Origin of the sequence: Mesorhizobium sp. WSM4887 (assembly GCF_029625865.1) — a bacterium.
Taxonomy (GTDB): Bacteria; Pseudomonadota; Alphaproteobacteria; order Rhizobiales; family Rhizobiaceae; genus Mesorhizobium.
The window spans coordinates 159,314-212,511 of the sequence record NZ_JARTVP010000003.1; the positions used below are offsets into that span (position 1 = coordinate 159,314).

At 63.9% G+C, this 53,198-nt stretch carries 61 protein-coding genes, 1 tRNA gene and 1 pseudogene (1 of these 63 cut by a window edge); 29 read left to right on the top strand and 34 right to left on the bottom strand.

The genetic code is table 11. The annotated features are described in order from the left end of the window. Positions 1–146 precede the first annotated feature (146 nt). The gene (gene ykgO, locus P9230_RS14325; protein ID WP_040974291.1) at positions 147–272 is read right to left on the bottom strand and encodes a type B 50S ribosomal protein L36; all 126 of its coding nucleotides are present in this window, start codon (positions 270–272) and stop codon (positions 147–149) included. Positions 273–608: 336 nt separating this feature from the next. Here ykgO and P9230_RS14330 point away from each other — a divergent pair, with 336 nt between their 5' ends. Further along, positions 609–1,025 (top strand): lysozyme inhibitor LprI family protein, encoded by a 417-nt coding sequence (locus tag P9230_RS14330; RefSeq protein WP_127325119.1) that lies wholly within the window; start codon positions 609–611, stop codon positions 1,023–1,025. Between the two features lie 6 nt (positions 1,026–1,031). Here the strand turns inward: P9230_RS14330 and P9230_RS14335 are convergent, their stop codons facing one another. From P9230_RS14335 to P9230_RS14370, 8 genes are all read right to left on the bottom strand, one after another. Then, the gene (locus tag P9230_RS14335) at positions 1,032–2,108 is read right to left on the bottom strand and encodes a 5-(carboxyamino)imidazole ribonucleotide synthase (RefSeq protein ID WP_278119599.1); all 1,077 of its coding nucleotides are present in this window, start codon (positions 2,106–2,108) and stop codon (positions 1,032–1,034) included. Then, positions 2,105–2,602, bottom strand: a complete 498-nt coding sequence (gene purE, locus P9230_RS14340) for a 5-(carboxyamino)imidazole ribonucleotide mutase (protein WP_095778130.1) — start codon at positions 2,600–2,602, stop codon at positions 2,105–2,107. Before purE ends, P9230_RS14335 begins: the two co-directional genes overlap by 4 nt. Positions 2,603–2,693: 91 nt before the next feature. Beyond that, positions 2,694–3,899 (bottom strand): aminotransferase class V-fold PLP-dependent enzyme, encoded by a 1,206-nt coding sequence (locus tag P9230_RS14345; RefSeq protein ID WP_278119601.1) that lies wholly within the window; start codon positions 3,897–3,899, stop codon positions 2,694–2,696. Positions 3,900–3,916: 17 nt separating this feature from the next. Then, positions 3,917–4,378, bottom strand: a complete 462-nt coding sequence (locus P9230_RS14350) for a RidA family protein (protein ID WP_278119603.1) — start codon at positions 4,376–4,378, stop codon at positions 3,917–3,919. A gap of 37 nt (positions 4,379–4,415) precedes the next feature. Next, complete coding sequence (locus P9230_RS14355; RefSeq protein WP_278119605.1) at positions 4,416–5,210, bottom strand: amino acid ABC transporter ATP-binding protein; 795 nt, start codon at positions 5,208–5,210, stop codon at positions 4,416–4,418. 4 nt (positions 5,211–5,214) lie between these two features. Further along, positions 5,215–5,865 (bottom strand): amino acid ABC transporter permease, encoded by a 651-nt coding sequence (locus P9230_RS14360; RefSeq protein ID WP_095782532.1) that lies wholly within the window; start codon positions 5,863–5,865, stop codon positions 5,215–5,217. Then, the gene (locus P9230_RS14365; protein WP_067319366.1) at positions 5,865–6,530 is read right to left on the bottom strand and encodes an amino acid ABC transporter permease; all 666 of its coding nucleotides are present in this window, start codon (positions 6,528–6,530) and stop codon (positions 5,865–5,867) included. The genes P9230_RS14360 and P9230_RS14365 overlap by 1 nt, the downstream gene beginning before the upstream one ends. Positions 6,531–6,652: 122 nt before the next feature. Beyond that, positions 6,653–7,483, bottom strand: coding sequence for a transporter substrate-binding domain-containing protein (locus P9230_RS14370; RefSeq protein WP_189413851.1), 831 nt, complete (start codon positions 7,481–7,483; stop codon positions 6,653–6,655). A gap of 163 nt (positions 7,484–7,646) precedes the next feature. On the opposite strand from P9230_RS14370, the gene P9230_RS14375 reads away from it, so the two are divergent. Then, positions 7,647–8,447 carry an IclR family transcriptional regulator gene (locus P9230_RS14375; RefSeq protein WP_278119608.1) on the top strand — a complete coding sequence of 267 codons (801 nt, stop codon included), beginning with the start codon at positions 7,647–7,649 and terminating at the stop codon, positions 8,445–8,447. 24 nt (positions 8,448–8,471) lie between these two features. Here the strand turns inward: P9230_RS14375 and P9230_RS14380 are convergent, their stop codons facing one another. Beyond that, positions 8,472–8,675: a DUF465 domain-containing protein gene (locus tag P9230_RS14380; protein WP_067001951.1), complete on the bottom strand. Its 204-nt coding sequence runs from the start codon at positions 8,673–8,675 to the stop codon at positions 8,472–8,474. A gap of 235 nt (positions 8,676–8,910) precedes the next feature. Between P9230_RS14380 and P9230_RS14385 the strand changes: the two genes are divergently transcribed. The 3 genes from P9230_RS14385 (at position 8,911) to P9230_RS14395 (ending at position 11,459) form a co-directional block, all read left to right on the top strand. Further along, positions 8,911–9,090 (top strand): YdcH family protein, encoded by a 180-nt coding sequence (locus P9230_RS14385; protein WP_040998838.1) that lies wholly within the window; start codon positions 8,911–8,913, stop codon positions 9,088–9,090. A gap of 254 nt (positions 9,091–9,344) precedes the next feature. Continuing rightward, a complete protein-coding gene (ispG, locus tag P9230_RS14390) occupies positions 9,345–10,595 on the top strand; it encodes a flavodoxin-dependent (E)-4-hydroxy-3-methylbut-2-enyl-diphosphate synthase (protein WP_278119610.1) in 1,251 nt (416 codons plus the stop codon). Between the two features lie 3 nt (positions 10,596–10,598). After that, entirely contained in the window at positions 10,599–11,459 is an 861-nt protein-coding gene (locus P9230_RS14395) for a lytic transglycosylase domain-containing protein (protein WP_095799807.1), read from the top strand. Position 11,460: 1 nt separating this feature from the next. Here the strand turns inward: P9230_RS14395 and P9230_RS14400 are convergent, their stop codons facing one another. The 5 genes from P9230_RS14400 to P9230_RS14420 form a co-directional block, all read right to left on the bottom strand. Further along, positions 11,461–13,791 carry a response regulator gene (locus tag P9230_RS14400; RefSeq protein WP_278119612.1) on the bottom strand — a complete coding sequence of 777 codons (2,331 nt, stop codon included), beginning with the start codon at positions 13,789–13,791 and terminating at the stop codon, positions 11,461–11,463. A 125-nt stretch (positions 13,792–13,916) separates the two neighbouring features. After that, on the bottom strand, positions 13,917–14,258 hold the full coding sequence (locus P9230_RS14405) for a hypothetical protein (protein WP_127241079.1): 342 nt from the start codon (positions 14,256–14,258) through the stop codon (positions 13,917–13,919). Further along, positions 14,255–15,142, bottom strand: a complete 888-nt coding sequence (locus P9230_RS14410) for an NAD(P)-dependent oxidoreductase (RefSeq protein WP_278119614.1) — start codon at positions 15,140–15,142, stop codon at positions 14,255–14,257. The genes P9230_RS14405 and P9230_RS14410 overlap by 4 nt, the downstream gene beginning before the upstream one ends. Then, positions 15,139–15,675: a gluconokinase gene (locus P9230_RS14415; RefSeq protein ID WP_278119616.1), complete on the bottom strand. Its 537-nt coding sequence runs from the start codon at positions 15,673–15,675 to the stop codon at positions 15,139–15,141. The genes P9230_RS14410 and P9230_RS14415 overlap by 4 nt, the downstream gene beginning before the upstream one ends. Then, positions 15,644–16,399 carry an SDR family oxidoreductase gene (locus tag P9230_RS14420; protein WP_095799812.1) on the bottom strand — a complete coding sequence of 252 codons (756 nt, stop codon included), beginning with the start codon at positions 16,397–16,399 and terminating at the stop codon, positions 15,644–15,646. Before P9230_RS14420 ends, P9230_RS14415 begins: the two co-directional genes overlap by 32 nt. A 78-nt stretch (positions 16,400–16,477) precedes the next feature. On the opposite strand from P9230_RS14420, the gene P9230_RS14425 reads away from it, so the two are divergent. The 3 genes from P9230_RS14425 (at position 16,478) to P9230_RS14435 (ending at position 19,577) form a co-directional block, all read left to right on the top strand. Further along, a complete protein-coding gene (locus P9230_RS14425) occupies positions 16,478–17,425 on the top strand; it encodes a 2-hydroxyacid dehydrogenase (RefSeq protein WP_278119619.1) in 948 nt (315 codons plus the stop codon). Positions 17,426–17,474: 49 nt separating this feature from the next. Then, positions 17,475–18,509 (top strand): L-idonate 5-dehydrogenase, encoded by a 1,035-nt coding sequence (locus P9230_RS14430; protein ID WP_278119621.1) that lies wholly within the window; start codon positions 17,475–17,477, stop codon positions 18,507–18,509. 75 nt (positions 18,510–18,584) lie between these two features. Next, positions 18,585–19,577: a LacI family DNA-binding transcriptional regulator gene (locus P9230_RS14435; RefSeq protein ID WP_278119623.1), complete on the top strand. Its 993-nt coding sequence runs from the start codon at positions 18,585–18,587 to the stop codon at positions 19,575–19,577. A 66-nt stretch (positions 19,578–19,643) separates the two neighbouring features. Here P9230_RS14435 and P9230_RS14440 read toward each other — a convergent pair whose 3' ends face one another. The 3 genes from P9230_RS14440 to P9230_RS14450 are packed head-to-tail and all read right to left on the bottom strand — an operon-like array spanning position 19,644 to position 23,340. Continuing rightward, positions 19,644–20,741: a substrate-binding domain-containing protein gene (locus P9230_RS14440; RefSeq protein WP_278119625.1), complete on the bottom strand. Its 1,098-nt coding sequence runs from the start codon at positions 20,739–20,741 to the stop codon at positions 19,644–19,646. A 13-nt stretch (positions 20,742–20,754) separates the two neighbouring features. Next, positions 20,755–21,837, bottom strand: a complete 1,083-nt coding sequence (locus tag P9230_RS14445; protein WP_095799814.1) for an ABC transporter permease — start codon at positions 21,835–21,837, stop codon at positions 20,755–20,757. A 9-nt stretch (positions 21,838–21,846) separates the two neighbouring features. Continuing rightward, a complete protein-coding gene (locus tag P9230_RS14450) occupies positions 21,847–23,340 on the bottom strand; it encodes a sugar ABC transporter ATP-binding protein (protein WP_278119627.1) in 1,494 nt (497 codons plus the stop codon). A 133-nt stretch (positions 23,341–23,473) separates the two neighbouring features. Between P9230_RS14450 and P9230_RS14455 the strand changes: the two genes are divergently transcribed. After that, entirely contained in the window at positions 23,474–24,397 is a 924-nt protein-coding gene (locus P9230_RS14455) for an SMP-30/gluconolactonase/LRE family protein (protein WP_278119629.1), read from the top strand. Positions 24,398–24,434: 37 nt separating this feature from the next. Here the strand turns inward: P9230_RS14455 and P9230_RS14460 are convergent, their stop codons facing one another. Beyond that, positions 24,435–25,352: a polyprenyl synthetase family protein gene (locus P9230_RS14460; protein WP_278053419.1), complete on the bottom strand. Its 918-nt coding sequence runs from the start codon at positions 25,350–25,352 to the stop codon at positions 24,435–24,437. A gap of 130 nt (positions 25,353–25,482) precedes the next feature. Between P9230_RS14460 and P9230_RS14465 the strand changes: the two genes are divergently transcribed. The 3 genes from P9230_RS14465 to P9230_RS14475 all read left to right on the top strand — a co-directional run bounded on the left by P9230_RS14465 (position 25,483) and on the right by P9230_RS14475 (position 27,188). Then, on the top strand, positions 25,483–26,190 hold the full coding sequence (locus P9230_RS14465) for a transglycosylase domain-containing protein (RefSeq protein WP_278056922.1): 708 nt from the start codon (positions 25,483–25,485) through the stop codon (positions 26,188–26,190). A gap of 153 nt (positions 26,191–26,343) precedes the next feature. Next, on the top strand, positions 26,344–26,526 hold the full coding sequence (gene rpmF / locus P9230_RS14470) for a 50S ribosomal protein L32 (RefSeq protein ID WP_006203806.1): 183 nt from the start codon (positions 26,344–26,346) through the stop codon (positions 26,524–26,526). Positions 26,527–26,786: 260 nt separating this feature from the next. Continuing rightward, a complete protein-coding gene (locus tag P9230_RS14475; protein WP_095782517.1) occupies positions 26,787–27,188 on the top strand; it encodes a hypothetical protein in 402 nt (133 codons plus the stop codon). Positions 27,189–27,222: 34 nt separating this feature from the next. Here P9230_RS14475 and P9230_RS14480 read toward each other — a convergent pair whose 3' ends face one another. Further along, entirely contained in the window at positions 27,223–27,744 is a 522-nt protein-coding gene (locus P9230_RS14480) for a helix-turn-helix domain-containing protein (protein ID WP_278119632.1), read from the bottom strand. Positions 27,745–27,841: 97 nt separating this feature from the next. Here P9230_RS14480 and P9230_RS14485 point away from each other — a divergent pair. The 4 genes and pseudogenes from P9230_RS14485 to P9230_RS14500 all read left to right on the top strand — a co-directional run bounded on the left by P9230_RS14485 (position 27,842) and on the right by P9230_RS14500 (position 30,230). Then, positions 27,842–28,665 (top strand): annotated as a pseudogene (locus tag P9230_RS14485) (alpha/beta hydrolase). A 90-nt stretch (positions 28,666–28,755) separates the two neighbouring features. Continuing rightward, positions 28,756–29,412 (top strand): glutathione S-transferase family protein, encoded by a 657-nt coding sequence (locus tag P9230_RS14490; RefSeq protein ID WP_278119634.1) that lies wholly within the window; start codon positions 28,756–28,758, stop codon positions 29,410–29,412. Between the two features lie 6 nt (positions 29,413–29,418). Next, positions 29,419–29,754 (top strand): metalloregulator ArsR/SmtB family transcription factor, encoded by a 336-nt coding sequence (locus P9230_RS14495; protein ID WP_095799820.1) that lies wholly within the window; start codon positions 29,419–29,421, stop codon positions 29,752–29,754. 11 nt (positions 29,755–29,765) lie between these two features. Beyond that, positions 29,766–30,230: an SRPBCC family protein gene (locus P9230_RS14500; RefSeq protein WP_278119636.1), complete on the top strand. Its 465-nt coding sequence runs from the start codon at positions 29,766–29,768 to the stop codon at positions 30,228–30,230. A 24-nt stretch (positions 30,231–30,254) separates the two neighbouring features. Here the strand turns inward: P9230_RS14500 and P9230_RS14505 are convergent, their stop codons facing one another. The 3 genes from P9230_RS14505 to P9230_RS14515 form a co-directional block, all read right to left on the bottom strand. Continuing rightward, a complete protein-coding gene (locus P9230_RS14505) occupies positions 30,255–30,530 on the bottom strand; it encodes a metalloregulator ArsR/SmtB family transcription factor (protein ID WP_067002023.1) in 276 nt (91 codons plus the stop codon). Positions 30,531–30,561: 31 nt separating this feature from the next. Continuing rightward, positions 30,562–31,809: an MFS transporter gene (locus tag P9230_RS14510; protein WP_067002026.1), complete on the bottom strand. Its 1,248-nt coding sequence runs from the start codon at positions 31,807–31,809 to the stop codon at positions 30,562–30,564. A gap of 102 nt (positions 31,810–31,911) precedes the next feature. Next, complete coding sequence (locus tag P9230_RS14515) at positions 31,912–32,106, bottom strand: DUF1192 domain-containing protein (RefSeq protein ID WP_067002029.1); 195 nt, start codon at positions 32,104–32,106, stop codon at positions 31,912–31,914. 109 nt (positions 32,107–32,215) lie between these two features. Between P9230_RS14515 and P9230_RS14520 the strand changes: the two genes are divergently transcribed. The 3 genes from P9230_RS14520 (at position 32,216) to P9230_RS14530 (ending at position 34,618) form a co-directional block, all read left to right on the top strand. Beyond that, positions 32,216–33,226, top strand: coding sequence for an NAD(P)H-quinone oxidoreductase (locus P9230_RS14520; protein ID WP_278119639.1), 1,011 nt, complete (start codon positions 32,216–32,218; stop codon positions 33,224–33,226). Between the two features lie 294 nt (positions 33,227–33,520). After that, entirely contained in the window at positions 33,521–33,661 is a 141-nt protein-coding gene (locus tag P9230_RS14525; protein ID WP_067002031.1) for a DUF1127 domain-containing protein, read from the top strand. Positions 33,662–33,916: 255 nt separating this feature from the next. After that, positions 33,917–34,618: a DUF1013 domain-containing protein gene (locus tag P9230_RS14530; protein WP_095799823.1), complete on the top strand. Its 702-nt coding sequence runs from the start codon at positions 33,917–33,919 to the stop codon at positions 34,616–34,618. Positions 34,619–34,683: 65 nt separating this feature from the next. Here P9230_RS14530 and P9230_RS14535 read toward each other — a convergent pair whose 3' ends face one another. Both P9230_RS14535 and P9230_RS14540 read right to left on the bottom strand, forming a co-directional pair. Next, complete coding sequence (locus tag P9230_RS14535) at positions 34,684–35,403, bottom strand: YafY family protein (protein ID WP_059189944.1); 720 nt, start codon at positions 35,401–35,403, stop codon at positions 34,684–34,686. Between the two features lie 225 nt (positions 35,404–35,628). Beyond that, the gene (locus tag P9230_RS14540; protein WP_278119642.1) at positions 35,629–35,793 is read right to left on the bottom strand and encodes a hypothetical protein; all 165 of its coding nucleotides are present in this window, start codon (positions 35,791–35,793) and stop codon (positions 35,629–35,631) included. A gap of 202 nt (positions 35,794–35,995) precedes the next feature. On the opposite strand from P9230_RS14540, the gene P9230_RS14545 reads away from it, so the two are divergent. Further along, positions 35,996–36,157, top strand: a complete 162-nt coding sequence (locus tag P9230_RS14545) for a hypothetical protein (protein ID WP_127217516.1) — start codon at positions 35,996–35,998, stop codon at positions 36,155–36,157. Between the two features lie 226 nt (positions 36,158–36,383). On the opposite strand, the gene P9230_RS14550 is transcribed toward P9230_RS14545, so the two are convergent. The 5 genes from P9230_RS14550 to tkt all read right to left on the bottom strand — a co-directional run bounded on the left by P9230_RS14550 (position 36,384) and on the right by tkt (position 44,102). After that, a complete protein-coding gene (locus P9230_RS14550) occupies positions 36,384–37,409 on the bottom strand; it encodes a class I fructose-bisphosphate aldolase (RefSeq protein ID WP_095782513.1) in 1,026 nt (341 codons plus the stop codon). 125 nt (positions 37,410–37,534) lie between these two features. Beyond that, positions 37,535–38,731, bottom strand: a complete 1,197-nt coding sequence (locus P9230_RS14555) for a phosphoglycerate kinase (protein ID WP_095824045.1) — start codon at positions 38,729–38,731, stop codon at positions 37,535–37,537. A gap of 102 nt (positions 38,732–38,833) precedes the next feature. Continuing rightward, positions 38,834–40,723, bottom strand: coding sequence for a potassium/proton antiporter (locus P9230_RS14560; protein ID WP_067319317.1), 1,890 nt, complete (start codon positions 40,721–40,723; stop codon positions 38,834–38,836). 168 nt (positions 40,724–40,891) lie between these two features. Further along, positions 40,892–41,902, bottom strand: a complete 1,011-nt coding sequence (gap, locus tag P9230_RS14565) for a type I glyceraldehyde-3-phosphate dehydrogenase (RefSeq protein WP_278119644.1) — start codon at positions 41,900–41,902, stop codon at positions 40,892–40,894. 208 nt (positions 41,903–42,110) lie between these two features. Continuing rightward, positions 42,111–44,102 (bottom strand): transketolase, encoded by a 1,992-nt coding sequence (gene tkt, locus P9230_RS14570; protein WP_278119647.1) that lies wholly within the window; start codon positions 44,100–44,102, stop codon positions 42,111–42,113. Positions 44,103–44,362: 260 nt separating this feature from the next. Between tkt and P9230_RS14575 the strand changes: the two genes are divergently transcribed. The 3 genes from P9230_RS14575 to P9230_RS14585 all read left to right on the top strand — a co-directional run bounded on the left by P9230_RS14575 (position 44,363) and on the right by P9230_RS14585 (position 45,855). After that, complete coding sequence (locus P9230_RS14575) at positions 44,363–44,635, top strand: DUF4164 domain-containing protein (RefSeq protein ID WP_040973690.1); 273 nt, start codon at positions 44,363–44,365, stop codon at positions 44,633–44,635. 4 nt (positions 44,636–44,639) lie between these two features. Beyond that, on the top strand, positions 44,640–45,005 hold the full coding sequence (locus tag P9230_RS14580; protein WP_067002048.1) for a cell division protein ZapA: 366 nt from the start codon (positions 44,640–44,642) through the stop codon (positions 45,003–45,005). 190 nt (positions 45,006–45,195) lie between these two features. After that, positions 45,196–45,855, top strand: coding sequence for a peroxiredoxin (locus P9230_RS14585; RefSeq protein ID WP_067319311.1), 660 nt, complete (start codon positions 45,196–45,198; stop codon positions 45,853–45,855). A 276-nt stretch (positions 45,856–46,131) separates the two neighbouring features. On the opposite strand, the gene rpoH is transcribed toward P9230_RS14585, so the two are convergent. Together rpoH and P9230_RS14595 are read right to left on the bottom strand one after the other, a co-directional pair. Then, positions 46,132–47,043, bottom strand: coding sequence for an RNA polymerase sigma factor RpoH (gene rpoH, locus P9230_RS14590; protein WP_067002056.1), 912 nt, complete (start codon positions 47,041–47,043; stop codon positions 46,132–46,134). A 210-nt stretch (positions 47,044–47,253) separates the two neighbouring features. Beyond that, a complete protein-coding gene (locus P9230_RS14595; protein ID WP_278119649.1) occupies positions 47,254–48,246 on the bottom strand; it encodes an RluA family pseudouridine synthase in 993 nt (330 codons plus the stop codon). 114 nt (positions 48,247–48,360) lie between these two features. Here P9230_RS14595 and P9230_RS14600 point away from each other — a divergent pair, with 114 nt between their 5' ends. The 4 genes from P9230_RS14600 to P9230_RS14615 all read left to right on the top strand — a co-directional run bounded on the left by P9230_RS14600 (position 48,361) and on the right by P9230_RS14615 (position 49,953). Then, on the top strand, positions 48,361–48,744 hold the full coding sequence (locus P9230_RS14600; RefSeq protein WP_067002059.1) for a fimbrial protein: 384 nt from the start codon (positions 48,361–48,363) through the stop codon (positions 48,742–48,744). Beyond that, positions 48,741–49,154, top strand: coding sequence for a VOC family protein (locus P9230_RS14605; RefSeq protein WP_067002062.1), 414 nt, complete (start codon positions 48,741–48,743; stop codon positions 49,152–49,154). Before P9230_RS14600 ends, P9230_RS14605 begins: the two co-directional genes overlap by 4 nt. Positions 49,155–49,239: 85 nt before the next feature. Next, positions 49,240–49,314, top strand: a tRNA-Glu gene (locus tag P9230_RS14610). A 156-nt stretch (positions 49,315–49,470) separates the two neighbouring features. Continuing rightward, on the top strand, positions 49,471–49,953 hold the full coding sequence (locus tag P9230_RS14615) for a pyridoxamine 5'-phosphate oxidase family protein (protein ID WP_127215032.1): 483 nt from the start codon (positions 49,471–49,473) through the stop codon (positions 49,951–49,953). Between the two features lie 358 nt (positions 49,954–50,311). Here the strand turns inward: P9230_RS14615 and P9230_RS14620 are convergent, their stop codons facing one another. Both P9230_RS14620 and P9230_RS14625 read right to left on the bottom strand, forming a co-directional pair. Continuing rightward, entirely contained in the window at positions 50,312–50,599 is a 288-nt protein-coding gene (locus tag P9230_RS14620; RefSeq protein ID WP_245307357.1) for a hypothetical protein, read from the bottom strand. Positions 50,600–51,210: 611 nt separating this feature from the next. Beyond that, positions 51,211–51,663 carry a YidB family protein gene (locus P9230_RS14625; RefSeq protein WP_067319306.1) on the bottom strand — a complete coding sequence of 151 codons (453 nt, stop codon included), beginning with the start codon at positions 51,661–51,663 and terminating at the stop codon, positions 51,211–51,213. 415 nt (positions 51,664–52,078) lie between these two features. On the opposite strand from P9230_RS14625, the gene P9230_RS14630 reads away from it, so the two are divergent. Together P9230_RS14630 and P9230_RS14635 are read left to right on the top strand one after the other, a co-directional pair. Beyond that, positions 52,079–52,837 carry a DUF4142 domain-containing protein gene (locus P9230_RS14630; RefSeq protein ID WP_095828391.1) on the top strand — a complete coding sequence of 253 codons (759 nt, stop codon included), beginning with the start codon at positions 52,079–52,081 and terminating at the stop codon, positions 52,835–52,837. 20 nt (positions 52,838–52,857) lie between these two features. After that, a protein-coding gene (locus P9230_RS14635; RefSeq protein WP_067002074.1) for a hypothetical protein crosses the window boundary here: on the top strand, positions 52,858–53,198 show its 5' portion. It continues 262 nt past the right edge of the window; only the first 341 of its 603 coding nucleotides appear in the window; the start codon lies at positions 52,858–52,860; its stop codon lies beyond the right edge, outside the window.

Sequence of the window (53,198 nt, forward strand, 5' to 3'; positions counted from 1 at the left end):
TCCCGTGGCAAATAAACAAACAAAAAAAACCCCCCTGGCCGGTAATCTCGCCCCGGCGGGGGTATCTAAAAATTTTTTTTCGGGGGGGGGCCGGCCCCCCGGCCTGCCCACACCGGGGGGGGGGGTTTCCCCCCCCCGCGCAAGTCTCAGCCCTGGCGCGCCTTGTAGCGCGGAGCGGTCTTGTTGATGATGTAGATGCGTCCCTTGCGGCGAACCAGCCGGTTGTCGCGGTGACGCGCCTTGAGCGCCTTGAGCGAGTTCTTGATCTTCATGGTCTTGCCTGTTCGGTCGGGGGCCCGGTCCCGGGCCGAATTTTAAAGGCGCGCCCGAAAAAAGCGCGCCTTGAACTTGCGTGGCTCATAAACGAGGAGCCTTGCCCGTGTCAACCGCAAGCGGGCGGCTCTTATGCCGCAAATGGTGCGCTGATCAAATATTCGCCATAGGTAACGCGCGGCATTGCGCGACTCAGAGGCGGCTGGAATGTTGCGGGCCACCCCAGAGCGGGACATAGGTCCCCTCCGGTTATGTCTATTTGTTTAGCCGCATTTCTGCGACGGCAAGCGATTCCTCTAGGTTGCAGATGCTCTCAGCGAAACGGAGTCTTTATCATGCGCCGTCTCTTTCTGCCCGCATGCCTTGTCCTCATCGCGACGGTTCCGGCTGCATGGGCCGAGGACTGCGATCGCAGCGACGACAGCCAGTCGATGATGAATATCTGCGCCAATGCCGATTATCAGGCGGCCGTTGCCAAGCTCAACGCCGCCTACAAGGATATTGTCGGCCGCAATGACGAGAAGGCCAACAAGTTGCTGCAGACCGCACAGCGCGCCTGGATCACCTTCCGCGACGCCGAATGCGCCTATTCGACCGCCGACAGCGAGGGCGGTTCCATCCACCCGATGGAGGTTTCGCAATGCCTGACGGAGCTGACCACCGAGCGCACCAAGCAACTCACCTCCGGCCCCAACTGCCAGGAAGGCGATCCGAGCTGCGCCAGCCCGGACGAGGACGAAGACGTGCAGTAGTCGGCGTTAGCGCCGACGCTCAATGCGCGTGAAATGGCCCATCTTGCGGCCGGGCCGCGACTCGGCCTTGCCGTAGAGATGCAGCATCAGGCCGGGCTTGGCGAGCAGCGCCGGAACCTTCAGCATGTCGTCGCCGATCAGATTTTCCATGACACAGTCGGAATGCCGTGCAGGCGAGCCCAGCGGCAGGCCGGCGGTGGCGCGGATATGCTGTTCGAACTGCGAAACGATGCAGGCGGCTTCCGTCCAGTGGCCGGAATTGTGGACACGCGGCGCCAGCTCATTGGCTAAAAGCGAACCGTCGGCAAGCACGAAGAACTCGACGCCGATGACGCCGACATAGTCGAGCGCCGCAAGGATTTTTGCTGCCGCTTGCTTCGCCGCCGATGCGGTGTCCGGTGCGATGGCGGCCGGCAATGTCGACGTTCGCAATATGCCTTCGCGATGGATATTCTCGGCCGGATCGTAGGCTGCAACCGAGCCGTCCTGCCCGCGCGCTGCAATCACCGAAATCTCGCGCTCGAAAGCGACCAGCGATTCGAGGATCAGCGGCACATTGCCCATCGCCTCGCAGGTGCCGGCAAAGCCGCCGGTCTCCATGTTGCGGAAGACGCGCTGGCCTTTGCCGTCATAGCCCATGCGGCGCGTCTTCAGCACGCCGCTGCCGCTGAATTTCTTCAGCGCGGCCGTCAGCTGCTCGTCATTGTCCACTGGGCAGAATTCGGCTGTGGGAACGCCGATGCCGTTCAGGAAGCTTTTTTCGGTCACGCGATCCTGCGCGATTTCCAGCGCGCGGGCCGGCGGACAGACGGGAACGCGCGCCGCGAGTGTCTGCGCCGCTTGAACCGGGACGTTCTCGAATTCGTAAGTGACGACAGCGCTGGCGCCGGCCAGTTCGGCAAGGGCCGCCGGATCGTCATAGGCGGCGACGATCTGCCGGTTGGCGACCTGCGCCGCCGGGCAATCGGCCTCCGGCTCCAGCACGACCGTGCGGTAGCCAAGGCGAGCGGCTGCCATAGCCAGCATGCGGCCAAGCTGGCCGCCGCCGATGATGCCGATGGTCGATCCCGGGGCCAGACTCACGGGGTATCTGCCGGTTCGGTGGCGACCTTGGCGGTCTGTGCGGTGCGCCAGGCATCGAGGCGGGCGGCGAGTTTTTCATCGCTCAGCGCCAGGACGGCTGCGGCGAGAAGGGCCGCGTTGGCAGCACCGGCCTTGCCGATGGCCAAAGTGCCGACCGGAATGCCGGCCGGCATCTGCACGATGGAGAGCAGCGAATCCTGGCCGGACAACGCCTTGGATTCCACCGGCACGCCGAAGACGGGCAGCGGCGTCATCGCCGCCGTCATGCCGGGCAGGTGCGCCGCGCCGCCGGCGCCGGCGATAATCACCTTGTAGCCGGCCGCCTTGGCGCCCTTGGCGAATTCATAGAGGCGGTCCGGCGTGCGGTGTGCCGAGACGATCAGTTTTTTGTGCGGGATGCCCAGCGCATCCAGCGTTTCCGCCGCCTGGCGCATCGTCGCCCAGTCGGACTGGCTGCCCATGATGATGGCGACGTCGGCACGCTGATCGGTCAAGGTTTTCGCTCCCGGCGGCAAAGGCGCGCCTTAGCGGAATTCGCCGGCAGCCGCAAGGATTGTCGCGGCTGTGGGCCGACGGTGGCGAGGTCTAGTCCGGCCAGCGCAGCGCCCCGGATGAATCCTTGCGCGCCGCTTTCATCGCATCCGCGGGACGCTCCTTCGCGGTCAGAACCGCGCGCAGCCGCTCGGCGACGATCTCGGCCTCGCCGGGATGCAGGTTGCACGGGTCGAGGAAGAAGTGTCCGCGCTCGACCTCATGGTTGCGCACGATGACGGGCGGTGAGCCGGCGGCCAAAGCCGAGGCTAGGCCCGCGGCGGTGAAGCGGCTCTCCGGACGGACGAAGACCTGCAGGCGGTCGAGCGGGTTGGCGGTTGGGTCGGGCACGATCTCAGCGCCGATGCCCGGAATGCCTTGCAGCGCATCCTTCCACAGATCGAGCGCCGCCTCTTCGCGCCGGCGAATGCCGGCATGGTCGCGCTTTTCCCAAGCGTCGAGCGCCGCCATGGTGCCGGCGATGCTTTCCTTGCCGACCTTCATGGCCCGCGCGACGCCGCGATTCTGCAGATAGGCGGCGCGCACCAGGTCCTTGCGGCCGGTGACGATGCCGCTGGTCGGGCCACTCAGGAATTTGTGGCCGCTGTAGACGACGATGTCGGCGCCGCGCGCGAGGAAGGTCCGCAGATCGTATTCCGAAGCGGCATCGACGATCACCGGCACATTCTTGGCGTGGCAGATCTCGCAGAACTCCTCTAGCGAAAGCATGCCGTATTGCACCGTGTGGTGGGCGACGACGTAAAGCGCGGCCGCGGTGCGCTCGTTGATCGCCTCGCGCACGTGGTAATCCTGCGTGACGCTAACGGTGCCCGCCGGAATGACCTTGGCGCCGGCCACGCGGATCGACTGATCGATCGGCGAGCCGTAATTGACGATATGGCCGAGCTGGATGACGACCTCCGATTTCAGCCCTTCGGTGTCGTCGGGCAGCCGTTCGATGGCCAGCAGGTTGGTGCCGGTCATCGCTCCGGCGATCGCCATGGTGATGCCTGAGGCGCAGCAGGCGGTGATGAAGCCGGCCTCGCCGCCGGTGAGACGGGCGACGACTGCGCTCGCGGCGCGCTGCAAATCGTCCATCTCCACCCATTGCGAGGCGATCTCGGCCATGGCGCTGATCGCTTCCGGGACGATGATGGAAGCGCCGAGTGTCGTCATCGTGCCCGAGACGTTGATGATCCGACGCAGTCCCAGCCGCTCGCGGATCGTGGTGTTGGAGCCGGTCTCGGAATAGGTTTTCATGGCAGCAGATCCCAGTGTCAGGCGGCGATCTCGACGACCGCTTCGATTTCGACGGTGATGTTTCCAGGCAGCGAGCCGACGCCGATCGCCGAACGCGCGTGGCCGCCGATCTTGTCAAAGACATCGGCGAAGAGATCGGAGCAGCCGTTGACCACCTTCGGGTGATCGCTGAAGGTCGGCGTCGCATTGACGAAGCCGAGCAGCTTGACGACGCGCACGATGCGCCCGAGGTCGCCCGCCGCCGCGTGCATGACGGCAAGCAGGTTGAGGCCGGTGAGCCGGGCATGCTCATAGGCCTGTTCGACGGTGACGTCCTCGCCGACCTTGCCGATGCAAAGCGTGCCATCGGCGCGCAGCGGCCCCTGGCCCGAGAGGAAGATCAGCCGGCCGCTCTCGGCATGAGTGACGAAGTTGGCGATGGGCGTTGGCGGCTCGGGCAGCGTCAGGCCGAGTTCGGCGAGCCGGGTGTAAGGCGTCATGGAAGAATGCTCCTTGGATGGCATTTGCCATCCGATGTCAGAATTGCGAGGCGCGGAAGCGCGCCAAAAAAGTCCGCAGGCGCTCGTTCGTGGTCTCCGCGGCAAGCACCTCCTTCGGCGGCCCGACGGCACTGACGCCGCCGTCGGCCATGAAGACGATGCGGCTTGAGGCGTCGCGGGCGAAAGCCATCTCATGCGTCACCATCACCATGGTCATGCCGTCCTCAGCGAGGCTTTTCACCACGGCCAGAACCTCGCCGACGAGTTCCGGATCGAGGGCCGAGGTGATCTCGTCGAGCAGCAGGATCTTCGGCTCCATGGCGACGGCGCGGGCGATGCCGACACGCTGCTGCTGGCCGCCGGAAAGCTCGGTGGGCAGGCTGTCGGCCTTGTGGGCGAGACCGACACGACCCAACCAGTGCTCGGCGATCGAGCGCGCCTCGGCGCTGCTCTTGCCGCGTACCTTGGTGAGGCCGAGCATGATGTTGCCGGCCGCCGTCAGATGCGGGAACAGGTTGAAGCCCTGGAACACCATGCCGGTCTCGGCGCGCATGGCGGCCAAGTCGCGCTCGCTGCGGCGCTGGCGCGCGCCGCCGTCGCGAAAACCGACCTCCTTGCCGTCGATGCGGATCGAGCCGCTGTCGTAGCTTTCGAGGAAGTTGACGCAGCGCAGCAGCGTGGTCTTGCCGCTGCCGGACGGTCCGATGATGGCGACCACCTCGCCCTTCGCCACCTTGAGGCTGACCGAGCGCAGTACCTCGACCGAGCCAAAGGATTTCGAGACCTCGGCGATATCGAGAAGCGCAGGGCTGTTATCGGAAGTGGTGGCCATTGTGCTATTCCCGGATGAAGGCAAAGCGCTGCTCCAGCCGTCGGCTGGCAAGCGAAAGCGCGTAGTTGACGCCGAAATAGAGAAGGGCGCCGAGGATATAGAGCGGCATCGCCTCATAGGTGCGGCCAATGACCTGGTTGATGGCCTGCATCAGATCGGTGATGCCGAGCAGCGAGACCAGCGCGCTGCCCTTGACCGCGTCGGTGACGCCGTTGATCCAAGGCGGCAGGAAGCGGCGGAAGGCCTGCGGGAAAATCACGTAGGTAAGGCGCTGGCGAAAGGTCAGGCCGATCGCCATCGCCGCTTCCGACTGGCCTTTCGGGATCGAGGCGACCGCGCCGCGCAGATATTCGACGACCTGCGCGGTCTTGAACAAGGTCAACGCCAGCACCGCCGCCCAGAAGGACTGGAGATGCACGCCGACGGCCGGCATGCCGTAATAGACGAAGAAGATCAGCACCAGGATCGGGATGCCGCGGACGGTGTCGCTGAAGATCCGCACCGCCCAGCGCAAGGGTGCGGGCCCGTAGACGAGGCCGACGCCGAAGACAACGCCGGCGATCAGCGACAGCACCACGACGAGCAGCGACACCCAAAGCGTCAGCGCGAAGCCTTCGGCGAGGAACGGCAGGGCGTAGGCGATCTGGCCAAGCATCAGCGCGCCGTCCTATACCAGCGCTCGACCAGCCGGAGCGCGAAGAGCAGGGCGTAACCCGTCACCAGATACATCGCCGTCACCACCAGATAGACCTCGACGATGCGGAAGGTGTTGAAGTTGATCCACTGCGCGCCATAGGTCAGTTCGGGCACGGAGATGACGGAAGCGACGGACGTGTCCTTGAACAGCGAGATGAAGGTGTTGGAAAGCGCCGGCAGGGTGATGCGCATCATCGTCGGCAGCCGCACATGGACCAGCCGCTGCCATGGCGTAAGGCCGATCGCCTTGCCGGCATCGATTTGGCCGCGCGGCACGGCTTCGAGGCCGGATCGGAACACTTCGACCAGATAGGCGCCGCTGTAGACGGCAAGCGTGGCGACGAAGGACGTCTGCGCGCTGTAGGCTAGGTCGATGACGGTCGGCAGACCGTAGAACACCAGATAGACCAGCAGGATCAGCGGCACGTTGCGGATGAATTCGACGTAAGAGGCGATAATGCCGCGCACGACACGCCCGGCCGAGACATACCAGACGGCCAGTACCAGTCCGATGACAATGCCGATGGCGATCGAGATCACGGCAAGCTCGAGGCTGAGCAGCAGTCCGCCCCAGAGCTTGTCGAAATGGCGCCAGATCAGGTTGAAATTGAGCGTATAGCCCATGCGTCCGTCTCAATGGCCTGTTGTGAGGATAAAGAATTCGTCACTGCAGGAGCCCGTGTCGAGGAGAACAGGCGGAAGGGCGCTTGTTGCCTCCCTCCGCCGGCTAAAGTCAGAAGGCTTCGTCAGATGACCGGGAAGCCCGGGTGGCGCGGCGGCGGCTCCTGGCCGAAATATTCCTTGAAGGCAGCGTCGTAGAGCGCCGTCTCGTGGCCGAACATGGCGATGGTGAAGGTCTGGTTGACGTAGGTCAGCCAGTCGAGGTCGCCCTGCCTGATGGCCGCGCCGTAAAGCATCGAATACCAGCTCTTGCCGGCGTCGAAGTATTTGTCCGGGTTGCGCGAGGCGAGCCAGCGCACGGTGGAGAGGTCGACCGCGGCGGCGTCGACACGCTTGGATTCCAGCGCCTGCAGCACGTTGGCCTGGGTGTCGATCTGCATGACCTGCGCCTGGGGCAGGGCAAAGTGCACCGAGTTTTCGGCATCGACATTCTGCAGGATCGAGATGCGCGTGGCGGAGCCGTTCGCCAGCAGTTTGTCGAAAGTCTTGTTCTCGGACCCCGGCAGCGTCAGCAGCGCGACGCCTTCGACATAGTAGGGGCGCGAGAAGTGGATCAGCTGCGAGCGCTGCCCCGTCATGGTCATGAACTGGATTGTGATATCGACCTTATTGGTGGTCACGTTCGGAATGCGCTGCGCCGGATCCTGCATGACGAATTCGACCTTGGTCGGGTCATCGAAAAGGCCCTTGGCGAGGATGCGCCCCATGGTGATGTCCATGCCGACCAGCTCGCCGGCATCGTTCTCGAAATGCCACGGCGCGTTGGTGCTGCCGGTGCCGACGATCAGCTTGCCACGATCGAGCGCGGTCCGCAGTACGCTGTCGGACGCGGCTTGCGCGGCGGCCTTCTCGGCGCTGACCGCGGTGAGCGCGCCGGCGGTGGCAAGTCCGGCCATTCCCAATTTTAGAAAATCACGTCTTCCGGATGTGTCGTTCACGGCGACCTCCTTTGGTGGTGTGTTCCCCATGAATACACGCGTCAGCAATCGATATACGATTGTCTCTTACAAGAGACGTATGTATCCTGTACAAGACAGATACTAACACCGGGAATCGACAATGCAAGATGGCGAAACCCTGACCGAGTGGCAGGCCGGAAGTTCGGACGAAGAGAGGCCCGCGAACTCTCGCGAAAAGGGTCTCAACCGCGCGCTGCACATTCTGGAGTTCCTGCATGCCACGCAGCGCGCGATCGGCATCGGCGAGCTGGCCAAGGGGCTCAACGCCCCCCGCTCGACGACCTACACGCTGGTTCGGGAACTGGTCGGTGCCGGTCTGCTGGAGATGGCCGGCGACGGCAACCGCGTCTATTTCGGCAAGAAGCTTTACCTCTACGGAATGGCCTATATGCGTGGCAACGACCTGCTCAGACGCGGGCGGCAGGAGGTCGACACGCTGTCGCGCGAGACGGGCGAGACCTCGGAGCTGTGCATGCTGCAGAGCGGCCGCTACACGATCGTCCATTCGAGCCCGGGCACCAGGCCGTTCCGCATCAGCTCGGCCACCGGTCTGCAGATCCCGCTGCCTTGGACCGCGTCAGGCCGGCTGCTGCTCGCCGGCCTGGAACGCAGCCGGATCGAGGCGATGATCTCCCAGGACGACCTCGTGCTGCCGGACGGCCGCAAGATCGAGCTCGACGACTTCATCGACGCCATCGCAAAAGCCCGCGTCACCGGCTATTGCGTGACGTCGGGCCTTGTCGACGCCTATACCAAATGCCTGGCGGCGCCGGTCTTTTCAGCGCCTGGGAAGATCGAGGCGACGATGTGCCTGGTGGTTCCGATCGACACGTCGGAAGAACGGACAGGCGAGCTGGTCGCGCTACTGCGTGACCGCGCCGCGCGGCTATCGATCCCCTAGCCGTCGAGCGAAGGAAGCTGCCGGTCAGGCGATGATGTCGGGGATGATGCGGTCTTCCAGCGCCATCAGCCGGTCCTTCAGCATCAGCTTCTTCTTCTTCATGCGCTGGATCTGCAGCGGGTCGCAACCCATGGCGATCATCGCGTTGATGGCGGCGTCGAAATCGGCGTGTTCCTGTTTGAGCCGGGAATATTCGAGGCGTATCTCAGCCTGTTCCTGTTCGGACATTATCTACCGTCTGCGTATGCGTCGCCCAGGGATGGGCCTTTGGGCGGGGCCGGTGGGGTTTGTGACCGGCGCGCCGCTGATATCACATTTCACATTGTCGTGGAATGCTACCACGCGGCATTCGACATCGAGATTGGTTGGTGGCAAACTGTCATCGTGCCGTCACAGTTGCGACCTGCGGTGGACGTGCCTGAGACGGCTGCAATCGAGGAATCCATGAAAGGGAGAACCAATCATGTCTCTTGCATCCCATCTTGATGAGCTGCAGCGGAAGCACGGCGACATCGAGCGCGAGCTTATCGACGCGATGAATCATCCTTCGGTAGACGACCTCGAGATCGCCACTCTGAAGCGGCGCAAGCTGGCAATCAAGGACGAGATTGAAAAGCTGAAGGCGAAACCGACGGCACACTGAAACTCCTCTAGGCAACATAACCGCACCCGTCGGGTGCAACCCAACCGGTGGCAAGAATGCCGCCGGTCCGGTGAGTTTACGCTGAATTTCCCGAACTCTTCCTGGAATGCAACCGCAGCCCGATGTGGGCTGCTGAACCGCACGGCCGCCAACCAAGCACAGCCGATTTGCGGACCGTGGCTGTCACCGGCCATTGACAAGCAATCTTTGCTCCGCCACCTCATGCCCGGAACTTCCAGATGAAGGCGGCCGGCATGACCGGATATTTTTCTTCTCCTTTCCCGCGCCGCGCATCGGTCGGCGTCGATGTCGGCGGCGTGATGGTCGGCGGCGGCGCGCCGGTCGTCGTGCAGTCGATGACCAACACCGATACCGCCGACATCGATCAGACCGTTGCCCAGGTGGCGGCGCTGCATCGCGCCGGCTCGGAGATCGTGCGCATCACCGTCGACCGCGACGAGAGCGCGGCCGCCGTGCCGCTCATCCGTGATCGGCTGGCACGGCTCGGCGTCAACGTGCCGCTGGTCGGCGACTTCCACTATATCGGTCACAAGCTGCTCGCCGATCACCCGGCCTGCGCCGAGGCGCTGGCGAAATACCGCATCAACCCCGGCAATGTCGGCTTCAAGGAAAAGAAGGACCGCCAGTTCGCAGCGATCGTCGAGATGGCGATCAGACACGACAAGCCGGTGCGGATCGGCGTCAACTGGGGCTCGCTCGACCAGGAGCTCTTGACCCGGCTGATGGATGACAACCAGGCCCAGGGCTCGCCGCTCACCGCCCAGGAAGTCACCCGCGAGGCGATCGTGCAGTCGGCGATCCTGTCGGCGGAGATGGCGGAAGAAATCGGGCTCGGCCGCGACAAGATCATCCTGTCGGCCAAGGTCAGCGGCGTCCAGGATCTGATCGCCGTCTATACCGAGCTTGCGACCCGCTCCAACCATGCGCTGCATCTCGGGCTGACCGAGGCCGGCATGGGCACCAAGGGCATCGTCGCTTCCTCAGCTGCCATGGGTATCCTTCTGCAGCAGGGCATCGGCGACACGATCCGCATCTCGCTGACGCCGGAGCCGAACGGCGACCGCACGCGCGAGGTGCAGGTGTCGCAGGAACTTTTGCAGACGATGGGCTTCCGGCAGTTCGTGCCGATCGTCGCGGCCTGCCCCGGCTGCGGCCGCACGACCTCCACCGTCTTCCAGGAGCTGGCCCAGAGCATCCAGGCCGACATCCGCAAGAACATGCCGGTGTGGCGCGAGAAATATCCGGGCGTCGAGAACCTGAAGGTCGCGGTGATGGGCTGCATCGTCAACGGCCCCGGCGAATCCAAGCATGCCGATATCGGCATATCTTTGCCCGGAACCGGCGAGACGCCGACGGCGCCGGTGTTCATCGACGGCAAGAAGGCGGCGACGCTGCGTGGCCCCTCGATCGCGCAGGATTTCGAAAAGATGGTCGCCGACTATATCGAGCAGCGGTACGGACACGGCAAAGCCGCCGCGGAATGAGCCATGCAGCGCTTGCTCAGGACGGCACTGATCCTGATTTGCGCGCTGATCCCTGCCGGTCAGGCATTCGCCGATCCGCCGCAGTCGCGATCGGCCGCAAAACGGCTGATCAATCGCGTCTGTGACCTGATCGAGACCCAGGCCGAGCAAAATGGCCTACCCAAGGATTTCTTCGCCCGGCTGATCTGGAAGGAGAGCCGCTTCGATCCCAATGCGGTGAGCCCCGTGGGCGCCGAAGGCATCGCGCAGTTCATGCCGGGCACGGCCAAGCTGCGCGGGCTTGCCGATCCCTTCGACATCGGGCAGGCGATCCCCGCCTCGGCCAAGTATCTTGCCGAGATGAAGGCGGGCTACGGCAATCTCGGCCTCGCGGCTGCCGCCTACAATGCGGGCGAGAACCGCGTATCGCGCTGGCTGTCCTCCGGCGGCTTCCTGCCGATGGAGACCGAAAGCTATGTCTTCGACATCATGGGCGAGCCGGTCGACAAGTTCTCGGACACCGCCTATGCCGGCACTATCCGGCCGCTCGATCCGAAGATGAGCTTCGCGGTCGCCTGCCGCAGGCTGCCGGTGATCATGTCGCGGACCGTCGCCATGGCCTCGATCAACGTCAAGCCGTGGGGCGTCCAGGTGGCCGGCAATTTCCGCCGCTCCGCCGCAATCAGCCAGTGGTTGCGGGTTCGCGGCCGATTCCCTTCCCTGCTTGGCAGCCATGATCCTGTGGTCAGCCGCGTGCGCACGCCGATCGGCCGGCGCGGCATCTATGCGGTCAGGATCGGTGCCGACTCGCGCGCCGAGGCCAACGGCATCTGCAATAAGCTGCAAAGCGTCGGCGGGGCGTGCCTGGTTATGCGAAACCGGTAGCTCAAGCCGTCTTCGCCGCCACCGTCTCGCTGAGCCAGGTGCCGATCTTGGCGCCGAGGCGGTCCGGGGAGACCGGCTTCGGCAGGTAGTCGTCCATGCCGGCCTCCATGCATTTTTCGCGGTCGCCCTTCAGCGCATGCGCGGTGACGCCGATGATCGGCGTATGGCTGCCGTTCTGCCCTTCGATGGCGCGGATGGCGCGCGTCGCCTCGTAACCGTTCATCTCCGGCATGGAGACGTCCATCAGCACCAGCCGGGGCCGCAGCGAGCGGTACATCTCGACCGCGGTGCGGCCGTTGCCGGCAATGCGATAGCTGAGGCCGAGGCCGTTGAGGATCTGGCCGAAGACCAATTGGTTCACGTCATTGTCCTCGGCGATCAGGATATCGATCGGACCGCCCGGCGCCGCCGCCGGTTCGGGCGCGAGGACCGGAACGGCTGGACCGCGGATGACGGTGAAGGGCGGCGGAGCTGACTGGACGACGACCGGCTCGCGCAGGAAATGCGCCTTGCCGCCTTGCGTGCGCGCCTTCTGGATGGCGGAGATCACGGTGCCGAGCAGCACCGCCGAACGCGCCGGCTTGGTGAGATGCGCGACGATGCCGAAATCGATCACCAGTCGGCCGAAATCGACCTGGTCGACCGAAGTGAGCAGCACGACCGGAATGGAAGACAGGCGGCTGTCGGCGGCGATCGCCTTGGCGACATCGGCGCCGTTCATGCCGGGCATCTGGTAGTCAAGGATGATGCAGTCCACCGAAGCGCCGAGCTGGCAGGCGCGGTCGAGAAAGGCGAGGCCGACGGCGCCGCTTTCGGCCGCGGCGCAGTCGAAGCTCCAGCTGCGCAGCTGCTCGAGCAGGATCTCGCGATTGACCGGGTTGTCGTCGATGACCAGGACGCGGGCGCCGGTTACGTCGACCGGCACGATCTCGTCGCGCGCCTGCTGTTTGTGTGCCGGCAGCGGTACGGCGAACCAGAAGACCGAGCCGCGGCCGATCTCGCTTTCAACGCCGATCTTGCCGCCCATCAGGTCGACGAGGCGGGCGGAGATGGCAAGGCCGAGCCCGGTGCCTTCGTGACGACGGGTGGACGAGCCGTCGACCTGGGCGAATTTCTCGAACACGCTCTGCAGCTTTTCGGCGGGGATTCCGATGCCGGTGTCCTCGACGCGGACCTTGAGCTGGACGGTCCCATCGACCACATCGCCGCCGACATCGATCAGCACATGCCCCTTCTCGGTGAACTTCACCGCATTGCCGAGCAGGTTGGTAACGATCTGGCGGAAACGGCCGGCGTCGCCGACGACGAAGCCAGGCAGGCGCGGGTCGACGCGCACGATGAGCTCGAGGTTCTTTTCGGCAACGCGGGCCGAGACCAGCGTGGCCACGTCCTCGACCGCTTCGGCCAGGCGGAACGGGGCGGGGTCGAGCGTCAGCTGGCCGGCATTGATCTTCGAGAAATCGAGAATGTCGTTGATGATGGTGAGCAGCGCGTTGCCGGATTTGACGATGACGTCGGTGAAGGTCTTCTGGCGCGGCGTCAGCTCGGTCTTGGCGAGAAGCTCGGCCATGCCGAGCACGCCGTTCATCGGCGTGCGGATCTCATGGCTCATATTGGCGAGGAATTCCGATTTCGCCCGGTCGGCCGCCTCGGCCTTGAACAACGATGCGGCGGTTTCGGCGAAGGCGCGGCGGATCGCGTTCTCCATCGGCCGGAAGATCAGAACCGCGGCGATGGCGATGACGGCGATCAGCAGACCGCTCGCCCATAGGAGCAGCCGGTCGCTGGCGGCATCGGCGAGGCGCCGCTCGTCATCGAGCGCGGTGCGCACGCGAACCAGCATCGGCTGGGCGAAAAGATCGTTCTGGTTGCGGATCTCGCGGTAGCTCCATTCGTCGACTGTCTGGGCCACCGACATCAGGTTGAAATTGCGCACCATGTCGCGCGCCGACCAGAACAGATCGTCGTTCACCGAAGCGGATTCGAGCGCATTGAGCGTATTCTTCGACAGCCGCGGCCTGATCGCCGCGAGCTGCGCGTTCAGGATTTCGATCTCGCCCATCAGCCGTTCGGAATGGCCGCGCGCGGCTGCGGTCAGCCCATCGCGGGTCTCAGCCCGCCACACGGTTCCGGTCGTCTCGGCGAAATTGGTGGCGTTGCGCAGGTCGCGCGAGAAGATGACGAAATTGCCGCTCAAGGCATCGACTTCGTGGCGGTATGAGTTCACGCGGTTGAGCGCGAACATGACGGCCGCCGAGGCCAGGGCAAAGACGAGCAATCCCGAAATATAGCGGACCCGGATCGACCGGATGAAGGAGGAATACTCCGGCATGCGTAACCCCAACCCAAACGCACAATTTTAACGGTCGGGATTACGCTTGATTTACATTAAGATTTCGTTGGTGCGGCTGCCTGTCTTGCCTGCGCATTTAGGGCTCAGGGGCAGATTTAAGCACGTCAATCCGTCGACAGGGAAAACTCGTTGGCGATGGTGACGTGGTGGTGAATGCGTCCCTCGAAATACTTGGCCAACACCGCCTCGGTCGCGGCGCGAGATTCCGAGCGGGCGGGGCTCGCGAGCGCGGCCTCGACCGCGGCCATGTCGCGATAGTTGATTGCCAGGATCATCGGGAATTCCGGCGCGCCGTCGTCGCGCTTCTCGGCAAAGCTGACGCGTACGTCTAGCGCGCCCGGGAAAGCCTTCCACTTCGGCAGGACGGTTCTGATCACATCCTCGCGGAAGGCTTCGGTTTGGCCGTCCTTCACCTTGCCTTCAAACAGCGCATAGCGTGTGATCATGCTGCGGGCTCCTCATCCTTGCGTCGGAAAAATTCCATCAAAGCGGCCTGGTCCTCGCCACCCAGTCCGGCGGCCGTCAACAGCCGGTGCACTTCGGCGCAGACGGCCGTCAGCGGCATTGCGGTGTGCGTGCGCCGCGCCAGGTCCTGCGCAGCGTTGAGGTCCTTCACCATGTTGTCGATGCGGCCGGTGCGGCGGTAGTCGCGGGTGGCGAAGCGCGGCAGGTATTCCTGCAGGATGGCGCTGTCGGCGCGGCCGCCCTTCAGCGCCTGCGGAATCTTGAGCGCGTCGACACCGGCGTCCAGCGCCAGCCGCGTCGCTTCCGCCACAGCCATGAAATTCAAGGCGCACAGCACCTGGTTGACCAGCTTGGTCGTCTGGCCCGCGCCAGCCGGACCCATATGGGTATAGTTGGTGGCGACGTCGCGCAGCAGCTTATGGGCGTCGGCGACATCCTGTGCCGCGCCGCCCGCCATCAGCGTCAATTCGCCGACCAATGCCTTCGGCGCGCCGCCCGAGAGCGGAGAGTCGACCCAGCGCAGGCTCCTTTCGCCGGCGTCCGCCGCCAGCTGGCGCGTCGCGTCGGGGTCGATAGACGACATGTCGATGATCAGCGTGCCGGGCTTCGCGCCGGCGGCGACGCCGCCATCTCCGAACACGGCGCGGCGCACGATTGCCGCGGAATTGAGGCTGAGGATGACGAAGTCGGCCGCTGCGGCGGCCGCGGCCGCGCTGGCCGCGGCGCTGGCGCCCTTCGCAACCAGCGTTTCCACCTTGGTCGTGTCGAGATCAAACACGAAGAGCCGGTTGCCGGTAGCGAGCAGGCGATCGCCGATCGCTCCGCCCATGGCACCGGCACCGATTAGCGCGACTGTGTTGGTCATGACGGTCGCTCCTCAAATCTGGACGTTATGTCCGCGACAATCTTTTCGAGCGGTGCGTCGATCGCCACCGCGATGGCATTCTCGTCCTTGCCTGGCACTTCCAACGTCGCGAACTGGCTCTCGAGCAGGCTGGTCGGCATGAAATGGCCGGTGCGCTCGCTCATGCGCCGGGAAATCAGTTCACGCGAACCATCGAGATAGATGAACAGCACCGGCGCGCGGGCCTGCTCGGTGATGAAATCGCGATAGGCGCGCTTCAGCGCCGAACAACCGACGATGACCGGTGCGGGCTGCAGCCTCAGCGTTCCGCCGACTTTCGCCAGCCATGGCCACCTGTCGGCGTCGTCAAGCGGAATGCCTGCGCTCATCTTGGCGGTGTTGGCTTCAGGGTGCAGCTTGTCGCCATCCACATACGTCGCGTGGATCGCACGGGCCAGCGCCTCGCCAACCGTCGTCTTGCCCGAACCGGTGACGCCCATGACGACCATGCGCGGCGGCAGGTCAGATCGAAGCTGTGATGCCGCCATCGACATAGAGGACATGTCCGTTGACAAAGGAAGAGGCGTCCGAAGCCAGGAAGACGCAGGCGCCGACCAGTTCTTCGACCTTGCCCCAGCGGCCAGCCGGCGTGCGCTTTTCAAGCCAAGCGCTGAAGGCCGGGTCGGCGACAAGGGCCGCATTGAGCGGCGTGTCGAAATAACCGGGCGCGATGGCGTTGCATTGCAGGCCGTGCCTGGCCCAGTCGGTCGCCATGCCCTTGGTGAGATTGCCGACCGCGCCCTTGGTCGCCGTGTAGGGCGCGATACCCGGCCGGGCGAGCGCGGTCTGCACGCTGGCGATGTTGATGATCTTGCCGCGGCCACGCCGGATCATGTGGCGCGCCACGGCCTGGCCGACATGGAAGACGCTGGCGACGTTGGTCTGCAGCAGGCGCTCGAACGCGTCGGCGGGAAAGTCCTCGAGCGGCGTACGGAACTGCATGCCGGCATTGTTGACGAGGACGTCGATCGCTCCTTGAGCCTGCTCGAACGCATCGATGGCGGCGCGTACCGCATCATGGTCGGTCGCATCGAAAGCGAGCGTCGCAGCGCCGGGGATTTGCGCGGCCGCAACGGCGAGTTTTGCCTCGTCGCGGCCGTTGAGGACCACTTTGGCCCCGGCGCCGGCGAGCCCCTTTGCCAATGCAAGGCCGATGCCTTGCGAGGAGCCGGTGACGAGCGCGGTGCGCCCGGTGAGATCGAACAAGGTGGACGACATTTTCTCGATTGCCTCTCGTCGCTATCCGCTTTATGTTATCGATAACATCAGCTGTCAAGTCCAGTGGAGCGAAAACCGATGCAGCGGCCCCATATCCTTCAGGTTGGACCTTATCCCGCATGGGACGAGGTGCCGCTCAACGAAGCCTTCGTGGTGCATCGTTATTTTGCGGCCGAGGACAAGCCGTCCTTCCTCGCCGACGTCGGGCCGCAGGTCCGCGCCATCGCCACCCGCGGCGAACTCGGCGCGAACCGCGCCATGATCGAGGCCTGCCCGGCACTCGAGGTCGTCTCGGTCTACGGCGTCGGCTTCGACGCGGTCGATCTGTCGGCGTGCCGAGAGCGCGGCGTGCGGGTCACCAATACGCCTGATGTGTTGACCAACGACGTCGCCGATCTCGGCATCGCCATGATGCTGTGCCTGTCGCGCGGCATGATCGGCGCCGAGCGCTGGGTGCGCGATGGCAGTTGGGCCTCTAAAGGCCTTTACCCGCTGAAGCGCCGAGTCTGGGGCCGGCGGGCCGGCGTGCTCGGCCTCGGCCGCATCGGCTATGAGGTGGCCAAGCGTCTGGCCGGCTTCGGCATGGACATCGCCTACAGCGACGTCGGGCCGAAGGATTTCGCCGCGGACTGGGAGTTCGTCGCCGATCCCGTCGCCCTGGCCGGCCGTTCGGATTTCCTGTTCGTGACGCTCGCGGCGTCGGCCGCGACACGCCACATCGTCAATGGCGAGGTGATCGCGGCGCTTGGCGAGGACGGCATGCTGATCAACATTTCGCGCGCCTCCAATATCGACGAGGAGGCGCTGCTCGATGCGCTCGAGAAGAAGGCGCTGGGGTCTGCCGCGCTCGACGTTTTCGAGGGCGAGCCGAAGCTCAATCCGCGGTTTCTGGCGCTCGACAACGTCCTTTTGCAGCCGCACCATGCGTCGGGCACTATCGAGACGCGCAAGGCGATGGGCAAGCTGGTACGCGACAACCTTGCCGCCCATTTTGCTGGCCAGCCGTTGCTGACGCCGGTGCTGTGACATTGTTTTACGCAAAGCCTGCCTGCACAGTCCGAGGAGTTCGCCTGCCATGAAGTCGATCGTCATCCACGCCGCCAAAGACCTGCGCATCGAGGACCGTCCGGTCGAGGAGCCGGGGCCGGGCCAGGTGCTGTTGCGTCTCGCCGCCGGCGGCATCTGCGGCAGCGACCTGCACTACTACAATCACGGCGGCTTCGGAACGGTGCGCCTGAAGGAGCCGATGATCCTCGGCCACGAAGTCTCCGGCGTGATCGAGAGCCTCGGGCCGGGACTGAGTGGACTGCAGACGGGACAGCTTGTCGCCGTGTCTCCGTCGCGGCCCTGCTACAGCTGCCGCTATTGCCGCGAGGGCATGCACAACCAGTGCCTCAACATGCGCTTCTACGGCAGCGCCATGCCGTTCCCGCATATCCAGGGCGCGTTTCGTGAAATGCTGGTGGCGGACGCGATTCAGTGCGTCCCGGCCGACGGCCTGACCGCCGGCGAGGCGGCGATGGCCGAACCGCTGGCCGTCTGTCTGCACGCGACGCGCCGGGCCGGAGAGATGCTGGGCAAGCGCGTGCTGGTCACAGGCTGCGGGCCGATCGGCCTGCTGTCGATCATCAGCGCGCGCCGCGCGGGTGCGGCCGAGATCGTCGCCGTCGACATCGCCGATTTCACGCTGTCGATGGCCATGCGCGCCGGCGCCGACAAGACCATCAACACCCGAAGCGAGCCGGAAGGTTTGGCGCCCTACCTTGCCGACAAGGGGACCTTCGACATCCTCTACGAATGTTCGGGCGCGGCGTCGGCGCTGGCGCAAGGCATCGCTGCGCTGCGTCCGCGCGGCACCATCGTCCAGCTCGGCCTCGGCGGCGCCGAGATGGCACTGCCGATGTCGACGGTGACCGCCAAGGAACTGTCGATCAACGGCTCGTTCCGCTTTCATCCCGAATTCGCCGTCGGCGTCGAGCTGATGCGCAAGGGGCTGATCGACGTGAAGCCGCTGATCACCCACTCGGTGCCGGTCGACGAGGCGCTTTCCGGCTTCGAGCTCGCCAACGACCGCAGCCAGGCGATGAAGGTCCAGATCGCGTTTGCGTGAGCCGCAACGGCGCGTTGCATTCCGCCGTGATATCGATAACGTACGGCCATGCAATCTTCGCCCAAAAGGCCGACCATGGCCGATGTAGCGCATCGCGCCAACGTCTCGACGATGACCGTGTCGCGCGCTTTCAAGCGCGACGCTTCGGTCAGCGCCGATACGCGCGACCGCATCCTCAAGGCGGCTGAAGAGCTCGGCTATGTCTTCGACAGCATCGCCGCCAATCTGTCGTCGCGGCGCTCCGGCTTCGTCGCCGCGACGATCCCCTCGATCAACAACGCCAACTTCGCCGACACGGTGCGCGGCATGACCGAGGGCCTGCGCGACAGCGGGCTGGAGATCCTGCTCGGCTTCACCGACTATAATGTCGAGGAGGAGGAACGCCTGGTCGGGCAATTGCTGCAGCGTCGCCCGGAGGCGATCATCGTCACCGGCGGCCGGCACACGCCGCGCTGCCGCAAGCTGCTGGCAAATGCCGGCGTTCCGGTGGTGGAGACCTGGGATTTGCCAGCCGATCCCATCGGCCACGTCGTCGGCTTTTCCAATGCCGATGCCGGGCGGCTGATGGTCGATCATTTCGTTCAGCGCGGCTATTCGAGGCTGGGCTTTATCGGCGGCGACACCTCGCGGGACACCCGTGGTCTGGACCGCCGACGCGGCTTCGTCGCGGCGCTGGAGGACCGCGGCCTCGACGTTTCGCGCGTGATTGCCTCCGGCGTGCCGCCGATCTCGATGGGCGAGGGCGCGACCGCCATGGTCGAGATGATCTCGCGCTGGCCGGACACACAGGCGGTGATGTGCGTGTCCGACCTCTCCGCCTTCGGCGCCCTGATGGAATGCGTTCGACGCGGCATCCGCGTGCCGGACGACGTGGCGATTGCCGGCTTCGGCGCCTATGATCTCGCCGAGCAGTCGGTGCCTTCGATCACCACGATCGACGTCGGCGCGCATGAGATCGGCATCCGCGTCGCCGAGCTGGTGCTCGACCTGCTCAACGGGCGGCGAGCGCTCGATGACCGCGTCGTAGTCGGCATGACGCCCAGGGTTGTTGTGCGACACACGGCCTGAAGCGTCGGAAAAAACGAACGGCCGGCGGATGATCGCCGACCGCTCGCTGATCGTTCTGGACGGCGTCTATTTGCCCCAGATCTTCTTGTATTGGTCGCGGTAGCCGTTGCCCGGGTCGAAACGGTTGTCCGGGCCGCCGTCGAACTCGACATTGTCGGAAGTCACCACATGCAGCGGCGAGATGTAGCCCGACCATTTCTCGCCGGCCATGGCGCGGTTGAGCTCGTCGACAAGCTGCCAGCCCTGCAGGTTCAGCGGCTCGGCCACCGTCACCTTCTGGAACTGGCCGGAGCGGATGCGCTGGTAGGCCGATTCCGAACCGTCGCCCGCCGCGACGTTGATCGGCGCATCGGTGCCGGACTTGCCGGCCGCCGCGAGCGACGGCCCCATAAAGTCGAAATAGAGGTCGTTGATCGCCAGCGAATGGGTCCATTGATCGCCGTATTTCTGCAGCAGCGAGGTGGTGAGCTGCGGCATGCGTTGCGAGGTCTCGGCGATCGGCGTGTCGACATATTCGAGCACCTTCCCGCCGAGATCCTCGATCTCCTTCTTCATCCGGTCCGCCTTGGCGATAGCGATCTGGTAGGTGGAATCGGTGAAGATGATGACGCCGGGCTTGCCCTTGGCGTCGACAAAGGCCCAGTCGGCCGCCGCCTTCGAAACTTGCATTGGATCGGTCGAGACGTTGGCGACGATGCCGAGATCGTCGATCGGGCCGACGGTCGGCGCGGCGTGCCAGGCCACCATCGGGATCTTGGCCGCCTTGGCCTGCTCCATCGCCGGCTTTTGCTCGACGGCGTCGAAGCCGTTGATGATGATGCCATCGGGATTGAGCGCCAGCGCCTGGCCGAAGGCAGCGGTGCGGCCGCCGATGGAGCCGGCGCCGTCAAGCGTCTTGACCGTCCACCCCAGGGCGGCAGCGGCTTCCTCGACACCCTTGGTGACGCCGAGGATGCCGCCGTTCTTCATGTCGGCGCCGAGCACGACGATGGTCTTGCCGGCAGCCCCTTTCGGTCCCGTGGTCGGTCCGTCCCACTTCTCGACCTTGCTGGCATATTTATCGACCACCGCTTTGGCGTTGGCCATCGGGTCGGCCAGCGTCGGCGAGGCGATGCCAAGCGCCAGGCAGGCAATTCCGAGCTGTAGGACTGTTCTGCGCTGCATATCGTTTCTCCCATTAAGCATTGTCGGTTGTATTTGTTGATTGGCTGGTGGCTGGTCGGCTGGTGGGCGCGGATGCCGGCACCACCGCGCCGCGGCGCCGCTGCGCGTAGCCGGCAATGCCGATCGCGACGAGCAGGGTGACGCCGTTGAACAACGGCTCTACCCAGAACGACCCGCCGAACTGCTGGATGCCGGAAATGCCTACGGCGAGGATAACGACGCCGACGATCGTGCCCCAGACATTGACGCGGCCCGGCTTGATGGTGGTCGATCCGAGGAATGCGCCGACCAGGGCCGGCAGCAGGTATTCGAGGCCAACACTGGCCTGGCCGATCCTGAGCTTCGAGGCCAGCAGCACGCCGCCCAAGGCGGTGAGCGCGCCGGAGGCGACGAAGGCCCCCATGACGAATTTCTGCACCGGAATGCCGTTGAGCGCGGCCGCCTTCGGATTGGCGCCGATGGCGTAGAGGTAGCGGCCAAGCGGCATATATTCGAGCACCAGCCACATCACCAGCGCCAGCACGACCACGTAGTAGCCGGTGATCGGCAGGCCGAACAGCATGGTGCCGTTGAGGGAAAGGAAACCGTCGGGAAGCACGCCGACGACCTGGCGGCCGCCCGTGTACCACATTGCCAAAGCGTAGAGCACCGTGCCGGTGCCGAGTGTGGCGATGAAGGAATCGATGCGCGCCACCTCGACCAGCAGGCCGTTGATGAAGCCGGTGAGCACGCCGAGCAGGATGACGATGAGCACCGCGAGCGGCCAGGGCACGCCGAATGCGGTTTGCAGGCTGATGGCAAGGATGTGCCAGAGCACGATGCCGTAGCCGACGGTGAGGTCGATGCGGCCCGAAGCCATCGGAATCATCGCCGCCAGCGACAAGAGCGCGATGATCGCCTTGTCGGAAACGATCGAGCGCAAATTGAGCAGCGTCGGGAACGTCCGCGGCAGGAGCAGCGAGAAGAGCAGGATCAGGAGCAGCGTCAGGATCGGCAGGCCGTAGACCGGCAGATAGCGCGCCGCCTTCTGGCCGTAGCTCAGTCCGGCGAGCTCCGAACGGGTCGGCTCCAGCGCCGTCGATTTGATCGAGTTCATGGATCCTCCTCAGGCGGCTTCGGACACGGAAGCGGCGCTGATGAGCGCCGCCGTCGTCAAGGCATCGCCGGCGAGCTCGCGCACGATGCGATTGTGCGAGAAGACGAGCGCGCGGTGACAGATGTGGGCGACTTCCTCGAAATCGGTGGAGACGACGATCACTGCCAGCCCGGCTTCGACCGCGGCGGCGATCAGCCGATAGATCTCGGCCTTGGCGCCGACATCGACGCCCGCAGTCGGATCCTCGGCGATCAGAAGCTTACGGCCCGTCGCCAGCCAGCGGCCGACGACCACCTTCTGCTGGTTGCCGCCGGAGAGCGCCTCGATCGGCAGGTGCGGGTCATTGGGCCGCAGCCCCAGCCGTGCGCCGAGCTCCCGCGTCAGCTCGCTTTCCCGGGCCGGCTTCATGAAGGAGAAGAGCCCGCGGCCGACGGCCGAGGGGTTGAGATACATGTTCTCGCGCACCGAGAGCGACAGCGCCACGGATTCCTCGGTGCGGTCACGCGCAATCAGTCCGACACCGGCGGCAAGAGCGGCGCCGACCGAGGACAGGTCGAGGCGCTTGCCGTCGAGCCAGACCAAGCCGTCGAAAGCTTCAGTCCCAAACAGCGCGCGGCCGACAGCTTCCTGCCCGGCGCCGCGCAGGCCGACCAGGCCAAGCAACTCGCCGGACCGTGCCTCGAAGCGAACCGGACCGACACTGCCGCAGGTGAGGTTTTCCACCCTGAGCCGTTCCGGCCCGTCCTGCCAATGCGACTTGGCAAACATCTGGTGCGCCGGCCGGCCGACGATGAGATCGACCAGTTCCTGCGGCGTGGTCTCGGCCACCGGCTTGACCGCGACCATGCGGCCGTCGCGCATGACGGCGACGCGGTCGGCGATGCGGAACACCTCGTCCAGCCGGTGCGAGACATAGATCATGCCGACGCCGCGCTCGCGCAGCGGCCGCAGCGCCTCGAACAGGCGCTCGACCTCGTCCGCCGGCAGGCTCGCCGTCGGCTCGTCGAGGACCAAGACGTCGGCCTCGGTGGCCAAAGCCCGGGCAATCGCCACCAGAGACTTTTCGGTGCGGGAGAGGTCCTGCACTCGCGTCGCCGGATCGAAGGCACAGCCGACCAGCGCCAGCGCGCGCTCTGCACGGCGCTCGGTGTCTTGCCAGTCGATCAGGCTTATGCGGCGCGAAAAACCCTGCGCCATGCCGACATTCTCGGCCACGGTCATCCATTCGATCAAGCCGAGGTCCTGATGGATGAAGGCGACCTTCTGCGGCTGATTGGGGCGGGGCGGGCGATGGTGATAATCCTCGCCGCGAAAGCGGATCGTGCCCTGGTCGCGCTTGTGGATGCCGGCGAGCGTCTTGATCAGCGTGGATTTGCCGGCGCCGTTCTCGCCGAGCAGCGCGACGATCTCGCCCTCATGGATGTCGAGCGAGACCGACTTGAGCGCCAGGGTGCCGCCAAAGCGCTTGGAGATGTCGATGAATTCGATGAGCTTGGGCCGCATTTTTTGGCCTCCTCCCAAGCCAAGCAAATGACTGAATTGCGACCGATGTTATCGCTAACATTTATGCAGGTCAAGTCTTGAAAATGGATCAACGCGCCGGCTATCGATGAGGCGGTTTTCGCGGAGAAGTACCATGTTCGGAGACATTGAAGGCGCTGGGTTCGAAGTTCTCAACGAGCGGTTCGAGCGGTGTTTCGTCGGTCACGTTGCGGTCGAGCGGCTGTGGACCGGCGGGCGCTGGCTCGAGGGCCCGGCGTGGTTCGCCGCCGGCCGGTATCTTCTTTTCTCCGACATCCCGAATGACCGCATCATGCGCTACGACGACACCAGCGGCGCGGTCTCGGTCTTCCGCTCGCCGTCAAACAACGCCAACGGCAACACCGTCGATTGCCAAGGGCGGCTTGTCACCTGCGAGCATCGCGCGCGGCGCGTCACCCGCACCGAGCATGACGGCTCGATATCGGTGATCGCCGACCGCTTCGAAGGCAGGCGCTTGAACTCGCCCAACGATGTGGTGGTGCGCTCGGATGGCACGGTATGGTTTTCCGACCCGCCCTACGGCATCGCCACCGACTACGAGGGCGACCGCGCCGAGCAAGAAATCGAGGGATGTCATGTCTATCGTGCCGATCCTGCAACCGGTGAGGTAACGCGAGTTGCCTCGACTATGGCAAAACCCAACGGCCTCGCCTTCTCCCCGGATGAGACGATCCTCTATGTCGGCGACACAGGCGTCACGCATCAGAAGGACGGGCCAAGGCACATCCGCAAGTTCGCTGTCGAGGGCAACAATCTGCGCGAACTCGGCGTTTTCACCACCTGCACGGCCGGTCTGTTCGACGGGTTCAGGGTGGACACGACCGGCCGCGTCTGGGCAGGGGCCGGCGACGGCGTCCACTGCTTCGATCCAGACGGCACGCTGATCGGCAAGATCCGCATCCCGGAGACGGTGGCCAACCTGACTTTCGGCGGTCCCAAGCGCAATCGCTTGTTCATCACGGCGCGGCAGTCGCTTTACGCGGCTTTCGTGGTGGCGAACGCCGCGGGGCGGGGGTGAAAACCGCGACCTGAGCTCCGCGACGTCGGCTGCGGTCTCAGCTGCTCCGCGTGGCGATAAACGTTGCCGCCGCCTTCAGCAAATCCGCCTGCTCGCCATAGGGCTCCAGCAGCGCATGCGCCTGGTCGATCAGGCCGTGGAGCTGCTCGCGCGCCCAATCGGCGCCGTGCAGCGCAGCAAGTGTCGCCTTGCCGGCGGCGGCGTCCTTCTTGGTCGCCTTGCCCATCTGCTTTGCGTCGGCGGTGAGATCGAGCAGGTCGTCGGCTAGCTGGAAGGCAAGACCGATCGCCGAGCCGAACTCCGCCAGCCTTTCACGGTCGACGGCGGATGCGCCGGCGATGATGGCGCCTGCTTCGCAGGCAAAACGGATCAGCGCGCCTGTCTTCATCGCCTGCAGACGGATGATGCCGGCCTCGTCCGGCCGCTTGCGCTCGGCCTCGAGGTCGAGCGTCTGGCCGCCGACCATGCCGCCGGTTCCGGCGGCGCGGGCGAGCGCCAGCACCAGCGCCGCCCGCCGCTCGGCCGGCAACGCCGTCGCCTCGTCGGCGATGATGTCGAAGGCCAAAGTCAACAGCGCGTCGCCGGCAAGGATCGCGGTTGCCTCATCGAAAGCTTTGTGCACCGTCGGCTGGCCGCGGCGCAGATCGTCGTCGTCCATGGCAGGAAGATCGTCATGGATCAGCGAATAGCAATGCACGCATTCGAGCGCGGCGGCGACGCGCAGCGCCGCCTCGTCATTTGCCGAAAACAGCGCCGCGCTTTCCATCACCAGAAAAGGGCGGAGCCGCTTGCCGCCGTTGAGCACGCCATGGCGCATCGCCGCCATCAGGCGTTCCGGCCGGGCGATCTCGCCGGAGAGCAGAGGCGCATCGAAGACCTGCCGCAGCAGGACCTCGACTGCTGCGGCGCGCGTAAAAAGCGCGGATTCGAAGGCCACCTGGTCGTCTTTCAACATGGCCGGGACCGGTAGCCGACACTCAGACGTTGCGCAAGCAGCCTCGCGCCATTATGCCGAAGTAGCGGGTGGCACGGGTGGGGGCGACTTGACGGAACCGATCGTCGAACATGAAAGCGAAGGGCTGGACATGGCACGGCCGCGGCGCCTGAACCGCGCCGGTCTCAAGCGCCTTGGCCGGCGCTGCCTGGTCGCGGCGATCGTGCTGGCCGCGATGCCGGTCGCGCTCACCTTTCTCTATCTGCCGCCCTTCGTGCATCCGGTTTCGACGCTGATGCTGAAGGATCTTGTCACCTTCTCCGGCTACGACCGGCGCTGGGTTTCGATCGACGATGTGGCGCCGGTACTCACGCATTCGGTGATCATGTCGGAAGACGGGCAGTTCTGCTTCCATCGCGGCGTCGACCTCGGCGAATTGCGCGGCGTGGTCGACGATGCGCTTGCCGGCGAGGCGACGCGCGGCGCCTCCACCATCACCATGCAGACGGTGAAGAACCTGTTTTTGTGGTCGCGGCCGCTGGGCAGCGTGCGCAAGGTGGTCGAGCTGCCACTGGCCGTCTATTTCGATGCGGTGATGTCGAAGCGCCGCATCATGGAGATCTATCTCAACATCGCGGAATGGGGGCCAGGCATATACGGCATCGAGGCGGCCGCGCAGCATCATTTCGGCGTCTCGCCCAGGCAATTGTCGCGCCGGCAGGCAGCGTTGCTTGCCGTCAGCCTGCCCAACCCGATCGCGCGCAATCCGGCCAGGCCAGGCCCGGGTTTGAGGCGTCTCGCCAATCTGATCGAGCGGCGCGCCGGGCGTTCGGGCGCCTATGTCGGTTGCCTCGAATAAGATGAAGCGGCGCCGGCTCAAAAAAATTCGTGCCAGTGCTGGCCAAAACGGCGCAAGGCGTGTATAGGCACCCGACTTTCTCAGATTATGGCCTCGATGCGGCCCTTTCGCGAGGGTTGCCGGGGCATTTTGACCATGTAGTGGAGCATATCCATGGCCGTTCCAAAAAGAAAAACTTCTCCGTCGAAGCGCGGCATGCGCCGCTCGGCCGACGCCCTCAAGGCCCCGACCTATGTCGAGGACAAGAATTCCGGCGAAATGCGCCGGCCGCACCACATCGACCTGAAGACCGGCATGTATCGCGGCCGCCAGGTGCTGGAGCCTAAGGAAAGCTGAGAAGCTTGCACGGGAAAGCTGAGAAGCTTCCATGGTTGTGACGTTTTCAGAGGACCGGCCGCTGGCCGGTCTTTTTGATTCTGGCGACCGGATGAAGGTCCTCGCGCTGGCTGGGCACGAGCCGCCGAAAAGGCAGCGGGAAAACGGCTGACATCGTTATTTCATTAGGATTTAGAGCGTGTTCGGCGCCGTCGCCGAAAAGCCTTGACGGCGTGCCCGCCGCGCCTTTTACAAAAGGGTGCCTCATTGGAGACGCCCAGATGTTCGGTGCCATCCCGCTGCTGATCGTGCCCTTCGTCCTCTACAACCTCGGACTGCTCGGCCTGTTCGGCGGCGGCGACGATCCGTGGACGATCGAAATGTTCTCGTTCCGGATGATGTCAGGCGGCGTCTTCTCGATGACGCTCGGCGACCTGATGGTGCTGATCGGGCTGATCTTCCTCTTCGTCGAGATATCGAAATCGGTGCGCACCACCAATGCGTCGATCCTGGATCATCTGTTGTCGACGCTGGTCTTCATCGCCTTCCTGGTCGAGTTCCTGCTGGTGAAGGGCGCCGCGCATTCGGTCTTCTTTTCGCTGATGATCATCGCGCTGTTTGATGTGCTGGCCGGCTTCTCCGTGTCGATGCGGTCGGCAAGCCGGGATATCAACTTAAACTAGGATTGCACCCGGCGACCCGCGGTCCAAAACGCCGTCAGCCTGCGGCGGCGGCCTGAGGCTTACGGGCGACAACCGCCTCATAGGCGGTCTGCAACTGCCGGCGCACGGTCGGCGTGCCGGGCGGCATCTTCACCGGCGCTCCAAGATGTTCGTGGCGCAATTCGTCCATGAACCGATCCCACAACGGCGGGCCGCCTTTTTCGAGCAGTTCGGCTCGGATCGACAGCTCCTCGCTGACCGGCAGCCAGACGCGGCCCCAGGCGCCGAGATGCGCCATGATCGGCACAAGCGTGATTGCCATCTCGGTCAGGCTGTAGATCGCCTTCTGCTTGTGGCTGGGATCGTCCGCCTTGGTCAGGAGGCCGAGCTCCATCAGCCGCTTCAGGCGATCGGCCAGGATGTTGGAGGCAATGCCTTCGATCGAGCCGTTGAGCAATTCCCGAAAATGACGCCTGCCGCCGAAGATAATGTCGCGCAGGATGATCAGGCTCCAGCGGTCGCCGAAAACTTCCAGCGACAGATTGATCGGGCAGCCGGAGCGGTGCTCGGTGTTCATGCCAGTCTCCAAAAAACCGGTTGCATTATGATATCAGCCTGCTTATCGTGCAACTGATTGCAATATGCAAGCAGATTGAGAGATAGAGGAGGGAAGGATGACCGTCTTGCCTCGCCCTGAGATCCATTCGGAAAGCTTCGGCGACCCGGCCGACCCGGCGATCCTTCTGATCATGGGCGCCATGGCCTCGATGCTCTGGTGGCCGGAAGGCTTTTGCCGGGCGCTTGCCGAGCGCGGCCGTTCGTCATCCGCTACGACAATCGCGACACTGGTCTCTCGACCAAGTATACGCCGGGCGCGCCGCCCTACAGGTTCGAGGACATGGTCGATGATGCCGTCCGTGTGCTCGACGATCACAATATCGCCAAGGCGCAGGTCGTCGGCATGTCGATGGGCGGGATGATCGCGCAGGTCGTGGCGCTGAAATATCCCGCACGGGTCAGCGCGCTCACCGTGATCTCCGGCTCACCGCTCGGTGTCGATACGTCCGGTTTGCCGGGGACGAGCGAGGCCTACCGAGAGCATTCCGCCGAAGGTGCCGATGTCGATTGGTCGAACCGGCAACAGGTGATCGACTTCATGGTCAGGGACGCTCGCGCAATCGCCAGCACCCTGCATTCGTGCGACAGCGAACGGACACGTGCGATGATCGAGGAGGACTACGATCGGTCCGGCGGTCTCGCCAGCGCCACCAACCACTTCCTGCTGAAGAGCAGCGGCCCGCAGCGGCGAATAAGGGATTTGACCGTGCCGCTGCTCGTCATCCACGGCACTACCGATCCGCTCTTCCCGATCGAGCACGGCGAGGCGCTCGCCGGCGCGGTTGCCGGCGGCAGGCTGGTGCGGATCGAAGGCGGCGGCCACGAACTGCACCGCAACGATTGGCCGCAAATCCTCGAAGCAATCGCCGCATTTGGCTAGCCCGGCGGATTAGGATTGACACCAGCGGTCTGCGAAAATAGTTAAGTGATCACTTCAGTATTGCCTCGACCTCCGCCGACAGGAGAAAAAATGTCCCTGACGCTTTATTTCCATCCGCTCGCGTCCTTCTGCTGGAAGCCGCTGATCGCGGTCTACGAAAACAACACGCGGTTTGCGCCGGTGATCGTCGATCTCGGCGATGCGCCGTCGCGCGCGGCTTTCTTGAAGGTTTCGCCGACGGGCAAGATGCCGGCCCTGCGCGATGACGCGCGGGGCCGCACGGTGCTGGAATCGACCATCGTGATCGAATATCTCGGCGCCTATTATCCCGGGCCGGTCGAGCTCATTCCCGCCGACGTCGACCTCGCCATCAAGGTGCGCCAGGCAGACCGCTTCTACGACTTCTACGTGCAGGAGCCGATGCAGAAGATCGTCGGCGACCGGTTGCGGCCAAAGGACAGGACCGATCCGTTCGGAGTCGAGCAGGCGCGCGAGCAGCTGCGCAATTCCTACGCCATCATCGAACGGGAGATGCAGTCAAAAACGTGGGCGGTCGGCGATCACTTCACTTTGGCCGACTGCGCCGCCTCGCCGGCGCTGTTTTACGCCAACAAGGTCGAGCCGTTCGGCGACAAATTTCCCGCCGTGAAACGCTATCACGACCGTCTGCTCGAACGGCCAAGCTTCGCCCGCGTGATCGAGGAGGCGCAGCCCTATTTCAAGTTCTTCCCCTACAATAATGGCTAAGCCTCGATGCTGCACGATCCCGCCCAGCTCGATCTGATGTTCCAGGCGCTTGCCGATCCCGCCCGGCGCCAGATGGTGGAACGTCTGTCGCGCGGACCGGCATCGGTCAGTCAGCTCGCCGAGCCGCTGGCGATGTCGCTGTCGGCCGTCGTCCAGCATCTCGCCGTTCTTGAGACGAGCGGGTTGGTGAGCACCGAGAAGCTTGGCCGGGTGCGAACTTGCCGGATCGAGCCAAACGCATTGCGGGCAGCCGAGCATTGGATCAACGAGCGGCGACTGGCCTGGGAACGCCGGCTCGACCGGCTCGGCGATTTTCTCACGGACATCACCGACCAAACCTGAAGGGGCCCGTCATGACCGAACGATCCGTCGTCCATTCCACCTTTGTCATCGAACGCCTCTATCCGGCGCCGCCCGAAAAGGTCTATTTCGCGCTCAGCGATCCGGCGGCCAAGAAGCGCTGGTTCTTCGATCCCGACAACCCGATGCCGAGCCGGCATGAAATGGACTTTCGCATCGGCGGCAAGGAAGTGAATGCCGGCTGCCCGAGCGACGGGCGAACGCATTTCTTCAACGCCGTCTACCAGGACATCTTGCCGAACAAACGCATCGTCTACAGCTATGAGCTGCTGTTCGGCGAAACCCGAGTTTCGGTTTCGCTGGCGACGATCGAGCTCATCGCGGAAGGCAGGGGAACGCGACTGATCCTGACGGAGCAAGGGGCCTTCTTCGACGGCATCGACTCGCCGGCCACGCGCGAGCATGGCACCGGCGAACTGCTCGACGCGCTTGGCGCGGCGCTGCAGGGAGCGAACTGAGGGCCTCTGGCTGGTGGCCAGCGGTCACTCTCCAGGGGAGAGTTCCCAGAACTGATCCAGCCAGACATTCAGCCTGAGGAAGCCGGCGGTGCTGACGGCGTAGACGCGTCTGGTGCCCTCGGCCCTGGCATTGACCAGACCGGCGTCGAGCAGGACTTTCAGATGCTGGGAAACGGCCGGGCGCGAAACCGGCAAACCGGCGGCCAACTCATTCACCGTCTTGGGACCGCGCCGGAGCTCTTCCAAGAGATAGCGCCGGTTGGGATCGGCTATCGCCACGAAAGCGTCGGAAAACATCATGCCTCATTTGTGGGGCAAAGTTCCCCAAATCTCAACCATCGGTTTCAACCTTTGTGCGCGGGTCGAGCCGCAAGGCTTCCGGCGTGACGGCGCGGTCGGCCGGCTGCGTCTTGAAGGCATCGCGGTTCTCTATTGGAACCGGCGCGCGGGCGCGGATGCGGAGCAGGGTGTAACCGGCAAGGCAGAGATGCGCGAGCGCGGTCGCAAGGAAGAGCGCTTCGGGGCGCAGCCAGCCCATCAAAGCGGCGGCCAGCAGCGGTCCGATCATGGTGCCGAAGCCATAGAGCAACAGCAGGCCGCCGGAAACCTTGACGAAATCCTCCGCCCGCGCGTGGTCGTTGGCATGCGCGACGGCGATCGAATAGAGCGTGTAGGCGAAGGCGCCGTAGGCGGCCGTCAGCAAGATGACGAAAACGCCGGAACGCGGCTCGACCAGAAAGACCAGCACGGCAAACAGTGCCGCGCCGAAGGCTGCGCCCGCCAGCACGAAACGGCGGTCCGTGGTGTCGGATAGCCGGCCCGCGGGAAGCTGCATGGCCGCGCCGGCGATGACCACCAGACTCATCATCAGCGCGATCTCGGCGGTAGAGATGCCGATGCGGGCGCCATAGACGGCGCCGAGCGTGCCCCAGGCGCCATTGGCTATGCCGATCAGAAGGCAGGCAACCGCCGACACGGGCGAATTGGCGTAGAGGCCTTTGACGTCGAGCTTGACATCCTGCAGCGGCTTCGGATGCGACTGGGTCGACACCGCAGTCGGAAGGAGCGACAGGCAGAACAGGATGCCGGTGATCATGAACAGCGAGGCCGATTTCACATCGCCGCCGGCGACGATCATCTGGCCGCCCATGATCGAAGCATAGGTGACCATCATATAGAGGCCGAAGACGGTGCCGCGATTCTCGTTGGTGGCCTTCTCATTCAGCCAGCTTTCGATGACCATGAAGGCGCCGGCCATGGTGAAGCCGGTGAAGGCGCGCAGCAGGATCCAGAAATACTCGTCGATGATGAGGCCGGTGAGGAGCGCAATGATTGCGCCGGAGGCGGCGAAGGCGCCGAACGCCCTGACATGACCGGCACGGCGCACCAGCCGCGGCGCGAAGAAACAGCCAGTGACGAAGCCGCCGGCCCATGCCGTGCCCATCAGGCCGAGCGAGGCGGTCGAGAACCCCTCAAGCTGGCCGCGCAGCGGCAAAAGCAGGCCATGCAGGCCGGAAGCCGCCAGCAGGAACGCGGTGCCGCGCAGCAGCGAGAGGATCGGTCGGTAGGTTGCGAACATAGGCTGATCCGGCTGGTAATTTCGAAGCGCAGGTCTGTTTGAGAGTGCAGCTCTGGCAGTCGCTTTCAGGCTTTTCCGGGGCGGCTGGCCATGCAGCCAGGATTATCCGCGGCGAAACAGTGCCTCGGCGGCGGATTTGGTGGCGCCCCTGGCGGCCCGCTCAGCTTCCAGCCTCGCGATCTCTTCGCGCAGCAGGTCAATGCGCTCGGACAAATCATCGACAGACAGCAGCGACAGATCCTGTCCGATCTCGTGTGGGCGGGGCTTCTTCCTGGGTTCGTCGTCGAAGATCGCCATCGTCGCTTCTCCCTGATTTCACCATTTGCCTGATTTGGTAATGAGCATACATAGGGCAGGGATGCCGATGCAAACAGCCGGCCAGCGGCATGAGGAAACGGGACAATTCATGGCAAGCGGACAGCATATTCCGGCAAAGATGACGGCGATCGCAATCTCGCAGCCTGGCGGTCCCAGGGTGCTGAAGCCGGAGACGCGCGACGTGCCCACGCCCGGCCCCGGCGAGGTCCTCATCCGCGTGCACGCGGCCGGCGTCAACAGGCCCGACGTGCAGCAGCGCAAAGGCGCCTATCCGCCGCCGCCCGGCGCCTCGGACCTGCCCGGGCTCGAGGCGGCCGGTGAGATCGCGGCGCTCGGCGACGCGATATCGCGCTGGCGCACCGGCGACCGGGTCTGCGCGCTGACGCCGGGCGGTGGCTATGCCGAATATGTCAAGGTCCATGCCGGCAGCGTGCTGCCGATCCCGGCGGGCTTCACCTATTCCGAGGCCGCCGCCGTGCCGGAGAACTACTTCACCGTCTGGCACAACGTGTTCGAGCGCGGCGGGCTGAAGAAAGGCGAGACGTTGCTTGTCCATGGCGGCTCGTCCGGCATCGGCACCACGGCCATACAGCTCGCCTCGGCATTCGGTGCCTATGTCGTCACCACGGCCGGCAGCAAGGAGAAGTGCGACGCCTGTCTTAGGCTCGGCGCCGACCGGGCGATCAATTATCGCCAGCAGGGCTTCGTTGCCGAGGTCAAGGACGCAACCGGCGGCCGGGGCGCCGACGTCATCCTCGACATGGTGGGCGGCGACTATGTGGCGCGCAACTACGATGCGGCGGCGGTCGAAGGACGCATCGTCCAGATCGCCGTACAGGCCGGTGCGGTCGCCAGCACCGACTTCGCAAAGCTCATGGTCAAGCGCCTTGTCCATACCGGCTCGACGCTTCGGCCGCGCACCGTCGAATTCAAGGCAGCCATCGCGGCGGCGCTCGAGGCTCAGGTCTGGCCGCTGCTCGGCACCCGCAAGGTCGCTCCGGTCATGGACATGATCTTCCCACTGACGGAGGCCTGGCGGGCGCATGAGCGGATGGAGGAGGGCGAGCATATCGGCAAGATCGTCCTCGACGTCGGCTAGGATGTCGCCCGATAGGTGAGGCCGGCCTGCAAACAATTGTGTCCTGCGCTTCCGCTGCTCACGTACTTTAAGTACGTTCCGCTCCGGTTTGCGGACCAACCGTTTTGGGCTTGGCCTGACCTGAATCCTCGACGCATCCTGGGCGTTCGGATCCCTGACGAGAGACTGAACAAAGGCCTAATGCTGCAATGCACAAAATGCATTGCCGCCATGCAAAAGAGTCCGTTCAATTCGTAGGCAAGGGTGCCTATTTACGTGGCATCGAACAACTGATCCCGTGAATGGAGGACTGAAATGAACCCGATCCGCGCTTTCCGCAACTGGCGCCTCTACAATGAGACCGTGCGTGAGCTGAACAAGCTGAACGCCCGCCAGCTGAACGACCTCGGCATCAACCGCGGCGACATCGAGCGTATCGCTCGCCAGGCTCTTTGATTTGAAGCACGACCCGGCCGCGAGGCTGGGCCGTGGTCTCGAAGCCAGAGCCGTCGCAGACGCTTGCTCGTCTCCGGTTCCGAACCCGCTGGACTCCGTCCAGCGGGTTTTGTCTTTTTGGGTCCCGGCTGCTCCCCTCCCAAAAACATTGCGAAATCGCGACGGAGCGTTTATACAGGCCGCGAATTTCCCATTTTGGTGGCTCTAAAACCACCGCCCGCGCGGGAACGCGGGCGAACGAGAAGGATTTTTGATATGGCCAATACGCTGCTGATGCCCAAGGCCACCGCCGTCTGGCTGGTCGACAACACCGCGCTCTCCTTCGAGCAGATCGCGCAGTTCTGCGGGCTGCATCCGCTGGAGGTCAAGGCGATCGCGGACGGCGAGTCGGCGCAGGGCATCAAGGGCATGGACCCGATCATGACCGGCCAGCTCACCCGCGACGAGATCGCGCGCGGCGAGAAGGATCCGAACCATCGGCTGAAACTCTCGGACCCCAAGGTGCGGGTGCCGGAATCGAAGCGCAAGGGCCCGCGCTACACGCCGCTGTCGAAGCGCCAGGACCGACCGAACGCCATTCTCTGGCTGGTACGCAACCATCCCGAACTCAAGGACGCGCAGATCGCGCGGCTGGTCGGCACGACCAAGTCGACGATCGAGCAGATTCGGGAGCGCCGGCATTGGAACTCGGCCAATCTGCAGCCGATGGATCCGGTGACGCTGGGCCTGACCTCGCAGATCGACCTCGACATGGAAGTCAACCGCGCCTCGCGCGGCCGCGAGCAGGCACAGCCGGCTGCCGGCGACACGCTGCTGCCGGCGGCGCTGACCGAAAGGCTGACGCCGGCTCCGGAGAAACCGAAGGACGAGGATCAGGAGCTCGACGCCAATGCCGTGTTCGCCAAGCTTTCGGCGCTGAAGTCGAAGGACAAGAAAGAAGACGGGGAAGAGGAGTAAGGTCTCCCAGCCCGACAAAAAAGCCCGCTTCGCGCGGGCTTTTTTGTCGGCGGTGCCTGGGGAGGTCAGGTCCGCGCCGCTCGGTCGGGCGCCATGCCGTAATCCTCGCTGCGTTCCACGGCGCGATAGAAGTCGGCGAGCTGCTTGCCGCGCTCCGGCTTGTAGATACGCCCGGCAATCACCACCGAAGCGATGCGGTCGATGCGGAAGGCGCGAAAATCGTCGCGCATCTCGCACCAGGCGACCAGGGTCCATACCTTGCCCCAGAACCAGAGGCCCAGCGGCCGGATGTCGCGCGCCGTGCCGCGCCCGGCTTCGTCCGAGTAGTCGATGGTGAGCACCTGGCGCTTCTCGATGGCGCGCTCGATGAGGTCGATAGCCTCGCGCGCGGCATCGCTCACCACCCACATCGGCGTGTGGATCTCGGTGCGCGCGATGCGATCCTTTTCCGTGTCGGGCAGCACCGCGCCGATCTTGACCAGCGCCTCGTCGGCGGCCCTTGCCATCGCCGCGCCGCCAAAGGCGCGCACCATGCGGGCGCCGGCAACCAGCGCCACGATCTCGTCACGCGTGAACATCAGCGGCGGAAGGTCGAAACCTTCCCTCATCATGTAGCCGACACCCGCCTCGCCGTCGATCGGCACGCCGGTCGACTGCAAGTCGGCTATATCGCGGTAGATGGTCCGCTCGGACACCTCGAGCCACGTCCCGAGCTTCTGCGCGGTGACCAGTCTGCCTCCGCGCAGATGCTGCACGATCTGGAAAAGCCTGTCGGCACGGCGCATCGTTTGACCCCTTGGCTTCGGTTCTACGCATGCCGCGGTCCCAAAACCGGTTCCCGCAGGTTCGACACTGCTTCAATAGCGCAAGCCTCCTGACAACATAGTGTCAGGAGGCTGCAGCAGCCACTCCGCCACCGGACAACGGCGTCTTTCCTGAAACCCAGCGTTTCAACCGACATTACATCTGGGCGCGCCATGGCCGCTATCCAAGTCATGCGCCGAAAAATTTCAGTTCTCACGCACGCGGCCGCTATAAAGGTCCGGCCAACCGATGTCCTTGCGAATGTCCGCCGGCAAAGTGTTCAGGAAACGCTGGGTCCGGATCTCGTTCCGCACGGTGCGGATCTTGCCGACATAGTGCTGCACGCTACGCAGGATGGTAAAACCGTTCATGACCGAGCTCCTCTTTTTGACGAGAGGAGTATCTCACACCCCTGCTGACAGCAGTCTGTCAGCAGGGGTGCGAGGTAGCCGAAGCCGGCGCCAGAACGATCAGCGCGGTCCCAGGACGCCCCTTTGTTTGTCAGGAGCGATGCGGTGGCGAAAGCGCCAAGAACCGCTTTGACAGCCGCCGAAGATGCTGGTCAAAGGCGGCATGACGAAACTGCTCGCCCTTGTCATCATCGGCATCATGCTCATCCAGATCATCAAGCCGCTCGGCTGGCCGGGGCTTGAGCGCCGCAGCGATTTCTGGAAGCTGGCGCTGCTTGCAATGGCCGCAATCTCGCTGGCGGCCATGCTTGGGCATTGGACTTGAGGCACGTCGATTTGAGGTGAGGACGGCCTGCGAAGGGCGGCGCTGGCCCCCGCTGGTTCGACGCCTCAGCTGGGAGTGCGGCCGGCAAAGATAAACCCGGGCCTTGGCCGCCCGGGTTCTCAGCGCTTTAGGGAAAGCTCAAAGCGCGTCGACGCGCTTCAAGTCGTTGTTGATGCATGTCGTTGCCCCAGAATCGCTGCACACTTCTGGGCGAGATGCATTGGTATCAGGCGGCCTTTTCCAGCGCCGGCTGCCATTGTCCGAGCGCCGCCAGATGATTCATGTGGGCGCGATGGATGAAGGCAGCCTGGCCGGCGGCGACGTTCGACGCCTTGCCGCTCCAGGCCTTCTGCGCGGCCGCCTGCAGGGCGCGGCCGTAGGAGAAGGAGAGCTTCCACGGATGTGGGCCGATGACGTTGATGGCGTTAAGGTTGGCCGTCGCTTCCTCGTCGTCCTGGCCGCCCGACAGGAAGGCAATGCCGGGCACCGCCACGGGCACGGTTTCGCGAAACAGCTTGATCGTCTTCTGGGCGACCGCTTCGGGACTGTCCTTCTTGCCCGATTTCTTGCCGGAGATGACCATGTTCGGCTTGAGGATGGTGCCTTCGAGCACCACGCGTGCGGCATAAAGCTCGCCATAGAGCTTCAGCAGGGTCGCCTTGCTCACCTCGTAGCAGGTGTCGATCGAGTGGGCGCCGTCCATCAGCACTTCCGGCTCGACGATCGGCACGATGCCTGCCTCTTGGCAGAGCGCGGCGTAGCGTGCCAGCGCATGCGCGTTGGAGGCGATCGAGGTGGCTGACGGCACGCCCTTGGCGGTGTCGATGTCGATCACCGCGCGCCATTTGGCGAACCGGGCGCCGAGCTTATAGTAGTCCGCCAGCCGCTCGCGCAGGCCATCGAGACCCTCGGTGATGGTATCGCCGGGAAAGCCGGCGAGAGGCTTGGCGCCGACATCGACCTTGATGCCCGGAATGGCGCCGGCGGCCTTGATGATGTCGACCAGCGGCGTGCCGTCGGCAGCCTTCTGGCGAATGGTCTCGTCATAGAGGATGACGCCGGAAATATACTTGGTCATCGCCTCCTTGGCGCGGAACATCATCTCGCGATAGTCGCGCCGATTGTCGGCGGTCGATTCGACGCCGATGACGTCGAAGCGCTTCTTGATGGTGCCGGAGCTCTCATCGGCGGCCAAAAGGCCCTTGCCATCCGCCACGATCGCGGCGGCAATGTCTTCGAGACGTTCGCTCATGGTGCTCTCCTAAGGTGCGTTTCATTCCGCGCTAGCAGAACACTACCGCCAAAGGAATGACGCCGAAAAGCTCGAATCGATTGAAAGTCTCGATAGCTGCGTCCGCTCGGAAAGTCTTGAATGACTCAGCGCTTCAGCACCTCGACGCCCGGCAGCGGCTTGCCTTCCATCCATTCGAGGAAGGCGCCGCCGGCGGTCGAGACATAGGTGAAATCGTCGGCGACGCCGGCATGGTTGAGCGCGGCCACCGTGTCGCCGCCGCCGGCGACCGAAACCAGCTTGCCTTCCTTTGTGCGGGCTGCCGCATGCTTTGCCGCAGCCACCGTGGCGCGGTCGAAGGGTTCGATCTCGAATGCACCGAGCGGGCCGTTCCAGACCAGCGTGGCAGCGCGGTCGATCCAATCGGCGACGCTCTTCACGGTTTTCTCGCCGACATCGAGGATCATGCCGTCTGCGGGCACGTCGGAGATGGCGACGGTCTGGCTGGCGGCACCCGCCTTGAATTCCTTCGCCACGACGCCGTCGGCGGGCAGAATGATGGCGCAGCCGGCTTCGGCCGCCTCGATCATGATCTGCTTGGCGGTGGAGGCCAGGTCATGCTCGCAGAGCGATTTGCCGACATCGGTACCCCGCGCGGCGAGGAAGGTGTTGGCCATGCCGCCGCCGATTACCAGCGCGTCGACCTTCTTCACCAGGTTCATCAAAAGATCGATCTTGGTCGAGACCTTGGCGCCGCCGACGATGGCCACGACGGGCCGCACCGGATTGCCGAGACCTTGTTCCAACGCGTCGAGCTCGGCCTGCATGGTGCGGCCGGCATAGGCCGGCAGGCGGTGCGCCAGGCCTTCGGTCGACGCATGCGCGCGGTGCGCGGCGGAAAAGGCGTCGTTGACGTAGATGTCGCCATTGGCGGCGAGCTTTTCGGTGAAGGCCTGATCGTTCTTCTCCTCGGCCTTGTGGAAGCGGGTGTTTTCCAAAAGCAGGACGTCGCCATCCTTCATGGCGGCAACCGCGTCGGCGGCCTTGTCGCCGATGCAGTCGGAGGCGAAGCCGACCGGGCGGCCGAGCACTTCCGCCGTGGCGCGAGCGATCGGCTCCAGCGAGAATTCGGCCGACGGGCCGTCCTTCGGACGACCGAAATGCGCGAGCAGTATCACCCTGGCGCCTTTGCCGGAGAGCTCGGAAATGGTCGGCGCGATGCGCTCGATGCGGGTGGCGTCCGTCACCTTGCCGTCGGCGACGGGAACGTTGAGGTCGACGCGCACCAGGATGCGCTTGCCGCCAACGGCGCCGATATCGTCGAGTGTCTTGAAGCCGGCCATGGTCGTCCTTTCCGCCAAAAACGCGGCGACCTTACCCGCCACCGGGCACGATGCAAGGCCTGGGCCGCACAGCGCGTGCAAAAATGATGTCGTTGTGTGACGTCAGCTCTCGCTGGCTGATTTTGGCGCTATGGGCTTGGACGTCGTCATTTCGTCCGGCTCGCTTTGAGGAACCTTGCTTGGCGCTGGTTTGCGCCAGCCGCGGATAAAGGCGGCGATGCGGTCGGCGATCTCGCCGGCGCTCAGGAAAACCGGCACGCGCGCCACCGGCGCGGTCGGCTCGAAGGACAGGCCAAGCCCGGTGATCCGGCCCTTCTCGTCGACATCGCGTACGATCAGCTCGATCGGGCCGATCATCACGCGGTCGGCATATTCGGCCTGGCCGCCGAGCCGCTCGGTGACCAGCGCCGCGACGGTGAGCTTCTGTTCGGCCTCGGTGAGGCCGGGCCCATAGGCGGCTTCGAGCTCGGCGGCGGAGCGGGCCGGATCGACGGCAAAGGCGCCAAAGAAATCGGCATCCTCGGGGTCGACGACGGCGCGGCTGGCGAAGAGCTTGTCGAGCAAGCGCGGATAGCGGTCCGGCACGAAGATGTAGACCTGATCGCCGGCGGCGAGCCGGCCCATGTCCTGGAACCGCATGGAGCGGCCATCGCGCAGCACCAGCGAAGGCCTCGCCCAGCGCGGGATGCGTTCGCCGCGCGCCACCGGACTACCGGGAGCGACGCGATAGGCGAGCAGCTCGTGGTGAGCCGAGCCCGGCAGCTCGAGCTCGACCTTGTCGAGCGGTCCAAGCCTTGCCGGCACGATGAGGCCGAGGCGGCGCGCCAGCGGACCGACGGTCCAGCCCTGCACCACCAGCGAGACCAGCACGATGATGAAGGCGACATTGAAGATGAGGCGACCGTTGGCGAGGCCGCCGAGCAGTGGCGTGATGGCAAGCAGGATCGAAACGGCGCCGCGCAACCCAACCCAAGAGACGAAAGCGACCTCCGGACGCGGCAGGCGGAACGGCATCAGGCAGAGCCAGACGGCCAAGGGCCGCGCCACGAAGATCAGGAACAGCCCGAGCAGGATCGCCGGCAGCAGGATCGCAGGGAACTGCGAGGGCGTGGCAAACAGGCCGAGGATCAAAAACATGATGATCTGCGCGAGCCACGACATGCCGTCCTGGAAGCGCTTCAGGATGGTGACGGCGCGAATGTCGGAATTGCCGGCGACGAGGCCGGCGAGATACACCGCAAGGAAGCCCGAGCCGCCGACGGCGCCGGCCGCGGCGAACACCATCAGCGACAGCGTCAGCACGAAGATCGGCAGCAGGCCATGGTCGAGGTTCAGTCGCTCGACGAGGCGCACGATCGCCAAGCCGCCGAGCACGCCGATGATGGCGCCGAGTCCCATGTTGATGACGAAGCCGATCACCAAACTGGTGGCGAGAACGTTTGCCTCGGGGTTGGCATGCGCGGCGATGATCTCGACCAAAGAGATGGTGAGGAAGATGGCGATCGGATCATTGGTGCCGGATTCAACCTCGAGCGTCGAGCGGACGCGCTCGCGCAAATGGATCTCCCCGGCGCGCAGTAGGAAGAACACCGCCGCTGCGTCGGTCGAAGCGACGGCGGCGCCGAGCAGCGAGGATTCCAGCCAGCTGAGATTGAGGAGGTAGTAGGCGGCGACGCCGAAGATGCCGGTGGTCAGGAGGACGCCGACGGTGGCCAGCGACAGCGCCGGCCCGGCCGCCTGGCGCAAGGCGTTGAGCGGCGTGCCGAAACCGGAATCGAACAGGATAATGGCCAAAGCCAACGAGCCGGCGAAATAAGCCAGCCGCGCATTGTCGAATTCGATGCCAAGGCCGTCGACGCCGGTGGCAAGGCCAATGCAGAGGAAGAGGAGCAGCAGGGGTGCGCCGAAGCGAAAGGCGATCAGGCTCGAAAAGGCGGCGGCGACAACAAGCGCTGTGCCGACCAGCGTCACGAGATAGATCGCATGCTCCATCCGGAATTGCCCCTCAAATCCGCGTCCCTCCCGCTTTACGGCAGAGTGGGGCGAAGACATGACCACTGCAAGGCGGCAGCGTGGCTTTTTTGCCCCATGCCGCTGCGTCGAACGAAAAACGCCCGGCCGAAGCCGGGCGTTTCACACGATCAAAAAGGAAGCCTGAGGTCAGGCGATGGTCTTGCCGAAGGCGACAGCCGTGTCGCCCATGCGGTTCGAGAAGCCCCATTCGTTGTCGTACCAGGAGAGTACCGAGACGAAGTTGCCGTCCATGACCTTGGTCTGGTCGAGCGCCGCGATCGAGGAGTGCGGATCGTGGTTGAAATCGATCGAGACGTTCGGGTGATGGGTGACCGAGAGCACGCCCTTCAGCTTGCCCTTGGAGGCGGCGATCAGCGCTTCGTTGATCTCCTGCGCGGTGGTCGAGCGCTTGGCGATGAATTTGAAATCGACGACCGAGACGTTCGGGGTCGGCACGCGGATGGAGATGCCGTCGAGCTTGCCCTTGAGGTCGGGCAGCACCAGACCGATCGCCTTGGCGGCACCGGTGGAGGTCGGGATCTGCGACAGCGCCGCGGCGCGGGCCCGGTAAAGGTCCTTGTGCATGGTGTCCAGCGTCGGCTGGTCGCCGGTGTAGGAATGGATTGTCGTCATCATGCCCTTCTCGATGCCGACGGTCTCGTGCAGCACGGCGGCAAGCGGGGCCAGGCAGTTGGTGGTGCAGGACGCGTTGGAGATGATGACGTGGTCCTTGGTCAGCTTGTCGTGGTTGATGCCGTAGACGACCGTGAGATCGGCGCCTTCGGCCGGGGCCGAGACGATGACGCGCTTGGCGCCGGCGGTCAGATGCGCGGCAGCCTTGTCGCGCGCGGTAAAGATACCGGTGCATTCGAGCGCGATGTCGATGCCGAGATCTTTCCAGGGCAGCTGGGTCGGATCCTTGATGGCGGTGACCTTGAACTTCTCCTTGCCGACGGAGATCTGGTCGCCGTCGACCGTCACTTCATGCGGGAAGCGGCCATGCACGCTGTCGTAGCGGAGCAGATGCGCGTTGGTCTCTACCGGCCCGAGGTCGTTGACGGCGACGACATCGATGTCCTTGCGGCCGGATTCATGAATGGCGCGCAGGATGTTGCGGCCGATGCGGCCAAATCCGTTGATGGCAACTCTGACGGTCATGTTTCTCTCCCTGGGGACTGGAAAGTGGATGGGTCCGCTGCTTCATAGCGGCGGGCGTGCAAAGAATCCAGCCGCAGAAGCCGGAATTTAAATCGATTAGGTTGGTCAAGTCCGGCGACATCCTTTGAATGGGCTTCGCCGGACGGGGCGTTGCTTTTTATGCATGCCGCTCGAGATCGCTGCGCGCTTTTGAGCGACATGCGATGGCTCACTTGCCGTGCAGGCGCGCCTCCACGGCCTTCGCCGCGGCCTCGGCGGTGATGCCGAAATGCGGATAGAGCTGCTCGATCGAGCCGGAGGCGCCGAAGCCGGTCATGCCGACGAAGATGCCGTCGATACCGATCAGGTGGTCCCAGCCCTGCCGGATGCCGGCCTCGATACCGACCTTCACCTTGGCGTTGCCGATGGTCTTCCTGCGATAGTCCTCGTCCTGCTGGTCGAACAGCTCGAAGCAGGGCACCGATACGACGCGGGTCGGATGGCCGTGTTTTTCGAGCAACTCGCGGGCGCCGAGGGCGACCTCGACCTCCGAGCCCGTGGCGAAGATCGTCACGGCCGCCTCGCCGTTTGCCGCGGCAAGCTCATAAGCGCCCGAGGCGCTGAGGTTCTTCTCGCTGTGTTCGCTGCGCACGGTCGGCAGGTTCTGGCGGGTCAGCGCGAGCGTCGAAGGCGTCTTTTCGGACTCCAACGCCAGCTGCCAACATTCCGCCGTCTCGACCGCGTCGGCCGGGCGGAAGACGTTGTGGTTCGGAATGGCGCGCAGTGCGGCCAGATGCTCGACCGGCTGGTGGGTCGGGCCGTCCTCGCCGAGGCCGATCGAGTCATGGGTCATGACGAAGATCGAGCGGATGCCCATCAGCGAGGCAAGGCGCATCGAGGGCCGGGCATAGTCGGAGAAACACAAGAAGGTGCCGCCATAGGCGATCAGGCCGCCATGCAGCGTCAACCCGTTGATGGCCGCCGCCATGCCGTGCTCGCGGATGCCGTAATGAACATAGCGCTGGCCGTAGTCGTCCGGAGTGATGTTCTTGGTCTGGCTGGTCTTGGTGTTGTTGGAGCCGGTGAGGTCGGCCGAGCCGCCGATGGTTTCGGGAACAGCGCCGTTGATCACTTCCAGCGCCATTTCCGAGGACTTACGGGTGGCCACCTTCGGCTTGTCGGCCGAGAGCTTCTTCTTGTACTCGGTGATGACGGCGTCGAAATTGTCCGGCAGCTTGCCGGCGAGGCGGCGCTCGAATTCGCCCTTCAGCTTGGCGTCGGCCTTGGCAAGGCGGCCTTCCCAATCGGCGCGCGCCTTGGCGCCGGCGGTGCCGACGCCGCGCCAGGCGTCGAGGATGTCGGCCGGAATCTCGAAGGGCGGCGATTCCCAGTTGAAGAATTTGCGGGCGCCGGCGATTTCGTCGGCGCCGAGCGGCGAGCCATGCGCCTTGTTGGTGCCGGCCTTGGTCGGGGCGCCGAAGCCGATGGTCGTCTTGCAGGCGACCATCGTCGGCTTGTCGGAATGGCGGGCGGCTTCGATGGCATAGGCGATGGCTTCCGGATCGGTGCCGTCGATGTGGCTGGCGTTCCAGCCGCTGGCCTGGAAGCGGGCGACCTGGTCGGTGTTGTCGGCGAGCGAGACCGGGCCGTCGATCGAGATGTTGTTGTTGTCCCAGAAGACGATCAGCTTGTTGAGCTTGAGATGGCCCGCGAGCGCGATGGCTTCCTGGGAGACGCCTTCCATCAAGCAGCCGTCACCGGCCAGCACATAGGTGTAGTGGTCGACAAGGTCGTTGCCGAAGGCGGCATTCATGATGCGCTCGCCGAGCGCGAAGCCGACCGAGTTGGCGAGGCCCTGGCCGAGCGGACCGGTGGTGGTCTCGATGCCGGCGGCATGGCCGTATTCGGGATGGCCGGCGGTCCTAGATCCGAGTTGGCGGAAATTCTTAATCTGGTCGATCGTCATGTCCTCGTAGCCGGTGAGGTACAGGAGCGAATAGAGCAGCATCGAGCCGTGGCCGGCCGACAGGATGAAACGGTCGCGGTCTGCCCAGTGCGGGGCCTTGGCGTCGAATTTCAGGAAGCGGGTGAACAGCACCGTAGCGATGTCGGCGCAGCCCATGGGCAGGCCGGGGTGGCCGGAATTGGCCTTCTCGACGGCGTCCATGGAAAGAAAACGGATCGCATTGGCCATCCGATCATGTTGTTCACGCGAGGTCATGCTTCCTCCGGAATAGGGGTTGGAGCTTTGGGAGAGCCCGTGGAAAGGGTGCGCGACACATAGCAGGCGCGGCCTTTGAGTCAACAAATCGGTGCTTTTTTGCCGGCCTTGTGAAGGCGGCGGCGACGCTACATTAGCGTTAGCGGGGGACAGTCGCGAGAGCTTTATTGACGCGCGCTTCACCCGGCGCCTAATCTTTCCGAGATAACGCGTTCTGAACGCGAGCGATTCGGTGACGGGCAGGGCATAGGACGAAGGCCATGACCGGGGAAACGACCCTCAAGGAAGTCATCGCCAGGCTCGGCAAAGCCATGGAGGGACTGGAAAACGCCGTGGCGGCGCGGCTCGAGCATGAGCGCGACTATTCCGAGGCCGAGGCCGAGGTGCAGCGCATGAACGCCGACCGCTCGCGGCTGGCGCAGGAGCTCGACAATTCCGAGGCCCGCGCCGAACGGCTGGAAGATGCCAACAAGGAAGTGTCGCGCCGGCTGGTGACCGCCATGGAAACCATTCGCGCGGTACTGGACAGGTAAGCCAATGGCACAGGTCACCGTTTCCATCGACGGCAAGCAGTACCGGATGGCTTGCGACGAGGGCCAAGAAGAGCATCTGATCGACCTCGCCGAGCGCTTCGACCGGTATGTCATGCATTTGAAGGATTCGTTCGGCGAGATCGGCGACCAGCGGCTGACCGTCATGGCCGGCATCATGGTGATGGATGAGCTTTCGGAGCTCAACAAGCGGGTCAAGGGCATGGAGAGCGAGGTGCTGACGCTGCGCAAGACGCGCGACGAGGCGCTGACCAAGGCCGACAAGAGCGACAGCGTGCTGACGACCGCGCTCGCGGCACTTGCGCAGCGCATGGAAGACCTTGCGACGACGCTGGCGGTGAAGAAGGCTTAAGCCGCCAATCCCCTGCGTCCGCTATGGAAATTCTGCTGTCTTTTCCAGGAAAAGCAGAAATTTTTCCATCGTTCCGATCACGCTTGCAGACACAAGCCTTTTGAACCGTTCCTTCCGGCGGTATAGAAGCTGACACGCGCCGATGGGGTTAGCCCAGGCCGGCGCCATGTCACAGGGTAGGGAGCACGCGATGAGCCTTCGTATCAACGATATCGCGCCGGATTTCACGGCCGAGACTACGCAAGGGACGATCAATTTCCATCAATGGATCGGTGACGGCTGGGCAGTGCTCTTCAGCCATCCGAAGAACTTCACGCCGGTTTGCACGACCGAGCTCGGCACGATGGCCGGGCTCGAGGGCGAATTCAAAAAGCGAAACGTCAAGATCATCGGCATTTCCGTCGATCCGGTGTCGAGCCACGACAAATGGCAGGCCGACATTAAGACAGCTACCGGCCAGACGGTGAACTATCCGCTGATCGGCGACAAGGATCTCGCCGTCGCCAAGCTTTACGAGATGCTGCCGGCGGGCGCCGGCGAGAGCTCTGAAGGGCGCACGCCGGCCGACAACGCCACGGTGCGCTCGGTCTACGTCATCGGCCCGGACAAGAAGATCAAGCTGGTGCTGACCTATCCGATGACCACCGGCCGCAACTTCGATGAGATCCTGCGCGTCATCGATTCCATCCAGCTGACGGCCAAGCACCAGGTGGCGACGCCGGCAAACTGGAAGCAGGGCGAGGACGTGATCATCACCGCCGCCGTCTCCAACGAGGACGCGATCAAGCGCTTCGGCGCCTACGAGACGGTGTTGCCGTATCTGCGCAAGACCAAGCAGCCTTCAGCGTGAGCTTTCCCCGTGCCACGGGGAGAAGGTGCCCGAAGGCGAATGAGGGGCGGCGCGGCGTTCGGTGATTACCGCGTCAACGGACGTTGTCCTGACGTGATAAGCTCGTAATCTCGGCGCTGCCCCTTATTGTCCTGCCGGACATTTCTCCCCGTATAGTGACGGGGAGAAAGGGGCGAACCACAGCTTTCGCCAATCGCGGGCGTTGTAGGGCCAAATAAAAACGGCGGCGCCAGATCCCGGCGCCGCCGTTTTGTCTTAGCGTAATGCCTCGAGCTTTTACGCCGCCGGCTGCGCTTCGATGGTGCGCAGCGCCTGATTTTGACGCTTGGCCGCGGCCTTGACCGCGTCCTGCACCTTCTCGAAGGCGCGCACCTCGATCTGGCGCACGCGCTCGCGGCTGATGTCGAACTCGGCCGACAACTCTTCCAGCGTCAGCGGCTCTTCGGCCAGACGACGCGCCTCGAAGATGCGCCGCTCGCGGTCGTTGAGCACCGACAGCGCGCCCGACAGCATCGAGCGCCGGTTTTCCAGCTCGTCCTGCTCGATCAGCATCTCTTCCTGGCTTTCGTGATCGTCGACCAGCCAGTCCTGCCATTCACCGGACTCACCTTCGCTCGCCCTGATCGGGGCGTTGAGCGAAGCGTCGCCCGACAGGCGACGGTTCATCGACACCACTTCGGCCTCGGAAACGTTGAGACGCGTGGCGATCTCGGCAATCTGGTCGGGCTTGAGGTCGCCGTCGTCGAGCGCCTGGATCCGGCCCTTCACCTTGCGCAGGTTGAAGAACAGGCGCTTCTGGTTGGCGGTGGTGCCCATCTTGACCAGGCTCCACGAGCGCAGGATGTATTCCTGGATCGAGGCCTTGATCCACCACATAGCGTAGGTGGCGAGCCGGAAGCCGCGCTCCGGTTCGAATTTCTTGACAGCCTGCATGAGGCCGACATTGCCTTCCGAGATCACCTCGCCGATCGGCAGGCCGTAGCCGCGATAGCCCATGGCGATCTTGGCGACGAGCCGCAAATGGCTGGTGACGAGCTTGTGCGCGGCGGAAGTGTCCTGATGCTCGGCATAACGCTTGGCGAGCATGTACTCTTCCTGGGGCTGAAGCATCGGAAAGCGACGGATTTCTTCCAGGTAGCGGGCGAGACCGCCTTCACCGGAAACGATACTGGGTAGTGACTGGGCCATGATAGCGCCCCCTCTCTATTGGAGTGATGCCCCCGTAACGCGGCGGGCATGTGACGCGAATGCCAATCGGCTCACTCGCGGCAACTGCTGTATATAGGAACAAAACCAGAAAGGACAGGCATTTGTTCAACACGAAACAGTGTGTCACGCTGAAGTGAACAACGCCAGTCAGGTTTTTTGATGGCTGGTTTGAAGCGTCTTGATGGCAGTTCAGAGCATTCGAAAGCCGCCGACAAGTTCCTCCATGTCCCTCGGCATCGGCGCCTCGAACCGCATCGGCAGATGGGAAGTCGGGTGTCGGAATTCAAGGAGCCAGGCATGGAGCGCCTGTCTGGAAAATGCCTTGACCTCGCCTTTCAGCGGTTCCGGCAGCCGGTTGGCCTTCGTGCGGAAGGCCTGGCCGTACTCCGGATCGCCGACCACGGGATGACCGATATGCGCCATATGCACCCTGATCTGGTGCGTCCGGCCGGTCTCGAGGCGGCATTCGATCAGACTTGCGGTGGTGAATTCCTTCTGCCGCCCGCCGAAACGCTCGACGACGGTGAAATGGGTAACGGCATGCCGGGCGTCGTCCCGGTCTTCGGGAACCACCGCGCGCCGTACCCGATCGGCGGCGCGGCCGAGCGCGGCCTCGACGGTGCCGGTCGGCCGCTGCGGAATGCCCCAGACCAGCGCCAGATAGGCGCGTTCGAGGTCGCCCGTCCGGCCATGATCGGCGAAGGCCTCAGACAGTGCCTTGTGGGCGCGGTCGGTCTTGGCCACCACCATGACGCCGCTGGTTTCCTTGTCCAGCCGGTGGACGATGCCCGGTCGCTTGACGCCGCCGATGCCGGAAAGACTGTCGCCGCAATGATGGATCAGCGCGTTGACCAGTGTGCCGGTCCAGTTGCCGGCGCCGGGATGCACAACCAGCCCCGCCGGCTTGTTGACGACGATCAGCTCGTCGTCCTCGTAAAGGATGTCGAGAGGAATGGCCTCGCCTTGTGGCTCGGCAGGCTCCGGCTCCGGCATGATGACCGCGACACGCTCGCCCGGCGCCATCTTGCGCTTTGCCTCCTCGAGCGGCTTGCCGGCGATCGTAACCGCACCCTGCTTGATGAGGGCCTGCACGCGGCTGCGTGAGATCTCCGGGCCGAGCTGGGCGGTGAGCCACTGGTCGAGGCGCTTGCCTGCGGCATCGGCACCGGCTTCCAGCTCCACCGCTCCATCCAACTCATCGCCCGGCAATTCATCCTGTCTCAAAATCGGGGCCCTATCAAAATCGAGGTCTCTTCGCTATGAGCGCTCATCGAAACCGTTGCGGATTGTTTAGTCATGGCCCGGCCGATCGCCGAAGAAGATGAGGAGAAGCCGCTCGACCCTGCGGCCGAAAAAGTGCGCCGGAAGCTCATCCGCTTCATGATCGTCAATCTCGGTCTTCTGTTCCTCGCCCTTATGGTGGTGATCGGAGCCCTTGTCTACAAAGCCCGCAATGCGCCCGGCGCCGGATCGGTGCATGCCGGCGATGTCCAGGCTCCGGCCGGCGCGCCCCTCTCCGGCGATATCGTGCTGCCGGTCGGCGCCAAGGTCGTCAGCCAGGCACTGTCCGGCAACCGCCTGTCGATCGATGCCGAGCTCGCCGACGGCAGCCGTTCCATCTTTCTCTACGACATTGCCGAGCGCCGCGTGATCGGCCAGTTCGCGATTCGCAACAAATGAGCGGCTTTGCCGATAACCGCAGCATTGCGACCGTGGCGCTCGTCGTCGAAAACTATGACGAGGCGATAGCCTGGTATGTCGAGCGGCTTGGCTTCGTGCTGAGCGAGGATGTCGACCTCGGCGGCGGCAAGCGCTGGGTGACGGTCACGCCGGCAAACAGGCAGGGCGCGCGGCTGCTCTTGGCGGCGGCCTCCGGCGAGAGGCAGGCAAGCCGCATCGGTGACCAGACCGGCGGCCGGGTGTTTCTTTTTCTCGAAACGGACGACTTCGCCCGCGACCATCAGGCGATGCTTGGCAGGGGCGTCGAATTCCGCGAGGCGCCGCGCTTCGAGCCCTATGGCACGGTGGCGGTGTTTGCCGATCTCTACGGCAATCTCTGGGATCTGATCGAGCCGAAACGGCAGGGTTGACGAGGGCAGTCCGCAAAGTCCGCGAACAGTCCGAAACCCCAGTTGCTTTTTTCCGGCCTTCATCCTATGTAGCCGGTTCTTGAGCGCGCCCATCGTCTAGCGGTCAGGACACCGCCCTCTCACGGCGGGAACAGGGGTTCGATTCCCCTTGGGCGTACCAAAGATTCCAATAATTTCGCTGCTTTGAACGACGACGCGTCGAATAGCGATCGAGAACCCTTGGCCAGGCAAGTCGTCCGTCGCGGGGTGTGAACTCGCGCGAAGGAACACACAGCACCGTCGGCCGTTTGCCTTTCTTTCAGTGAAAGGATGAGACATGCCGACACCCGCTGAGCTCGAAGCGAAATTCTGGAAAGCACTGAAATCTGACATGACGATGATGATCGGCCTCGACGGCTCCAACATCATCCCTCGGCCCATGACGGCACAACTGGAGAAGGACGATACCGGTCCGATCTGGTTTTTCACGGCGAAAGATACGGAGCTTCCGATGGGCCTTTCCGGCGGCGACCAGGCAACGGCCACGTTCGTCTCCAAGGGACATGACCTCTTCGCAACGGTGCAGGGCAAGCTTCGCGTCGACAATGATCGGGCTGTGATCGATCGGCTCTGGAGCCCCTATGTCGAAGCCTGGTTCGAGGGCGGCAAAGACGATCCGAAACTCACGCTGTTGCGCTTCGATCCGGACCGAGCCGAAATCTGGCTCGATGCGTCGAGCGTGGTTTCGGGCATCAAGATGCTGCTCGGATATGACCCGAAGCAGGAATACAAGGATAATGTCGCCAAGGTCGACCTTTAGGGGCCGGTCGCGACAGGCTGTCGGCCGCGTAATTTCTGCTTGATTCTCGGTTGATGCGGCAAAGGCCTCCAGCCTGGAATGCAACCACGCATCCACTCCATGGGCTCGCGACCAGAATGAACCGCGCCAGTTTGCGGCGGCAATGCGTTACGCGCCGGGATGGAAGATAGGCGCACGAATCCGCCACTGGCGCGCCTGGCGTTATACTCGACATTATCGGAGCGGCGCTTTTTTGCCCCTGGGCTTTGAAGCCCCTGTTTCCCCGCTGTCCCAGGAGAGGAAGGCGCTGCGCTATTTCCCGGTAAGAAACGGCGTGGCTCAGTCATGCGATAGCGTCTAGGCACCGATTCGGCCTTGGCTACCATCCCAATTGGATTATCTGGGAAAGATCGGCGATGTCGCCATAGATCATCGAGCCTTTGACGAGAAAACACTTGCCATGCAAGACCTCGGACAGTGAGCTCGACGCGGTGCAAACCGGCAAAACTTTATGGCCATTGGCTTCGGTCGGGCCGATGCTGATGACGAGGAAAGCAATCGCAACGAGAGTCGTTCTGCTCATATCCAACCCCTCAAGCCTACTAGCTGCCAGGGCTGCAAAACCGGTTGCCTCCTCAAAGTAGCATCGGGCAATGATGGGATTCATCGTATCGATTGGAGAAGCGGCTCATCTATCTGCCGTAGGCGCAAAGACGGATTAGCCCCCGCCTGTTCAGTGGCCTCCACCATGCAGGCTAACGCTTCTTTGTTTCCCAGCCGAACTACAACGCCTCGAATTGCCCACCACCAAGGCGCTTGAATTCCGAACTTCTTCAAAGCGTTCAGGAGCTTCACGACGTGCATCTATCGCGCTTGCTGAAAAAGGCGGCGCGGAACAGTGCAGCCTAAAGATGGGGGCGCCCGGCCTGTGGCATATCGGGGGACCTAGGGCAGACAGGCCGGGCCTTTTACCCCATGTGGGCAAGGGGCAAGTCTGTACTATGCGCCACCTTTCGACGGCTGACATCAGAACTTTAGGCGTAGCTAATAAACGCCGTCGCGATTAATGAGCGCAAGCGAGGGACCTTTGGTTGGCTCTGCGGCTACACCCCTGATGGGATTGACCGCTCATAGTCAGCACGCTCCCAAACGGAAGCGGCAAACCGCTCACCTGCGAAAGCGGGATGAGTTGCGCCATGACCGTTGCAAGTCCTCGCGCTTCTCAAGACAGGCTTTTCGCAAACGCTGACGGACTTGGAGTGTGACCTTGCCGCGCCATCAACGCTGTGGTGGCACCGGATCGAGCAGGGTGACATCGTCGGGCCCCGCGGGTGGCAGTTCGCCATTGGGCGTCAGCTTGTTGACCGCCTCGGGCAAGTCCCTGGTTATCCTGGCTATCAGCTCATCGCGGGACAAGCCGGTCTGCATTGAAAGAGAAGCGAGCGTTTCGTCGTCTATTGCCGCCTCGACCTCTTTCGGCTCGATCGGCTGGTTGGGTCCGCTACTAACCCAAGAATCCACCTTGGAACCGGCTCCCGCATTTCTGAAGCGGTCGACAATATCCCCAAGCGCCGTCCCCGATACGCCTTTGGACAGCTGATCCAAGATCCCTCCCTGCAGACTGTTTGGATCGCGATTTCCCGCGCCACGGAGCAGCTCTCCGATCTTGTCGCGATTTTGGTAGGCGAGAATGCCCAATATGGCGACAGCCAGTCTTCCCAGGTTTGCCATTGATTGCCTCCCAGCAATTACAAGGGAAGAGCCGGTGATCACAAAGGTTCCGTCTAACGTGAAAAGTTTGCCGAGAGGCCAGCAAGCGAGGTCATCTTGCAATCAACAGGCTGGATCACGAGCCGCTTGATTTAGACGCATAAAGTCCTGGACGAAGGCCGCTCGGAAGGCCGCAAAAATCTCCGGTGGCACCCCCTTCAACCTGCTTGCCACTGGCGACAAGCCATACTGAAAGAATCCTGCTGGCCGCGATACCTATTGGCTTTTGTTCAGGAGCGTGGCGGGACCGAAAACCGGCAGCCGGGTCCTAGTGAAAAGAATGCCGGTACTCCTCGCTAAATCAAACCGCGCTCGGAACAAAGGTGTCGGACGCTTGTTGGGTTTGCAGCACATCTGCCCAACTAGGAACTTCTCCATGAAAAATCGCCATCTACTGGTTGCGCTGACCACAGCCGCCGCCATCACATTTGCAGTGCCTGTCCTTGCCGCCGACGATGCCCAGGGGTTCGTCGACAAGGCTGCCAATGGGGGCATGTTCGAGGTCGAGTCGAGTAAGATCGCCCAAGCCAAAGCCCAGGATCAGGCGGTCAAAGACTTCGCCCAAAAGATGATCGACGATCATGGGGCGGCCAATGCAAAACTCGAAACGATTGCCGGCGAGCAGAAGCTCAAAGTGCCCGCCGAGACGGATGCCAAGCACAAGAGCGACCTCGACGCCCTTCAGAACGGCAAGGATCCGGTCGAAAAGACCTATGTGCAGATGCAGCGTGATGCGCACGCGGATGCCGTGGAGCTGTTCGAGAACTACGCCAAGGATGGCGACAATCCCCAGCTCAAGGCGTTCGCTTCGGAGACCTTGCCCACACTCAAAATGCATAAGGAAATGATCGAGAAGATCGCTTCCACCATGGACGATGAGACCGGCACGACGACGAGTTCGACAACTCCCGCCGTCACCACGACCGACACAAAAAATCCGGCTGCTCCGGTGCCAGGCGCCAATAGCTTCACCGAAGACCAGGCCAAGAGCCGGATCCAGGATGCCGGCTTCTCGGATGTCTCAGCGCTAACCAAGGACGATCAAGGCATCTGGCGCGGTCAGGCCACCAAGGACGGAAAGAAGACAACCGTGGCGCTCGATTATCAAGGCAACGTCGTTGCCGGCAGCAACTGAGAACGGATTGGAGTTCAACCATGAGAACCGTGACCGGACTATTTGACAATTATGACGACGCTTCCGATGCCGTCGGTGAACTCGAAGCAATCGGCGTTCCGCATTCCGACATCAGCATCGTCGCCAATAATTCGACCGGCTGGTACCAAGATGATCGCTCGAATGCCGCCGAAGATGCGGCTGGCGGTGCCGGTGTGGGTGCCCTCATTGGCGGCGCCGGCGGGTTGCTGACGGGGCTAGGGATCATGGCTATCCCAGGCGTGGGCCCTGTTGTCGCCGCAGGGTGGCTCGCCGCTACCGCTGCAGGCGCATTGGGAGGCGCAGTTGTCGGCGGGGCTGCCGGTGGCATCGTCGGAGCCCT

What these genes read in the sequence shown, in the direction of transcription:
- rpoH (WP_067002056.1), bottom strand. Translation starts at nt 47,043, where the DNA reads ATGGCCCAGTCACTACCCAGTATCGTTTCCGGTGAAGGCGGTCTCGCC.
- P9230_RS14515 (WP_067002029.1), bottom strand. Translation starts at nt 32,106, where the DNA reads ATGGCGATCTTCGACGACGAACCCAGGAAGAAGCCCCGCCCACACGAG.
- P9230_RS14600 (WP_067002059.1), top strand. Translation starts at nt 48,361, where the DNA reads ATGGCCCGGCCGATCGCCGAAGAAGATGAGGAGAAGCCGCTCGACCCT.
- P9230_RS14405 (WP_127241079.1), bottom strand. Translation starts at nt 14,258, where the DNA reads ATGATCACACGCTATGCGCTGTTTGAAGGCAAGGTGAAGGACGGCCAA.
- P9230_RS14530 (WP_095799823.1), top strand. Translation starts at nt 33,917, where the DNA reads ATGGCCAATACGCTGCTGATGCCCAAGGCCACCGCCGTCTGGCTGGTC.
- gap (WP_278119644.1), bottom strand. Translation starts at nt 41,902, where the DNA reads ATGACCGTCAGAGTTGCCATCAACGGATTTGGCCGCATCGGCCGCAAC.
- P9230_RS14535 (WP_059189944.1), bottom strand. Translation starts at nt 35,403, where the DNA reads ATGCGCCGTGCCGACAGGCTTTTCCAGATCGTGCAGCATCTGCGCGGA.
- P9230_RS14395 (WP_095799807.1), top strand. Translation starts at nt 10,599, where the DNA reads ATGCAGCGCTTGCTCAGGACGGCACTGATCCTGATTTGCGCGCTGATC.
- P9230_RS14480 (WP_278119632.1), bottom strand. Translation starts at nt 27,744, where the DNA reads ATGAACACCGAGCACCGCTCCGGCTGCCCGATCAATCTGTCGCTGGAA.
- ykgO (WP_040974291.1), bottom strand. Translation starts at nt 272, where the DNA reads ATGAAGATCAAGAACTCGCTCAAGGCGCTCAAGGCGCGTCACCGCGAC.
- P9230_RS14545 (WP_127217516.1), top strand. Translation starts at nt 35,996, where the DNA reads ATGACGAAACTGCTCGCCCTTGTCATCATCGGCATCATGCTCATCCAG.
- P9230_RS14550 (WP_095782513.1), bottom strand. Translation starts at nt 37,409, where the DNA reads ATGAGCGAACGTCTCGAAGACATTGCCGCCGCGATCGTGGCGGATGGC.
- P9230_RS14555 (WP_095824045.1), bottom strand. Translation starts at nt 38,731, where the DNA reads ATGGCCGGCTTCAAGACACTCGACGATATCGGCGCCGTTGGCGGCAAG.
- P9230_RS14385 (WP_040998838.1), top strand. Translation starts at nt 8,911, where the DNA reads ATGTCTCTTGCATCCCATCTTGATGAGCTGCAGCGGAAGCACGGCGAC.
- rpmF (WP_006203806.1), top strand. Translation starts at nt 26,344, where the DNA reads ATGGCCGTTCCAAAAAGAAAAACTTCTCCGTCGAAGCGCGGCATGCGC.
- P9230_RS14450 (WP_278119627.1), bottom strand. Translation starts at nt 23,340, where the DNA reads ATGCGGCCCAAGCTCATCGAATTCATCGACATCTCCAAGCGCTTTGGC.
- P9230_RS14410 (WP_278119614.1), bottom strand. Translation starts at nt 15,142, where the DNA reads ATGACCAACACAGTCGCGCTAATCGGTGCCGGTGCCATGGGCGGAGCG.
- P9230_RS14355 (WP_278119605.1), bottom strand. Translation starts at nt 5,210, where the DNA reads ATGGCCACCACTTCCGATAACAGCCCTGCGCTTCTCGATATCGCCGAG.
- P9230_RS14440 (WP_278119625.1), bottom strand. Translation starts at nt 20,741, where the DNA reads ATGCAGCGCAGAACAGTCCTACAGCTCGGAATTGCCTGCCTGGCGCTT.
- P9230_RS14580 (WP_067002048.1), top strand. Translation starts at nt 44,640, where the DNA reads ATGGCACAGGTCACCGTTTCCATCGACGGCAAGCAGTACCGGATGGCT.
- P9230_RS14540 (WP_278119642.1), bottom strand. Translation starts at nt 35,793, where the DNA reads ATGAACGGTTTTACCATCCTGCGTAGCGTGCAGCACTATGTCGGCAAG.
- P9230_RS14510 (WP_067002026.1), bottom strand. Translation starts at nt 31,809, where the DNA reads ATGTTCGCAACCTACCGACCGATCCTCTCGCTGCTGCGCGGCACCGCG.
- P9230_RS14425 (WP_278119619.1), top strand. Translation starts at nt 16,478, where the DNA reads ATGCAGCGGCCCCATATCCTTCAGGTTGGACCTTATCCCGCATGGGAC.
- ispG (WP_278119610.1), top strand. Translation starts at nt 9,345, where the DNA reads ATGACCGGATATTTTTCTTCTCCTTTCCCGCGCCGCGCATCGGTCGGC.
- P9230_RS14345 (WP_278119601.1), bottom strand. Translation starts at nt 3,899, where the DNA reads ATGAAAACCTATTCCGAGACCGGCTCCAACACCACGATCCGCGAGCGG.
- P9230_RS14475 (WP_095782517.1), top strand. Translation starts at nt 26,787, where the DNA reads ATGTTCGGTGCCATCCCGCTGCTGATCGTGCCCTTCGTCCTCTACAAC.
- P9230_RS14370 (WP_189413851.1), bottom strand. Translation starts at nt 7,483, where the DNA reads ATGGCCGGACTTGCCACCGCCGGCGCGCTCACCGCGGTCAGCGCCGAG.
- P9230_RS14420 (WP_095799812.1), bottom strand. Translation starts at nt 16,399, where the DNA reads ATGTCGTCCACCTTGTTCGATCTCACCGGGCGCACCGCGCTCGTCACC.
- P9230_RS14350 (WP_278119603.1), bottom strand. Translation starts at nt 4,378, where the DNA reads ATGACGCCTTACACCCGGCTCGCCGAACTCGGCCTGACGCTGCCCGAG.
- P9230_RS14520 (WP_278119639.1), top strand. Translation starts at nt 32,216, where the DNA reads ATGGCAAGCGGACAGCATATTCCGGCAAAGATGACGGCGATCGCAATC.
- P9230_RS14505 (WP_067002023.1), bottom strand. Translation starts at nt 30,530, where the DNA reads ATGATGTTTTCCGACGCTTTCGTGGCGATAGCCGATCCCAACCGGCGC.
- P9230_RS14455 (WP_278119629.1), top strand. Translation starts at nt 23,474, where the DNA reads ATGTTCGGAGACATTGAAGGCGCTGGGTTCGAAGTTCTCAACGAGCGG.
- P9230_RS14625 (WP_067319306.1), bottom strand. Translation starts at nt 51,663, where the DNA reads ATGGCAAACCTGGGAAGACTGGCTGTCGCCATATTGGGCATTCTCGCC.
- P9230_RS14445 (WP_095799814.1), bottom strand. Translation starts at nt 21,837, where the DNA reads ATGAACTCGATCAAATCGACGGCGCTGGAGCCGACCCGTTCGGAGCTC.
- P9230_RS14330 (WP_127325119.1), top strand. Translation starts at nt 609, where the DNA reads ATGCGCCGTCTCTTTCTGCCCGCATGCCTTGTCCTCATCGCGACGGTT.
- P9230_RS14465 (WP_278056922.1), top strand. Translation starts at nt 25,483, where the DNA reads ATGGCACGGCCGCGGCGCCTGAACCGCGCCGGTCTCAAGCGCCTTGGC.
- tkt (WP_278119647.1), bottom strand. Translation starts at nt 44,102, where the DNA reads ATGACCTCGCGTGAACAACATGATCGGATGGCCAATGCGATCCGTTTT.
- P9230_RS14495 (WP_095799820.1), top strand. Translation starts at nt 29,419, where the DNA reads ATGCTGCACGATCCCGCCCAGCTCGATCTGATGTTCCAGGCGCTTGCC.
- P9230_RS14620 (WP_245307357.1), bottom strand. Translation starts at nt 50,599, where the DNA reads ATGAATCCCATCATTGCCCGATGCTACTTTGAGGAGGCAACCGGTTTT.
- P9230_RS14435 (WP_278119623.1), top strand. Translation starts at nt 18,585, where the DNA reads ATGGCCGATGTAGCGCATCGCGCCAACGTCTCGACGATGACCGTGTCG.
- P9230_RS14575 (WP_040973690.1), top strand. Translation starts at nt 44,363, where the DNA reads ATGACCGGGGAAACGACCCTCAAGGAAGTCATCGCCAGGCTCGGCAAA.
- P9230_RS14585 (WP_067319311.1), top strand. Translation starts at nt 45,196, where the DNA reads ATGAGCCTTCGTATCAACGATATCGCGCCGGATTTCACGGCCGAGACT.
- P9230_RS14460 (WP_278053419.1), bottom strand. Translation starts at nt 25,352, where the DNA reads ATGTTGAAAGACGACCAGGTGGCCTTCGAATCCGCGCTTTTTACGCGC.
- P9230_RS14400 (WP_278119612.1), bottom strand. Translation starts at nt 13,791, where the DNA reads ATGCCGGAGTATTCCTCCTTCATCCGGTCGATCCGGGTCCGCTATATT.
- P9230_RS14490 (WP_278119634.1), top strand. Translation starts at nt 28,756, where the DNA reads ATGTCCCTGACGCTTTATTTCCATCCGCTCGCGTCCTTCTGCTGGAAG.
- P9230_RS14430 (WP_278119621.1), top strand. Translation starts at nt 17,475, where the DNA reads ATGAAGTCGATCGTCATCCACGCCGCCAAAGACCTGCGCATCGAGGAC.
- P9230_RS14380 (WP_067001951.1), bottom strand. Translation starts at nt 8,675, where the DNA reads ATGTCCGAACAGGAACAGGCTGAGATACGCCTCGAATATTCCCGGCTC.
- P9230_RS14615 (WP_127215032.1), top strand. Translation starts at nt 49,471, where the DNA reads ATGCCGACACCCGCTGAGCTCGAAGCGAAATTCTGGAAAGCACTGAAA.
- P9230_RS14605 (WP_067002062.1), top strand. Translation starts at nt 48,741, where the DNA reads ATGAGCGGCTTTGCCGATAACCGCAGCATTGCGACCGTGGCGCTCGTC.
- P9230_RS14500 (WP_278119636.1), top strand. Translation starts at nt 29,766, where the DNA reads ATGACCGAACGATCCGTCGTCCATTCCACCTTTGTCATCGAACGCCTC.
- P9230_RS14365 (WP_067319366.1), bottom strand. Translation starts at nt 6,530, where the DNA reads ATGGGCTATACGCTCAATTTCAACCTGATCTGGCGCCATTTCGACAAG.
- P9230_RS14560 (WP_067319317.1), bottom strand. Translation starts at nt 40,723, where the DNA reads ATGGAGCATGCGATCTATCTCGTGACGCTGGTCGGCACAGCGCTTGTT.
- P9230_RS14525 (WP_067002031.1), top strand. Translation starts at nt 33,521, where the DNA reads ATGAACCCGATCCGCGCTTTCCGCAACTGGCGCCTCTACAATGAGACC.
- P9230_RS14375 (WP_278119608.1), top strand. Translation starts at nt 7,647, where the DNA reads ATGCAAGATGGCGAAACCCTGACCGAGTGGCAGGCCGGAAGTTCGGAC.
- P9230_RS14415 (WP_278119616.1), bottom strand. Translation starts at nt 15,675, where the DNA reads ATGTCGATGGCGGCATCACAGCTTCGATCTGACCTGCCGCCGCGCATG.
- P9230_RS14630 (WP_095828391.1), top strand. Translation starts at nt 52,079, where the DNA reads ATGAAAAATCGCCATCTACTGGTTGCGCTGACCACAGCCGCCGCCATC.
- P9230_RS14360 (WP_095782532.1), bottom strand. Translation starts at nt 5,865, where the DNA reads ATGCTTGGCCAGATCGCCTACGCCCTGCCGTTCCTCGCCGAAGGCTTC.